This is a genomic window from Rhodococcus gordoniae, from assembly GCF_001646655.1.
Classification (GTDB): domain Bacteria; phylum Actinomycetota; class Actinomycetes; order Mycobacteriales; family Mycobacteriaceae; genus Rhodococcus; species Rhodococcus gordoniae.
In genome coordinates this window covers 1-43,594 of sequence record NZ_LPZN01000027.1, presented here as the reverse complement: position 1 = coordinate 43,594, position 43,594 = coordinate 1, and the positions used below count along the sequence as shown (strand labels likewise).

39 protein-coding genes and 2 pseudogenes are annotated in these 43,594 nt (G+C 67.7%); 18 read left to right on the top strand and 23 right to left on the bottom strand.

What is annotated here, in order from left to right:
• The coding region (locus A8G18_RS12285) for a PD-(D/E)XK nuclease family protein (protein ID WP_245207869.1) at nt 1-281 on the bottom strand (281 nt) is incomplete at its 3' end.
• Between A8G18_RS12285 and A8G18_RS12280 the strand changes: the two genes are divergently transcribed.
• Both A8G18_RS12280 and A8G18_RS12275 read left to right on the top strand, forming a co-directional pair.
• Nucleotides 276-989: a RecB family exonuclease gene (locus tag A8G18_RS12280; protein ID WP_064064105.1), complete on the top strand. Its 714-nt coding sequence runs from the start codon at nt 276-278 to the stop codon at nt 987-989. The genes A8G18_RS12285 and A8G18_RS12280 overlap by 6 nt on opposite strands.
• A complete protein-coding gene (locus A8G18_RS12275; protein ID WP_064064104.1) occupies nt 986-1,825 on the top strand; it encodes a thioesterase family protein in 840 nt (279 codons plus the stop codon). Before A8G18_RS12280 ends, A8G18_RS12275 begins: the two co-directional genes overlap by 4 nt.
• A gap of 37 nt (nt 1,826-1,862) precedes the next feature.
• Here A8G18_RS12275 and hisG read toward each other — a convergent pair whose 3' ends face one another.
• The 6 genes from hisG to metH form a co-directional block, all read right to left on the bottom strand.
• Nucleotides 1,863-2,726, bottom strand: a complete 864-nt coding sequence (hisG, locus tag A8G18_RS12270) for an ATP phosphoribosyltransferase (protein WP_016934618.1) — start codon at nt 2,724-2,726, stop codon at nt 1,863-1,865.
• Between the two features lie 90 nt (nt 2,727-2,816).
• Nucleotides 2,817-3,098, bottom strand: coding sequence for a phosphoribosyl-ATP diphosphatase (locus A8G18_RS12265; protein WP_172506045.1), 282 nt, complete (start codon nt 3,096-3,098; stop codon nt 2,817-2,819).
• 39 nt (nt 3,099-3,137) lie between these two features.
• Nucleotides 3,138-4,025: a pseudouridine synthase gene (locus A8G18_RS12260; RefSeq protein ID WP_064064103.1), complete on the bottom strand. Its 888-nt coding sequence runs from the start codon at nt 4,023-4,025 to the stop codon at nt 3,138-3,140.
• 4 nt (nt 4,026-4,029) lie between these two features.
• Nucleotides 4,030-4,890, bottom strand: a complete 861-nt coding sequence (gene trhO, locus A8G18_RS12255) for an oxygen-dependent tRNA uridine(34) hydroxylase TrhO (protein ID WP_064064102.1) — start codon at nt 4,888-4,890, stop codon at nt 4,030-4,032.
• A 1-nt stretch (nt 4,891) separates the two neighbouring features.
• Nucleotides 4,892-5,599 (bottom strand): HAD family hydrolase, encoded by a 708-nt coding sequence (locus A8G18_RS12250; RefSeq protein WP_064064101.1) that lies wholly within the window; start codon nt 5,597-5,599, stop codon nt 4,892-4,894.
• Entirely contained in the window at nt 5,592-9,161 is a 3,570-nt protein-coding gene (gene metH, locus A8G18_RS12245) for a methionine synthase (RefSeq protein WP_064064100.1), read from the bottom strand. The genes A8G18_RS12250 and metH overlap by 8 nt, the downstream gene beginning before the upstream one ends.
• 51 nt (nt 9,162-9,212) lie before the next feature.
• Here metH and A8G18_RS12240 point away from each other — a divergent pair, with 51 nt between their 5' ends.
• Together A8G18_RS12240 and A8G18_RS12235 are read left to right on the top strand one after the other, a co-directional pair.
• Complete coding sequence (locus tag A8G18_RS12240; protein WP_064064099.1) at nt 9,213-10,112, top strand: PAC2 family protein; 900 nt, start codon at nt 9,213-9,215, stop codon at nt 10,110-10,112.
• Nucleotides 10,109-11,254 (top strand): MFS transporter, encoded by a 1,146-nt coding sequence (locus A8G18_RS12235; protein WP_064064098.1) that lies wholly within the window; start codon nt 10,109-10,111, stop codon nt 11,252-11,254. The genes A8G18_RS12240 and A8G18_RS12235 overlap by 4 nt, the downstream gene beginning before the upstream one ends.
• 548 nt (nt 11,255-11,802) lie before the next feature.
• On the opposite strand, the gene A8G18_RS12225 is transcribed toward A8G18_RS12235, so the two are convergent.
• Nucleotides 11,803-12,264 (bottom strand): 6,7-dimethyl-8-ribityllumazine synthase, encoded by a 462-nt coding sequence (locus A8G18_RS12225; RefSeq protein WP_064064096.1) that lies wholly within the window; start codon nt 12,262-12,264, stop codon nt 11,803-11,805.
• Nucleotides 12,265-12,357: 93 nt separating this feature from the next.
• Between A8G18_RS12225 and A8G18_RS12220 the strand changes: the two genes are divergently transcribed.
• The 4 genes from A8G18_RS12220 (at nt 12,358) to A8G18_RS12205 (ending at nt 17,637) form a co-directional block, all read left to right on the top strand.
• Nucleotides 12,358-13,452: a helix-turn-helix domain-containing protein gene (locus tag A8G18_RS12220; RefSeq protein ID WP_064064095.1), complete on the top strand. Its 1,095-nt coding sequence runs from the start codon at nt 12,358-12,360 to the stop codon at nt 13,450-13,452.
• A 70-nt stretch (nt 13,453-13,522) separates the two neighbouring features.
• A complete protein-coding gene (gene otsB / locus A8G18_RS12215; RefSeq protein ID WP_242496730.1) occupies nt 13,523-14,374 on the top strand; it encodes a trehalose-phosphatase in 852 nt (283 codons plus the stop codon).
• A 65-nt stretch (nt 14,375-14,439) separates the two neighbouring features.
• Nucleotides 14,440-16,857 carry a glycoside hydrolase family 65 protein gene (locus A8G18_RS12210; RefSeq protein ID WP_172506044.1) on the top strand — a complete coding sequence of 806 codons (2,418 nt, stop codon included), beginning with the start codon at nt 14,440-14,442 and terminating at the stop codon, nt 16,855-16,857.
• A 15-nt stretch (nt 16,858-16,872) separates the two neighbouring features.
• The gene (locus A8G18_RS12205) at nt 16,873-17,637 is read left to right on the top strand and encodes an HAD family hydrolase (protein WP_064064093.1); all 765 of its coding nucleotides are present in this window, start codon (nt 16,873-16,875) and stop codon (nt 17,635-17,637) included.
• Between the two features lie 3 nt (nt 17,638-17,640).
• Here the strand turns inward: A8G18_RS12205 and A8G18_RS12200 are convergent, their stop codons facing one another.
• From A8G18_RS12200 to A8G18_RS12165, 8 genes are all read right to left on the bottom strand, one after another.
• Complete coding sequence (locus A8G18_RS12200) at nt 17,641-20,049, bottom strand: phosphoketolase family protein (protein WP_064064092.1); 2,409 nt, start codon at nt 20,047-20,049, stop codon at nt 17,641-17,643.
• A gap of 61 nt (nt 20,050-20,110) precedes the next feature.
• Nucleotides 20,111-20,794, bottom strand: a complete 684-nt coding sequence (locus A8G18_RS12195; protein WP_064064091.1) for a DNA alkylation repair protein — start codon at nt 20,792-20,794, stop codon at nt 20,111-20,113.
• A 138-nt stretch (nt 20,795-20,932) separates the two neighbouring features.
• Nucleotides 20,933-22,063: a tyrosine-type recombinase/integrase gene (locus A8G18_RS12190; RefSeq protein ID WP_064064090.1), complete on the bottom strand. Its 1,131-nt coding sequence runs from the start codon at nt 22,061-22,063 to the stop codon at nt 20,933-20,935.
• The gene (gene pepN, locus A8G18_RS12185) at nt 22,060-24,552 is read right to left on the bottom strand and encodes an aminopeptidase N (protein WP_064064109.1); all 2,493 of its coding nucleotides are present in this window, start codon (nt 24,550-24,552) and stop codon (nt 22,060-22,062) included. Before pepN ends, A8G18_RS12190 begins: the two co-directional genes overlap by 4 nt.
• Nucleotides 24,549-24,923, bottom strand: a complete 375-nt coding sequence (locus A8G18_RS23420; RefSeq protein WP_245207868.1) for a Rossmann-fold NAD(P)-binding domain-containing protein — start codon at nt 24,921-24,923, stop codon at nt 24,549-24,551. The genes pepN and A8G18_RS23420 overlap by 4 nt, the downstream gene beginning before the upstream one ends.
• A 53-nt stretch (nt 24,924-24,976) precedes the next feature.
• Nucleotides 24,977-25,168, bottom strand: a complete 192-nt coding sequence (locus A8G18_RS23415) for a hypothetical protein (protein ID WP_064064088.1) — start codon at nt 25,166-25,168, stop codon at nt 24,977-24,979.
• 83 nt (nt 25,169-25,251) lie between these two features.
• A complete protein-coding gene (locus A8G18_RS12170) occupies nt 25,252-25,896 on the bottom strand; it encodes a hypothetical protein (protein WP_064064087.1) in 645 nt (214 codons plus the stop codon).
• Entirely contained in the window at nt 25,893-26,138 is a 246-nt protein-coding gene (locus A8G18_RS12165) for a hypothetical protein (protein WP_064064086.1), read from the bottom strand. The genes A8G18_RS12170 and A8G18_RS12165 overlap by 4 nt, the downstream gene beginning before the upstream one ends.
• 992 nt (nt 26,139-27,130) lie before the next feature.
• Between A8G18_RS12165 and A8G18_RS12160 the strand changes: the two genes are divergently transcribed.
• Nucleotides 27,131-27,568: a carboxymuconolactone decarboxylase family protein gene (locus A8G18_RS12160; protein ID WP_064064085.1), complete on the top strand. Its 438-nt coding sequence runs from the start codon at nt 27,131-27,133 to the stop codon at nt 27,566-27,568.
• Between the two features lie 40 nt (nt 27,569-27,608).
• Here the strand turns inward: A8G18_RS12160 and A8G18_RS12155 are convergent, their stop codons facing one another.
• Entirely contained in the window at nt 27,609-27,917 is a 309-nt protein-coding gene (locus A8G18_RS12155; protein ID WP_245207867.1) for a LysM peptidoglycan-binding domain-containing protein, read from the bottom strand.
• A gap of 1,252 nt (nt 27,918-29,169) precedes the next feature.
• Between A8G18_RS12155 and A8G18_RS12150 the strand changes: the two genes are divergently transcribed.
• Complete coding sequence (locus tag A8G18_RS12150) at nt 29,170-30,237, top strand: coiled-coil domain-containing protein (protein WP_064064084.1); 1,068 nt, start codon at nt 29,170-29,172, stop codon at nt 30,235-30,237.
• Between the two features lie 78 nt (nt 30,238-30,315).
• On the opposite strand, the gene A8G18_RS12145 is transcribed toward A8G18_RS12150, so the two are convergent.
• Nucleotides 30,316-30,756, bottom strand: coding sequence for a VOC family protein (locus A8G18_RS12145; RefSeq protein WP_064064108.1), 441 nt, complete (start codon nt 30,754-30,756; stop codon nt 30,316-30,318).
• 1,081 nt (nt 30,757-31,837) lie between these two features.
• Here A8G18_RS12145 and A8G18_RS12140 point away from each other — a divergent pair.
• From A8G18_RS12140 to A8G18_RS12120, 5 genes are all read left to right on the top strand, one after another.
• Nucleotides 31,838-32,269: a hypothetical protein gene (locus A8G18_RS12140; RefSeq protein WP_064064083.1), complete on the top strand. Its 432-nt coding sequence runs from the start codon at nt 31,838-31,840 to the stop codon at nt 32,267-32,269.
• Nucleotides 32,270-32,644: 375 nt separating this feature from the next.
• A complete protein-coding gene (locus tag A8G18_RS12135; RefSeq protein ID WP_064064082.1) occupies nt 32,645-32,989 on the top strand; it encodes a lycopene cyclase domain-containing protein in 345 nt (114 codons plus the stop codon).
• Nucleotides 32,986-33,327 (top strand): lycopene cyclase domain-containing protein, encoded by a 342-nt coding sequence (locus A8G18_RS12130; protein WP_064064081.1) that lies wholly within the window; start codon nt 32,986-32,988, stop codon nt 33,325-33,327. The genes A8G18_RS12135 and A8G18_RS12130 overlap by 4 nt, the downstream gene beginning before the upstream one ends.
• A complete protein-coding gene (locus A8G18_RS12125; protein ID WP_064064080.1) occupies nt 33,324-34,898 on the top strand; it encodes an FAD-dependent oxidoreductase in 1,575 nt (524 codons plus the stop codon). Before A8G18_RS12130 ends, A8G18_RS12125 begins: the two co-directional genes overlap by 4 nt.
• Nucleotides 34,899-34,900: 2 nt before the next feature.
• Complete coding sequence (locus A8G18_RS12120) at nt 34,901-35,944, top strand: DUF5914 domain-containing protein (protein WP_064064079.1); 1,044 nt, start codon at nt 34,901-34,903, stop codon at nt 35,942-35,944.
• 122 nt (nt 35,945-36,066) lie between these two features.
• Here A8G18_RS12120 and A8G18_RS12115 read toward each other — a convergent pair whose 3' ends face one another.
• Nucleotides 36,067-37,320 carry an acyl-CoA dehydrogenase family protein gene (locus tag A8G18_RS12115; RefSeq protein ID WP_064064078.1) on the bottom strand — a complete coding sequence of 418 codons (1,254 nt, stop codon included), beginning with the start codon at nt 37,318-37,320 and terminating at the stop codon, nt 36,067-36,069.
• Nucleotides 37,321-37,376: 56 nt separating this feature from the next.
• Nucleotides 37,377-38,255 carry a TetR-type transcription factor C-terminal domain-containing protein gene (locus tag A8G18_RS12110; RefSeq protein ID WP_064064107.1) on the bottom strand — a complete coding sequence of 293 codons (879 nt, stop codon included), beginning with the start codon at nt 38,253-38,255 and terminating at the stop codon, nt 37,377-37,379.
• 241 nt (nt 38,256-38,496) lie between these two features.
• On the opposite strand from A8G18_RS12110, the gene A8G18_RS12105 reads away from it, so the two are divergent.
• Nucleotides 38,497-39,471 (top strand): cyclase family protein, encoded by a 975-nt coding sequence (locus tag A8G18_RS12105; RefSeq protein WP_064064106.1) that lies wholly within the window; start codon nt 38,497-38,499, stop codon nt 39,469-39,471.
• An 8-nt stretch (nt 39,472-39,479) separates the two neighbouring features.
• Nucleotides 39,480-41,138: a class I adenylate-forming enzyme family protein gene (locus A8G18_RS12100; protein ID WP_064064077.1), complete on the top strand. Its 1,659-nt coding sequence runs from the start codon at nt 39,480-39,482 to the stop codon at nt 41,136-41,138.
• A 153-nt stretch (nt 41,139-41,291) separates the two neighbouring features.
• Here A8G18_RS12100 and A8G18_RS12095 read toward each other — a convergent pair.
• A pseudogene (locus tag A8G18_RS12095) lies at nt 41,292-41,800 on the bottom strand (SRPBCC family protein).
• A 39-nt stretch (nt 41,801-41,839) separates the two neighbouring features.
• Between A8G18_RS12095 and A8G18_RS23410 the strand changes: the two are divergent.
• Nucleotides 41,840-42,154, top strand: a pseudogene (locus A8G18_RS23410) (helix-turn-helix domain-containing protein); the annotation flags it as partial.
• A 184-nt stretch (nt 42,155-42,338) separates the two neighbouring features.
• On the opposite strand, the gene A8G18_RS12090 reads toward A8G18_RS23410, so the two are convergent.
• On the bottom strand, nt 42,339-42,752 hold the full coding sequence (locus A8G18_RS12090; RefSeq protein ID WP_084421742.1) for a lipopolysaccharide assembly protein LapA domain-containing protein: 414 nt from the start codon (nt 42,750-42,752) through the stop codon (nt 42,339-42,341).
• Nucleotides 42,753-42,942: 190 nt separating this feature from the next.
• On the bottom strand, nt 42,943-43,194 hold the full coding sequence (locus A8G18_RS12085; RefSeq protein ID WP_016933973.1) for a DUF6480 family protein: 252 nt from the start codon (nt 43,192-43,194) through the stop codon (nt 42,943-42,945).
• Between the last annotated feature and the right edge of the window lie 400 nt (nt 43,195-43,594).

Below are 43,594 nucleotides of genomic sequence, written 5' to 3'. Positions count from 1 at the left end.
TGGGGGTGGCGCGCGGGGATCCGGGGCGGGGCGTCGGGCGGCCGGGTCTGGGGGGCGGTGGCGGTGCGGGCCGGTCCGTCGAGCGCGAACAGTGCTTCGAGAGCGGCGTGCACGACGGTGCCGCGCGCCTGGGCGCGGGTCGGGGGTGCGGTGAGCCGGTCGACGGCCTTGAAGCGGTAGAGCAGCGGGCAGCGGGTGAAGTCGGCGGCGCGGGAGGGGGACAGGGCGACCGGCTCACCGCACCCCCGACCCGCGCCCAGGCGCGCGGCACCGTCGTGCACGCCGCTCTCGAAGCACTGTTCGCGCTCGACGGACCGGCCCGCACCGCCACCGCCGCGCAGACCCTGCTGCCCGACGCCCTGGCCCGGATCCTCGCCGCCACCCCCGATCTGGGCGTGGACACCGACGACACGGGGTTCCTCGCCGAGGCCGCCGCGCTGCTGAGCACCTACTTCACCGTCGAAGACCCCACCGCCGTCGTCGCCGACGGCTGCGAACTGCGGGTGGAGACCACCCTCGACGGCGACGTCCCGCTGCGCGGCATCATCGACCGCCTCGATGTCGATGCCACCGGCGCGGTGCATGTCGTCGACTACAAGACCGGCCGTGCCCCGTCCCCGCGCGGCGAGCGGGCGGCGCTGTTCCAGCTGAAGTTCTACGCGCTGATCGTGTGGCGGCAACGCGGCATCGTCCCGGCCTCGCTGCGGCTGCTGTATCTCGGCGACGGTCAGGTGCTGCACTACCGGCCCGACCCCGACGAACTGCGCCGCTTCGAACGGATCGTGCGGGCGATGTGGACGACGATCCGTCAGTTGCGCGGCAGCGGCGACTTCCGCCCCAATCCCGGCCCCGGCTGCCGGTGGTGCGATCATCGGGCATTGTGTCCGGCATTCGGCGGTCCCCCACCGCCGTATCCCCTCGACAGCCTTGCGGCGCAGTCGACGTCGGGTGCGCCCCACCGCATCGAGCAGCAGGAGAATCCCGAATGAGCGACGCCGCCTACTACGTGCCGGTCCCCCGGCCGGCCGGCCCCACCGGCCCGGCCGACGACATCGAGATCGCGGTGTTCCGCCCCACCGACCGCACCGTCAGCACCTGGGGCCCGCACCTGCAGCACGGCGCCCCGCCCTCGGCGCTGCTCGCCCGCGCCATCGAACGGCACCGGCCCCGCCCCGACACCCGCCTGACCCGCCTGACCGTCGACCTGCTCGGCCCCGTCCCGCTCACCGACCTCGAGGTCCGCACCCGCATCGAACGGCCCGGCCGCCGCATCGAACTCGTCGTCGCCGAATTGTGGGCCACCGCCCCCGACGGCACCCACCGCCCGGTGGCGCGCGGCACCGGCTGGCGCCTCGAAACCGTCGACCTGCCGGCCGTGGCCCGCACCTCCGAGACCCCGCTCCCGGCCCTGGGCAGCTTCGAACCCCACGCCCCGCACGCGTCGTGGCAGGGCGGCTACATCGACACCGTCGACTGGCGCATCATCGTCCCCTTCGGCACACCGGGCCTGTCGTCGGCGTGGGTGCGCGGCGAGATCGCCCTCGTCGAAGGCGAAACCCCCAGCGGCCTCGACCGACTGATGAGCGTCGCCGATGTCGCCAACGGCGTCGGCTCCAAACTCGACCCCCGCGAGTTCACCTTCCTCAACACCGACCTGACCGTGCACCTGTTCCGCGCCCCCGAGTTCCGCGAACAGGACTGGGTGGGGATCGCCGCGGAGACGTCCGTCGGACCCGACGGGGTCGGCATGACCGCCGGGCTGCTCTACGACCAGACCGGCGCGCTCGGCCGCATCACCCAGAACGTGCAGGTGCGGCCCCGCTGATCGCGGAGCCGCACCGAGACGACGGGAAGGTGCGCGTCTACTCGGGGGCGCGCATCGCCCGGCACGAGCGGATGTTCGACGCGAGGATCGCGCGGGCACCGATCTCGGCGAGCCGATCCATCACCGCGTTGTGGCCCTTGCGCGGCACCATCGCCCGCACCGCCACCGAATTGTCGTTCGCCAACGGCGAGATCGTCGGCGACTCGAGTCCCGGGGTCACCTGCACCGCCTGCTCGAGCAGGTGCTTGGGGCAGTCGTAATCGATCATCACGTACTGCTGCGCGAAGACCACACCCTCGAGCCGGGCGATCAGCTGGTTGCGGGCCCGATCCGAACGATCCGACCCCTCCCGCTCGATCAGCACACCCTCCGAATCGCACAGCGACTCCCCGAAGGCGACCAGATCGTGCTGCCGCAACGTCCGGCCCGAGCCCACCACATCGGCGATCGCGTCGGCGACGCCGAGCTGGATGGAGATCTCCACCGCCCCGTCGAGCCGGATCACCTCGGCCTCGATACCGCGGGCGGCGAGATCACGACGCACCAGATTCGCGTACGAGGTGGCGATGCGCAGCCCCCGCAGATCCTCGACCGTCCAGTCCCGGCCCTTCGGCGCGGCATACCGGAAACGCGACGACCCGAAACCCAGCGACAGGCGTTCGGCGACCGGCGCCCCCGAATCCATCGCCAGATCACGGCCGGTGATCCCCAGATCCAGCTCGCCGGAACCGACGTAGATCGCGATGTCCTTCGGGCGCAGGAAGAAGAATTCGACGTCGTTGACCGGGTCGATGACCGTCAGATCACGCGAGTCGGTGCGGCGACGGTAGCCGGCCTCCTGCAGGATCTCGGCGGCGGACTCGGACAGCGAACCTTTGTTGGGGACTGCGACGCGCAGCATGACGGATGGGGTCCTTTCGAACGACGAGCAGAAGCGAGGAAGGGATCTACAGGGCACGGACGGCGGCACCGCACAGCGGGCCGGCGGCCGTCACAGATGCTTGTAGACGTCCTCGGGCTTCAGACCCCGCCCCACCATCAGCACCTGCACCCAATACAACAGCTGCGAAATTTCCTCGGACAGTTCCTCGTCGGACTGGTACTCGGCGGCGATCCACACCTCACCGGCCTCTTCGAGTACCTTCTTGCCCTGGAAATGCACGCCGGCGTCCAGGGCGGCGACGGTGCCGGAGCCCTCGGGGCGGGTCGCGGCGCGTTCGGACAGCTCGGCGAACAGGGAATCGAAGGTCTTCACAGGGGTCGATTGTTTCATGCCCCGCCGCCGGCCCCGCAGCCAGGACACCGACACCCCTCAGAACTCGAGCTCCCGCCCGCTGACGAACCGCCGCGCCACCCCGCTGACCGGATCGGTGAACTCGAGCGACCGCGCCAGCAACCGCAGAGGATCGGTGAAATCGTCCGCCCCACGCGGCCGGAACCGCGGATAGAAGTTGTCCCCGACGATCGGCACCCCCAGGGACATCAGATGCAGCCGCAACTGATGGGTGCGGCCGGTGCGCGGACACAACCGATAGCGGGCCAGCTCCCCGCGCCGCTCGACCACCTCGATGCGGGTCTCCGAATTCGGCTCGTCGGCGAACTGCTCGGCCGTCAACTCCCCGTGCCGCTTGACGATCCGGGTGCGCACCACCCGCGGGAACGACAGGTCGGGCCGGTATCCGGCGACCGCCTCGTACACCTTGCGCACCCGCTGCCGCTCGAACAGCTCCTGATAGGGCCGCCGCCACCCCGGATCCGTGGTGCACAACAGCACACCCGCGGTCATCCGGTCGAGCCGGTGCACCGGCACCAGATGCGGCAACTCCAGCTCGCGCCGCAACCGCACCACCACCGATTCACGGATGTGCGCCCCACGCGGAATCGTCGCCAGAAAATGCGGCTTGTCGACCACGACCAGCCCGTCCTCGCGGTGCAGCACATGCACCGGGAACGGCACCGGTACCTCCGGCGCCGGATCGCGATAGAAGTACACGAACCGCGTCGGCCGATAGGGGGTGTGCGGCTCGACGCGGCGCCCGTGCTCGTCGACCAACTCCCCCGCCGCCATGCGCGCCGCCCAGTCCTCGTCGGGATGGTCGGCCTCGAGGAACTCCACGACCGTGTCGGCGCCGTGATCGGCGGGCATCCGGATACGGTCCGGGCCGAGCCCGTCGCGTACCGGCAACGGCGCGGCGCGCATCCGGTTACACCTCCACCGGGTCCGGCACACAGCCCTCGCACACCAGAGTCAACTCCCGGCCGCGAACATCCGGATGGTTGCGATACCGCGAGGTGGGCGTGCCGCACAGCGCGCAGCGCCCGATCACCGTCGTCTCGTCGCTGAACTCGACGTTCATCCGCCCGTCGAAGACGTACAGCGAACCCTCCCACAGGCCCTCGTCGCCGAAGGTCTCGCCGTACCGCACGATGCCACCGTCGAGCTGGTAGACCTCCTCGAAACCACGGTTGCGCATCAACGCCGACAGCACCTCACAGCGCACCCCACCGGTGCAGTAGGTCACCACCGGGCGGCCCTTGAGATGGTCGTAGCGGCCGCTGTCGAGCTCGGCGACGAAATCGCGGGTCGTGGCCACCTCCGGCACGATCGCATCCCGGAACCGGCCGATCTGCGCCTCGAACCGATTACGGCCGTCGAAGAACACCACCTCGTCGCCGCGCTCGGCGACCAGCTCGTGCACACCGTGCGGCGACAGATGGGTGCCGCCGTCGACGATGCCGTGCTCGTCGACCTTCACCTCGTCGGGCACCCCGAAAGTGACGATCTCCGGACGTACCTTCACCGACAGCCGCGGAAAATCGTCGCCGGTGCCGTCGGACCACTTGACGTCGGTGTCCTCGAACGCCGCGTAGCCGCGCAACCCACGCACGTACTTCTTCACGTCGGCGATGTCGCCGCCGACGGTGCCGTTGATGCCGTGCTCGGAGATCAGGATCCGCCCGGTCAACCCCAGCGACGACGCCAAGGTGTGCTGCCACAACCGGATCGCCTCCGGATCGGGCAGCGGGGTGAACTTGTAGAACAGCACGATCTTCGGGACCGCCACCTCAGGGCACCCCCGCACCGTGCAGCTCGTGCAGATCCTCGGCGCTCAACCCCTCCAGCGTCGATCGGAATACCCGCCGCCCCGAGCCGGGCACATCCACCAGCGACGGCACCACCAGCACCGTGCACCCGGCCGCATCCGCCGCGGCCGCCCCGGTCGGGGAATCCTCCACCGCCAGGCACTGCGCCGGATCCAGACCGAGCAGCTCCGCCGCCCGCCGGTAGGGCGCCGGATCGGGCTTGCCGGCCGGCACCTCGTCGCCGCACACCGAATGGTCGAAATGCTCACGGCCCAGGGTGTCCAGCGCCACCTCGCACAACGCCCGCTCGGTGTTGGTCACCAGCACCGACCGCAGGCCCGCCTCGCGCACCGTACGCAACGCTGCCTGCGCCCCGGGCCGCCACGGCAACCCGTCGGCGAACAACCGGCCCATATAGTCGGTCAGCCACACCGCGGCGGCGGCCGCCTCGTCCGGAGTCGGCTCGAGACCCAGACCGGTGAAAGTGCGCAGCACCGCCAGATCCATCGGCCCACCGATCGTGGAGATGCGGGTCTCCTCACTCATCGGCCCACCGAGATACAACGACAACTCGCGCATCCCGATGTCCCACAAGCGTTCCGATTCGAGCAGGGTGCCGTCCATATCCCACAGCACCGCCCGCAGCACACCGGCCCGCACCGCGAGCGGCGCCTCCACCCGATCAGACATTGAAGTACTTCGCCTCCGGGTGGTGCAGCACGAACGCATCCGTCGACTGCTCGGGATGCAACTGCAGCTCCTCCGACAACTCCACCCCGATCCGCTCGGGTTCGAGCAACTCGACCAGCTTGATCCGATCCTCGAGATTCGGGCACGCCCCGTACCCGAACGCGAACCGGGCGCCGCGGTAGGCAAGCTTGAAATACTCCGCGACCTCCTCCGGATCCTCGTCCGCAGCCGTGCCACCCCCGGCGAACGCCAACTCCTGCCGCACCCGCCGATGCCAGTACTCGGCCAACGCCTCGGTCAACTGCACACCGATGCCGTGCACCTCGAGATAATCCCGGTACGAATTCGACGCGAACAACTCGTTCGCGAAATCCGCAATCGGCTGCCCCATCGTCACCAGCTGGAACGGCCACACATCCACCTGACCCGACGCGACCGCATCCTCCCGCGACCGCACGAAGTCGGCGATGCACAGGAACCGCGAACGCTGCTGCCGCGGGAAGGTGAACCGGTAGCGCTCGGGCGCATCCGGGCGCGCCTCGGTCAGCACCACCACGTCGTCACCCTCCGACACCGCCGGGAAGTAGCCGTAGACCACCGCGGCGTGCTGCAGGATGCCCTCGGTCGCCAACCGATCCAACCAGTACCGCAACCGCGGCCGGCCCTCGGTCTCCACCAGCTCTTCGTAGCTCGGGCCCTCGCCGCCCCGCTGACCACGCAGCCCCCACTGCCCGAGGAACAACGCCCGCTCGTCGACCAGCGCCGCATAGTCGGCCAGCGGAATGCCCTTGATCACCCGGGTACCCCAGAACGGCGGCGTGGGCACCGGCAGATCCTTCGCGACATCGCTGCGCTCGGGGATCTCCGCCGGCGTCTCGGCGGCCTTGCGCTTCTCCGCGATCCGCTTGCTGCGCTCGTGCCGTTCCTTGCGCTCGGCGGCCTTGCGGGCCGCCTCGATCGCCTCCGGACTGTCCGGCGCCGGCGCCTCACCGCGCTTCTCCGCCATCACCCGATCCATCAGCGACAGACCCTCGAACGCGTCGCGTGCGTACGACACCTTGCCCTCGTAGACCTCCGCCAGATCATTCTCGACATAACTGCGGGTCAGCGCCGCACCACCGAGCAACACCGGGAACTGCTCCGCGACCCCACGAGAGTTGAGCTCCTCGAGGTTCTCCTTCATCACCACCGTGGACTTCACCAGCAGCCCCGACATGCCGATCACATCGGCACGCTTGTCGACCGCCGCATCCAGGATCGTCGCGATCGGCTGCTTGATGCCGAGGTTGACCACCTCGTAGCCGTTGTTCGACAGGATGATGTCGACGAGATTCTTGCCGATGTCGTGCACATCGCCCTTCACGGTCGCCAGCACGATCCGGCCCTTGCCCTCGTCGCCCGTCGACTCCATGTGCGGCTCCAGGAACGCCACCGCAGTCTTCATCACCTCGGCGGACTGCAACACGAACGGCAACTGCATCTGCCCGGACCCGAACAGATCACCGACCGTCTTCATGCCCGACAACAACGTGTCGTTGATGATCGCCAACGGCGGGGTGGTCTTCATCGCCTCCGCCAGATCGTCCTCGAGACCGTTGCGCTCACCGTCGACGATGCGCCGCTCCAGCCGCTCGAACAGCGGCAGCGCCGCCAGCTCCTGCGCCCGCGACTCGCGTGCCGACGCCGCCGACACCCCCTCGAACAGCTCCATCAGCTTCTGCAGCGGGTCGTAACCCTCACGGCGCCGGTCGTACACCAGATCCAGCGCAACCTGCCGCTGCTCCTCCGGGATCCGCGCCATCGGCAGGATCTTCGACGCGTGCACGATCGCCGTGTCCAGCCCGGCCTCGGTGCACTCGTGCAGAAACACCGAATTCAGCACCTGCCGCGCCGCCGGATTCAGACCGAACGACACATTCGAGATGCCCAGAGTGAAGTGCACCTCCGGATGCGCCTCGTGGAGGCGGCGGATCGCCTCGATCGTCTCGATCGCGTCGCGCCGCACCTCCTCCTGACCCGTCGAGATCGGGAAGGTCAACGCGTCGACGATGATGTCCTGCGGCGACAGACCCCACGTGCCGGTCAGGTCCGCGATCAACCGCTCGGCGATGCGCACCTTGTGCTCGGCGGTCCGGGCCTGGCCTTCCTCGTCGATCGTCAACGCGACCACCGCCGCGCCGTGCTCGACGACGTGCTCCATGATCCGCTGGAACCGCGAACCCGGACCGTCACCGTCCTCGTAGTTCACCGAGTTCACCGCGCAGCGACCACCGAGATGCTCGAGACCGGCCCGGATCACCTCCGGCTCCGTCGAGTCGATCATGATCGGCAGCGTCGACGACGTCGCGAACCGCGACGCCAGCTCCGCCATGTCCGCAGCCCCGTCGCGCCCGACGTAGTCGACGTTCAGATCCAGCATGTGCGCACCGTCGCGGATCTGATCCTTCGCGATATCCAGGCACTTCTGCCAATCCGCGGCAAGCATCGCCTCACGGAACGCCTTCGACCCGTTCGTGTTGGTGCGCTCACCGATCATCAGGATCGACGCATCCTGCTCGAACGGCACCGAGGTGTACAGCGACGCCACACCCGGCTCCGGCTGCGGGGCGCGCGGCGCCGGCTGCACCCCGCGCACCGCCTCGGCGACCTGCCGGATGTGCTCGGGAGTGGTGCCGCAGCAACCGCCGACGAAGGTCAGACCGTACTCGCGGACGAACCCGGCCAAGGCCTCGGCGAGCTCCCCCGGCTGCAGCGGGTACTCGGCGCCGTTCGCACCCAGCACCGGCAGACCGGCATTCGGCATCACCGACACCGGGATCGTCGCGTGCTGCGAGAGGTACCGCAGGTGCTCGGTCATCTCCGCCGGACCGGTCGCGCAGTTCAAGCCGATCAGGTCGATACCGAGGGGTTCGAGAGCGGTCAGCGCGGCGCCGATCTCGGAGCCGAGCAACATCGTGCCGGTCGTCTCCACCGTCACGTGCACGACGATCGGGATCCGCCGGCCCGCCCGCTCCATCGCGCGCTTGCTGCCGATGATCGCGGCCTTCGCCTGCAGCAGGTCCTGGCAGGTCTCCACCAGGATCGCATCGGCACCGCCGTCGAGCATGCCCAGCGCCGCCTCACCGTAGGCGTCGCGCAGCGCCGCGAACGGCGCATGACCGAGGGTGGGCAGCTTCGTACCCGGGCCCATCGACCCGATCACCATGCGGGCCATGCCGTCGGCGCCGGGACCCATCTCGTCGGCGACCTCACGCGCGAGGCGCGTACCACGTTCGGACAGGTCACGGATCCGGTCGGCGATGTCGTAGTCGGCGAGATTGGGCAGGTTGCAGCCGAAGGTGTTCGTCGAGACGACGTCGGCGCCGGCCTCGAAGTACGCCCGGTGGATCCCACGGATCACATCGGGACGAGATTCGTTGAGGATCTCGTTGCACCCCTCCAAACCGCGGAAGTCGTCGAGCGACAGATCCGCGGCCTGCAACATGGTGCCCATCGCCCCGTCTCCGATGACAACGCGCTGGCTCAGCGCATCGAGCAGGACAGAATGAAGTGGGGTGGACATGCCCCACAGACTAGTGGGCGCCCGGAACGGGCCGGGTCGTAGGCTGGACGAGTGAGTGCACCCGAGTATCCCGAGACCCCGGACCAGGACGTCCCCGTCCTGCGCGATCCGGTGCTCGTCGCCGCCTTCGAGGGGTGGAACGACGCCGGCGACGCGGCCAGCGGCGCCGTCGAGCACCTCGAGCTGATCTGGGACGCCGAGCCCTTCGCCGAGCTGGACTCCGAGGAGTACTACGACTACCAGGTCAACCGGCCACAGGTACGCCTCGTCGACGGCGTCACCCGCGAGATCGACTGGCCGACCACCCGACTGTCGCTGTGTTCCCCACCCGGCAGCGACCGCGACGTCGTTCTCCTGCACGGCATCGAACCGAGCATGCGCTGGCGCAGCTTCTGCGACGCCATCATCGAACTCGTCGACGAATTCGAGGTCCACACGGTCGTGTTGCTCGGCGCGCTGCTCGCCGACACCCCGCACACCCGCCCGGTCCCGGTCACCGGCACCGCCTACAGCTCCGAGGCCGCCGAACGCTTCAAGCTGCAGACCTCCCGCTACGAAGGGCCCACCGGCATCACCGGGGTACTGCAGGACGCCTTCGTGCGCGCGGGCATCCCCGCAGTGTCGTTCTGGGCGGCGGTCCCCCACTACGTGTCCAACCCGCCCAACCCCAAGGCCGCCGTCGCGCTGCTACGCCGGGTCGAGGACGTCCTCGACCTCGAGGTGCCCCTCGGCGAACTCCCGCTCCTCGCCGAGGAATGGGAACAGACCGTCACCGACATGATCGACGACGACGAGGAGATCGCCGAATACGTGCGCACCCTCGAGGAGCGCGGCGACGCCGAGGCAGAGGAGGACATCTCCGAGGTCATCGCCAAGATCGACGGCGACGCCCTCGCCGCCGAGTTCGAACGCTATCTGCGGCGACGGGGTCCCGGCGGCTTCAACAGGTGAGCGGTCCGCGCGAACCGCTGCAGCGCACGGCGCTGTACGCGGGTGGATTCCTCGGTCCGTTCGGCGGCAGCGTCGTCGTGTCGATGCTCCCCGAGATCGGCGCCGACACGGGCGTGTCCACCGGTACCGCCGCGACGACGGTCACCGCCTATCTCGGCGTGTTCGCCGCCGCGATGCTGTTCTCCGGCACCCTCGGCGCACGCTGGGGTCGGGTCCGCACCGTCCGCACCGCCTACCTCGTGTACGCCGTGGTCTCGATCGCCGCAGCTCTGGCACCGACCTTCTCGCTACTGATCGGCACCCGCATGCTGCAGGGCGCTGCCAACGCGTTCACGACGCCGCTGTTGCTCGCGGCACTGGCCGTCATCACCCCCAAGGACAGGCTCGGGCGCGCACTCGGGTTGTTCGGGGCCATGCAGGCCGCCGGCCAGACCGTCGCTCCCCTGATCGGTGGGCTCGCCGCCGAGGTGAGCTGGCGGTGGGCGTTCGTCGTGCTCGCCGGTGCCGCGCTGCTCCTGGCGCTCGCCGGGCTGCCCGCTTCGGTGCGCGACGACCCCTCCGGTCCCGACCGGGTCCGCCTACGCGACGCCGTGACTCCGCGCGTCCTGCGCATCGGCCTCGTCGCACTCCTCGGCTGGGGCGCTCTCGGTGGGCTCGGGTTCCTCCTCGCCTTCCGCGTCGAGGACGAGTTCGGGTTGTCCCCGTCCGGACGCGGCGTGGTACTCACCGTGTTCGGTCTCGCCGGAATCATCAGCTCCCGGCCGGTCGGGATGCTCATCGACCGTGTCGGGGCCCGCGCGATCGTGCTCGTCGGTGCGGTGAGCGGCGCCGCACTGGTCGCTGTCGTCGGTACCGTCCCGTGGCTCGTCGTGCTCGGTGTCGCGTGGTTCCTGGCGGGCATCGCCTCGCAGTTCATCCTCGTGGGGGTCAATGCCGCGGTGCTCGGCGGGCCCGGTGGCAATCGTGGTGGTGCGGTGTCGGTAGTACAGGCCTTCCGTTTCGGCGGGGCGGCCTTCTCCCCTCTTCTGTTGACCCCGGTGTACGGCGCCGACCCGGTGCTCGCCTTCCTGCTGCCCGCCGCACTGCTCGGCGGGCTCGTACCCCTCCTCATGACGCGGCGACCGGACGCACCGGGCCGTTGACCCCTGCCCGCTTCGGTGCGGGTGATTTGTTCGGAGGTGAGTTCGTGATGGTGGCGATTGTTGCGACAGGGAGAGATATTCTGTTTTTCTATGACTTCCGTATTGTTCAGAATATTTTTATGGGTTTCTCGCACCCATCGCCTTGCCTCGTCGGGCCACCCGTGTGCCCGACTCGTCGGTGTAGCCGAGACGGTGCGCCTCCCTTTCCCCCGGTCCGGCTTCAGCAGCTCCCCCGCTATCGGGCCGAAGGTCTCGGCCACGATCGCCCGCTACGAAGTCTCCTCCTCCCCCCGTCGTCACCGGAGGGTGCGCACCCTCGAACCCGGCTCCGCGGCCACCTGATGCCGGGTGAGATCCTCGGCCGGGCGGCGCAACAACACTTCACGCGCCCGGGCGGGCATGAAGCGCTGAACACCGACGAGACCGCGCGAGCGGCGGCCTGCCGCCGGCGCACCGAGACGCCCACCCTGCCGGCGACAGGGCAGACCCCGGCGGCGGAGAACTCATCCGGCAGCACACGTTGATCCGGCGCGCGCTGCCGGACCGCCTCAGTCTCCGGTCGGCAGCGCGCGCAGCGAGCGCACAGTGGCGTCGACGGCACGGGCCGCTTCGGCGCCCTTCTTGACGAAGTGCCGCGTGAAGTACTCGACGTGCTCGTCGTGCTCATGGAAGTTGTGCGGGGTGAGTACGACGGAGAAGACCGGGACATCGGTGTCGAGCTGGACCCGCATCAGCCCGTCGATCACCGCGGTGGCGACGAAATCGTGCCGGTAGATGCCGCCGTCGACGACCAGCCCGGCAGCGACGATCGCGTCGTACTGCCCGGTCTTCGCCAACCGCTTCGCATGCAACGGAATCTCGAATGCGCCGGGGACCTCGAAGAAGTCCAGCGCGTCCTGCGAGACCCCGAGACGGGTGATCTCGTCGGTGAATCCCGTGCGGGCCTGATCGACGATGTTGCGGTGCCAGGTCGCCTGAACGAACGCGATGCGCCCGGTGATTTCGGTCATGGTCACGAAACTAGCGCATGCCCCGTCACGGTTCGCGGTGCGGGAGGGGCGGTGTTCCGTCCTCTGAGATTTCGTTTATTTTTCTTTTCCGTCATGCACAGAGTGACTAACGTGGTGGATGTGACACAGCCGGCTTCCGCCCCCGAGAACCCGATCGGTCCCCGCCCCGAGCGGTACATCGACATCTACCGCCGCGCCACCGCCCGCCTCGAGGCATGCCTGCCGCTCGGCTGGTCGCTGTCCAACGACCGCCCCCGCTCCCCCGGCGCACCCACCCGGATGCTCGTCACCGCCCCCGACGGCGACACCGTGTCCTTCTCGGTCGTCACGTCCCGCGGTGTGCTCTCCGGTGACGTCGCCCGCATCGCCGCCGACCTGTCGGACGCCGACCGCGGCTTCGTGTGCGCCCACTATCTGTCCGATCCGGTGCGACGCCAGCTCGACCGGCACGGCATCTCCTACGCCGACGCGACCGGCAACCTCTGCCTCGTCGCGAACCGGCCGGCGGTGTGGGTCCGCGATCGCGGTGCCGACGCCGATCCGTGGCGCGGCCCGGGTCGCCCGTCCGGGGTGCTCACCGGCGAGCCGTCCGACCGGGTGGTGCGGGCGCTCGCCGACCACGTCGGGGAGATCTCCGTCCCGGAGCTGATCAAGCTGTCCGGCGCATCGACCGGCGCGACCTACCGCGTCGTCGAGGTGCTCGTCGAACGCGAACTCGTACGCCGGGTGCCCCGCGGTCCGATCGTGGAGGTGCGGTGGGAACCGATGCTCCGCGCCTGGGCGGCCGAACGGAAGGTGTGCCCGGTCCGGCGGTTCACCGCCCCCGACGGCGTCACCGCGACCCGCGCGCGACTCGCCGAACGCATCGACATCCCCTACGCCCTGACCGGGGTCGGCGCCACCGACTACTCCGCACCGGCGCTGCTCGAGCTCTACGCCGACGATCCCGACGACTTCGCGGACGGTCTCGGTCTGCGCCCGGTCGAGCACGGCGGTGATGTGGTGGTGGCGATCCCCTGGTCGCCGGTGGTTTTCGAACGGATGGACCGCCGCGGCGGACTGCGTCACGCGGCAATTTCGCACGTCTACGCCGACCTGCTCGCAGGTCCCTTCCGCAACGACGATGCCGCCGAGCACGTCCGCTCCCGGCTCACCGCGGACGAGCACTGGCGGCGCCCGATCCGCTGACCGTCCCTTCCGGCCGCTCCCCTCCCCGGATCCCGGCCGAGCTTTCCGATCTTTGTGTACGGTGCGAACCATGACGGGTCGCCGCGACGACAGGAGTACCCAGCAGATGACCGCGCCGCGCACCGTGGAGGATCTACCGTCCGCACTCGACGATGCGGCCCTGGCCGACCGTCTCGCCGGTCGCCGTCCCGCGGTCTTCCTCGATTACGACGGTGTGCTCACCCCGATCGTCGCCCGTCCGGAGGACGCGGTGTGGTCGGATTCGATGCGCCGCACCGTCCGTGAACTCGCCGACCGCGTGTCGGTGTGCATCGTCACCGGCCGCGACCGCGACGTCGTCCAGCAGCTCATGGGCGTCGACGATCTCGTCGTAGCAGGCAGCCACGGATTCGACATCTGGAGCCCTACCGACGGGCAGATCGGCCACGACGTCCTCGACGACTTCACCGACCTCATCGTCGAGACCACCGACACCCTGCGCACACGCCTGGACGGTCTCGACGGTGTCGGCATCGAACCGAAACGCGCCTCGGTCGCCGTGCACTACCGGCAGGCCGCCCCCGAGGTGCACGACCGGGTGGGTGCGATCGTCGACGCGCTGCTGCGGGAGAACCCCGATCGCCTCGCGGTGGTGCCGGGCAAGATGGTCTACGAACTCAAACCGGCGGTGGACTGGAACAAGGGCAAGGCGGTCCTGCACCTGATCGAGGTCCTCGGTCTGGCCTCCGACGACGTCGTGCCGCTCTATCTCGGCGACGACATCACCGACGAGGACGCCTTCCGGGCGCTGCGCGGCCGCGGTATCGGGATCCTCGTCGGCAGCCCCGACGACCCGGAGATGGCCGGTCGCCGCACCGACGCCGAGTTCGTGCTGGCCTCCGTCGACGACGTCGAACGCTTCCTGTCGGCCCTGGGTAGATGAAAGCGCCGCCGGGTGAGAGCACCGCCGGACAGTACGTGCCGACTACGACCCGCCAGGAGGTTCGCGTGTACGACCCGGAGTTCACGCTCGACTACGACGGTTTCGATCCCGACGACGAACGCCTGCGCGAGGCCCTGACGTCGACGGGAAACGGCTACTTCTGTTCGCGGGGCACCGCGGAGTGGGAGGACATGGGCGAGGCCCATTATCCGGGGACGTACGCGCACCGCTGCTACAACCGCGAGACCACCATCATGGGCGGGAGCCCGGTCCTCAACGAGGATCTGGTCAATCTCCCGAACTGGCTCGTGCTGAAGCTGCGCATCGACGGTGGGGAGGCGATCCGCCTGGCGCAGGTGGAGATCCTGGCGTACCGGCACATCTACGACATCCGCACGGCCACCGTCGCCCGCGAGCTCCGGTTCCGTGATCGGCACGGCCGCGAGACCTCGCTGCGCAGCAGACGTTTCGTGAGCATGGAACATCCGAACCAGGGCGCGCTCGAATGGTCGCTGACCCCGGAGAACTGGTCGGGGCGGGTCGAGATCGTCACCGCGCTCGACGGGCGGGTCTCCAACCGCGCCGTGGCCCGCTACCGCGATCTCGAGGCCCGGCACCTCGATCCGGTCTCGCCGCGCACCTACGGTCCCGAGACGATCGCGTTGAAAGTGCAGATCCGCCAGTCCGACACCTATATCGCCCAGGCCGCACGGACCCGGGTGTTCCGGGAGGGTTCGGAAGGGGCGATGCTCGTCGATCGGGATCTGTACCAGATGGAGGACTACATCCAGCAGGTGCTCTCGTTCGACATCGCCGCGGGGTCGACGGTGCGGATCGAGAAGATGGTGGCGATGTTCACCTCCCGCGACGACGCGATCACCGAGCCCCTCGCCTCGGCGGGCCGACACGTGCTGCGTTATCCGGATTTCGCCGAGGCGTACGACGAGCACGTCGCGGCCTGGGACGAGTTGTGGGACATCTGCGACATCCGGCTGCCGCGGGAGCCGCGGGCGCAGTTGCTGCTCCGCCTGCACGTCTCGCATGTGCTGCAGGTCTGTTCGCGCCACACCTCACGTCTCGACGCCGGGGTGCCGGCGCGCGGACTCAACGGTGAGGCCTATCGCGGGCACGTGTTCTGGGACGAGATGTTCGTCTATCCCTTCCTGAACATGCGGGTCCCCGAGATCACGAAAGGGCTGATCCTCTACCGCTACCGGCGGCTCGGTGAGGCGCAGGCCGCGGCGAGCGAGGCCGGTTACCGGGGCGCGATGTTCCCCTGGCAGAGCGGCAGCGACGGCACGGAGGAGACGCAGACGGTGCATCTCAATCCGATGTCGGGGCAGTGGGATCCGGATCTGAGCCGCAACCAGCGGCACGTCAGTGCGGCGATCTTCTACAACGTGTGGCACTACTACCGGGCCACCGACGACGTCGACTTCCTCGCCGACTACGGCGCCGAGATGATGCTCGAGATCGCCCGTTTCTGGGCGTCGATCGCGCACTACAACCCCGACCGGGATCGCTACGAGATCCACGGGGTGATGGGCCCGGACGAATTCCACGAACGGTATCCGGGTGCCCGCGAGGCCGGCCTCCGCAACAACGCGTACACGAACGTGATGGCCGCGTGGATCGCGGCGCGGGCCCTCGACGTCTTCGAGGTGCTCTCGAAGAGCCGGCGCACCGCGCTGCGGGCCCGGCTGCGCGTCAGCGACGCGGAACTGCGCACCTGGTCGGAGATGAGTCGCAAGATGTTCGTGCCCTATCACGACGGGGTGATCAGCCAGTTCGAAGGTTACGAGGAACTCGAGGAACTCGACTGGGAGCATTACCGCACCGAGTACGGCAACATCGGGCGCATGGACCGCATCCTGCGCGCCGAGGGACGCGACCCGGATGCCTACAAGGTCGCCAAACAGGCCGACACGGTGATGTTGTTCTTCCTGTTCGACGACGCCGAACTGCGGCAGGTGTTCGAGCAGCTCGGCTGTCCCTACGATCGCGATCTGGTGCGCCGCACCGTCGACTACTACGACCGGCGCACCTCGCACGGTTCGACGCTCAGTCACGTGACGTTCGCCGGTGTGCTCGCCACCTTCGATCCACAGTCGTCGTGGCTGCGGTTCAAGCTCGCGCTCGAGAGCGACGTGAGCGACCTGCAGGGCGGCACCACCAAGGAGGGCATCCACATGGGGGTCATGGGCGGCACCCTCGATCTGGTGCAGCGCTACTACGTCGGTGCCCGCGCCTACGGCGACGTACTCGTCTTCCGGCCCAAGCTGATCTCCCACCTCGACGGCGTGTCCTACTCCATGCGGTATCGCGGCACTCCCCTGCGGGTGCGGATCGACGGCGACAAATTGTCGGTGCGCGCCGAGACGGAGGGTTTCCGGGTTCCGGTGCGGATCGCGGTCGAGGGTGAACTCGTCGAGCTCGGCCCGGGCGACTCGCACGAGTTCCGGCTCGCCGCCGTCCCGGCCTGACCACAGGGGGACATCGTGGCCGAGACACGCTCGAGATTCCGCGCGGTGATCTTCGACGTCGACGGGGTGCTCGTCGACTCACCGCACGAGACGGCCTGGCGGGAAGCATTGGCCGAGTTGATGACCGGTGACTGGAAGGATCTGCGACCCGAGACCTCCTGGGAGGAGGACGCATTCACCGCCGCCGTGTACCGGCAGGTGCTGTCGGGCCGGCCGCGGATGGACGGTGCCCGCGCCGCCCTCGAGCACTTCGCGGTACCGGACGCCGACCGTCGCGCCGTCGAGTACGCCGACCGCAAACAGACCCGGTTGCTGCAGCTGATCGACGAACGGCGATTCCACGCCTACGACGACGGGGTGCGCTTCGTCGCCGCGGTGCAGGCTGCGGGCATCGCGGTGGCAGCCGCGTCGTCATCGAGGAACGCCGCTCTGTTTCTGCGGGCGATCCCCGCCCCCGACCGGCCGGGCGAGACGCTGCTCGACCGGTTCGACGCGGATCTGTCGGGACGCCCGGTCGCCCACGGCAAACCCGACCCGGACTTGTTCCTCACCGCCGCGAGCGCACTCGACGTGCCCGCCGCCGAGTGCGTGGTGGTCGAGGACGCGATCAGCGGGGTGCAGGCGGCGAAGGCCGGCGGTATGTGGGCGCTCGGGGTAGCGCGCTTCGGCGACACCGACGACCTCGAGGACGCCGGCGCCGATCTGGTGGTGACCTCCCTCGACGAGGTCGATCTCGCCGCCTTCACGGCCGGTCGGCTCACCCGCCGCGGCGCGGTGTGACGTTCAGTCGATTCCGACCCCCTGCCAGTGCCAGTCGGTGATCACCGGCATGTCCTCACCGTGGGTGCGCACGTAGCGGGTGTGTTCGGCGAGGATGTTCTCGAGTTCGTCACGGGCGTGCCCGGCGATCGGCCGGATCCTCTCGACGCGGTCCAGGACGTCGAGGGCGAGGTGGTAGCGGTCGATGCGGTTGAGCACGCACATGTCGAACGGCGTGGTGGTGGTGCCCTCCTCGATGTATCCGTGGACGTGGAAGTTCTCGTGGTTGGTGCGCCGGTAGACGAGGCGGTGGATCAGCCACGGATAACCGTGGTAGGCGAAGACCACCGGCCTGTCGGTGGTGAACAACGCGTCGAAGTGCGCGTCGGGCAGGCCGTGTGGATGCGCCCGATCGTCCTGCAGGCGCATGAGGTCGACGACGTTGACCACCCGGATCCGCAGGTCGGGAAAGCGGCGGTGCAGGATGTCGACGGCCGCAAGGGTTTCCGTCGTGGGGATGTCCCCGGCACAGGCGAGCACCACATCCGGCTCGGCGTCCCGGTCGGTCGAGGCCCACTGCCAGATTCCGATACCCTTGCGGCAGTGGGTCATCGCGTCGTCGATGTCGAGAAACTGCACGGCGGGTTGCTTACCCGCGACGATCACGTTGATGTACTGGCGGGTGCGCAGGCAGTGGTCGGCCACCGAGAGCAGGGTGTTGGCGTCCGGCGGCAGATACACGCGCACCACCTCGGGTTTCTTGTTGACGACGTGGTCGATGAAACCGGGGTCCTGGTGCGAGAAGCCGTTGTGATCCTGTCGCCACACGTGTGAGGTGAGCAGGTAGTTCAGCGACGGAATCGGCCGGCGCCACCGGATGCGGTTGGTGGTGAGCAGCCATTTCGCGTGCTGGTTGACCATCGAGTCGACCAGATGCGCGAAAGCCTCGTAGCTGGAGAACAATCCGTGCCGTCCGGTGAGCAGGTAGCCCTCGAGCCAGCCTTGGCAGGTGTGTTCGGACAGGATCTCCATGACCCGGCCGTCGGGGGCGAGACGGTCGTCGCCCGGGTCGATGCGTGCGTTCCAGGTGCGGTCGGTGGCGTCGAGGACGGCGTCGAGGCGGTTGGAGTTGTTCTCGTCCGGGGCGAACACGCGGAAGTTCTCGTCGTTGCGCCGCATGATGTCGCGCAGGAAGGTGCCGAGGACTCGGGTGGCTTCGGCGGTGGCGGTGGCCGGTTCGGGGACGTCGACGGCGTAGTCGCGGAAGTCGGGAAGGACCAGATCGCGCAGCACCGCTCCCCCGTTGGTGTGTGGGTTGGCGCTCATCCGCCGTGTGCCGCGCGGTGCCAGATCGCGCAGGGCCGCGACGGGAGCGCCGTCGTCGTCGAACAACTCGTGGGGCCGATAGCTGCGCAGCCAGGCTTCGAGATCACGGCGGTGATGCTCGTCGCCACGGGGATCGCCGATGGGCACCTGGTGGGCGCGCCACGTGCCCTCGACCGGTGCGCCGTCGACCTCCACCGGGCCGGTCCAGCCCTTCGGGGAGCGCAGCACGATCATCGGCCAGGCCGGGCGGGTCGCGTCGCCCGTGCTGCGGGCGGTCTGCCGGATCTCGGAGATCCGGTCGAGCGCCCGATCGAGGGCTGCGGCGAACCGCCGGTGCATGTCGGCGGGATCGTCGCCGGCGACGACGATCGGTTCGTGCCCGTAGCCGCGCAGCAGCGAGATCAGTTCGTCCTCTCCGATGCGGGCGAGCACCGTCGGGTTGGCGATCTTGAAACCGTTGAGGTGCAGGATCGGCAGCACGGCGCCGTCGCGTCGCGGGTCGACGAATTTCGTCGAATGCCAGCTCGCGGCGAGCGGCCCGGTCTCTGCTTCACCGTCGCCGACGACCGCGGCGACGATCAGATCGGGATTGTCGAAGGCCGCGCCGTAGGCGTGCGAGAGGGAATAACCGAGTTCGCCGCCCTCGTGGATCGACCCGGGTGTCTCGGGGGCGACGTGGCTGGGGATGCCGCCGGGGAACGAGAACTGGCGGAACAGGCGCCGCATGCCGTCCTCGTCGCGGGAGACGTCCGGGTAGACCTCGCTGTAGGTGCCTTCGAGCCACGCCGCGGCCACCGGTCCGGGTCCGCCGTGGCCGGGACCCATGACGTACATCATGTCCAGATCGCGGGCGGTGATCGCGCGGTTGAGGTGCGCGTACACGAAGTTCAGGCCCGGTGTGGTGCCCCAGTGCCCGAGCAGGCGCGGTTTGATGTGTTCGGGCCGCAACGGTTCGCGCAGCAGCGGGTTGTCCATGAGGTAGATCTGTCCGACGGACAGGTAGTTCGCGGCCCGCCACCACGCGTCGAGCGTGTCGAACTCCGGATCGATCGCGGGCCCCGGCTCGGAGGCTGCGTCGGAACTGGTCTGCGGGGTGCGAAGTGACATCGGATTCCTCGTCGTCGGCGACCGGAGTGCTCGTTGCAGCGGTACCCATCCGGCGACGGGCTCACTCGCCCCGTCGCCGCACCATCTCGCCGATCCAGCTCGGCGCGAAGGGCGACGTGCAGCCCGGCGAGGTGGGATAGTCCTTCAGTACCTCGAGGCGTTCGCCGATGTCGAGCGCGCGGGCGCGGTGCTCGGGGTGTTCGATGCCGATCTGCGCCAGGCACGTGTTCATCGCCCACTGCAGACGCTCCGGGGCGTCGCGCATCTGCGCGTCGATGGTGTCGAGCAGGCCGGACAGGTCGAGCCCGTCGGCATCCTTGACGGCGCGGTCGGCGGTGAGCGCCCAGCCGGCGCTCGCGACGATCGGATCGGGGTCGGTCATCCACCGTGCCCGCAGCTCCTCGGCATGCGGGTTCTTCTTCACGACGTAGTTGACGAACCAGTCGTGCACCTTCGGGGTGCCGGTCTCGCGGACCATCGCGTCGAGCTCGTCGACGGTGAACGCAGTGGGGCGGCAGATCAGCAAGGCGAGCAGGCGGGCGGCGGTGTCGCCGGTGGCCCAGAGTCGCTGTGCGAGCTCGTGCTGCGTTTTCACCCGCTTGGCGACGGAACGCAAGGCACTGAGGTTCACGCCGTGATCGTCGCCGTGCTTCTCGTTGACCGCACGGATCTTCGGGTCGTCGAGCGCGGCGAGTTCGGAGAGCAGCTCGTCGACGGTCGGAGCGTCCGTTGTCGTCTGTGCCACCGCGATCTCCTGTCCGTGTGTCGGTCGCGCCTCAGCCTACGAGCGCCGGCCCACAGTCTGGGTCGGTTCACGCTCGATCCGGGTGGGTTCGGCCCCGCTGAGCGGGGTCGGATCCACCGAAGTTCTTTCGCGACGTGGTTACAGCCCGAGCCGAGTGACGGCGTTGCCGACGAGACCGGCGTGGTGGCGGCTGTACAGCGCGACCATCCGTTCGTCCGCGTGCCCGGTCTGCGTCATGATCGTCTGTGTGGTCGCGCCACCGCGCACCGCCTGGGTGACGAACCCGGCCCGCAGGCTGTGCCCACCGAGGGTCGCGACGAGGTCGTCGCTGAACCCGGCGCGACGGGCGCGGCGCTGGATCATCGAGTGCACGGACTGCCCGGCCAGGGCCGTCGCGCCCACGGCGCCGCTGCGGTGCACCGGGCGGAACAGGGGCCGGTCGCCGTCCTGCGGGCGCCCGGCCGCCAGGCCCCGGCAGCAGTGCTCGGCCGGGTCGGGCGCGGCGGTGCCCAGCAGGTCGACGACCGCGTCGCGTCCGGACTCGTCCCACGCGTCGAGTACCTCTCGCCAGCGTCGATACGCGCACACCGGGCAGGTGTGCGGATCCGATCCGTACGGCAGGGTGACGGTGCGGCCGCGGGCGCTGCGGTCGGTCTTGGACCGCCGGACCGTCACGTACAGCCCGTCGGCGCGGTGCGGGATTACGTCGGAGACGACGAGCCCGGTGAGCTCGGAGCGGCGCAGCGCACCGGCCAGTCCCATGAGCAGCAATGCCGAGTCGCGGCGTTCGGCGACGCGGTCGGCCCACCCGGCGTCGGCCGCGTCGGTGCGCATTGCGGTGAGGATGGTGCGGATGTCGTCGGTGAGCAGCGGGGTGCGCCGCGCCGGCGGGGCGGCCCGATCACGCCGGATGCCACGCAGTAGATCCCGAACCGATTCGTGCCCACCGGGTTTCGGAAGTCCGGCCAACGCGTGCATCTTGTTGATGGTCGATACCCACCGCGACAGCGTCGACGGCGCGTACGCCCAGCGTCCGTCGGGGCGCAGTTCGGCGGCCTTCTCGGTGAGGAACCAGCTCAATTGCTCGGCGGTCGCCGGCATCGGACTGTGCCCGGTGCGTTCGCACCAGCGGGTGAAGATGGTCCAGTCGCCGAGTTGGGCGACGCGGGTGTTCTCCGAGGCCGCCTTCTCCCGCAGCCGCCGCATCGCGAGGGCGACCGTGTCCGGTACCGCGGGCACCTCGGGGCGGGGCAGATCCGGGCTCGTCACGGCGTGGTGATCCTCTGGACACGCATGTCGCGGGCGAGGTGGTCGCGTTGTTCGATTACGAGGCGCCGCAGCGCGGCCGGGGCGTCGGTGTGGGCGTCGAGCCACGCGTCGACGGGGTCGAGGCTGTCGGCCGCCGGGAACAACCCGATGACGATGCGGCGGGCGATCTCGATGCTGCGGCCGCTCCAGGTCTCGTGGAGCACCGCGAAATAGTCGGTGTCGTAGGCGGAGATCAGGTCGCGGCGCTCCCCTGCACGGAACCCGGCGATGGTGGCATCGAGATGGTCGTTGGTGAGAGTGTGATCGGCGAGGATCGTCGCCCACGCATGCGCCTTGACCTCTGCGCGCGGACGAGAGGCGAGCGCGCGCAGGTGAGCGGTGCGTCCCGAGGCGGTGTCGTCGTTGCGCAGTTCCTCGTCGAGGTCGGCCTCGTCGGCGTCGCCGGTGGTCGTCAACGCCGCCCACCAGCTCCACCGCAGGTCGGGGTCGAGGCGCAGCCCCTGCGGGGGTGCGGCGTTGCCGCACAGGATCGCCCGCAGGTCGGCGGCGTGCCGGTCGTCGACGCTCGCCGCGACACCGACCGCGCGGGCGAATGCCAGCTGGGCGTCGCTGCCGGGTACGGCGCCGTGCAGCCCGTCCCACACCGCGTCCAGCCACCGACACCGCGCATCCGTCCGCCCCGCGGCGGGCACATAGTGCTCGACGGCGTGGGCCGCATTGGCGAGCACCGCGGTCAGCAGCGCGATGTCGGCCTCGTGCGGAGCGAACCGGGCGGCCATGGACAGATAGCGGTCGACGGCGAGTTCACCGTCGCGAGTGGCGTTCCACAGCGCCGACCACAGCAGTCCGCGCGTGAGCGGGTCGCGGACGCGGTCCAGGGAGGACTCGACCGTGTCGAGCGACCGCGCGTCGAGGCGGACCTTCGCGTAGGTGAGGTCGTCGTCGTTGAGCAGCACCAGCGCCGCCTCGGGCAGCTCGACGGGGGTGCACTCGTCCGCGAGGTCGACCTCGACGCGGTGGGTACGTACGAGGTCGCCGGAGTCGTCGGGGTCGTAACAGCCGACGGCCAGGCGGTGCGGGCGCGGATCGCTCTGCACGATCTCGTACGAGTCCCCCGCCGCCTCGAGGTGCAGGGTGGACACGCCGGTGGTCTGCAGCCATGCCTGTGCCCACGACGACAGGTCGCGGCCGGAGGTGCTCGACAGCTCGACGAGCAGATCGTCGAGGGTGGTGTTCCCGAAGGCGTGGGTGCGGAAGTACCGGCGGGCACCCTCGAAGAAGGCGTCGCGGCCGACGTAGGCGACGAGCTGTTTGAGGACGCTCGCACCCTTGGCGTAGGTGATGCCGTCGAAGTTCAGCTTCGCGGCCTCGAGATCGACGATATCGGCGACGATCGGATGGGTCGTGGGCAGCTGGTCCTGCAGGTACGCCCAAGCCTTGCGGCGGTTCGCGAAGGCAACCCAGGCGTCGGTGAACTCGGTGGCCTCGGCGCTGGTGAAGGCGCCCATGAAGTCGGCGAACGACTCCTTGAGCCACAGGTCGTCCCACCACTTCATGGTCACCAGGTCGCCGAACCACATGTGTGCCATCTCGTGGAGGATCGTGTTCGCGCGTCCCTGGTGCTGGGCGGCGGTCGCCGCGCCGCGGAAGACGTAGGCCTCGGTGAAGGTGACGCACCCGGGGTTCTCCATCGCGCCCAGGTTGTACTCGGGCACGAACACCTGGTCGTACTTGCCGAACGGATACGGATAGTCGAAGTGCTCGGCGTAGAAGTCCATGCCCTGCCGCGTGACCTCGATGATCTCGTCGGCGTCGAGATGCTCGGCGAGCGAGGCGCGGCACAGCACCCCCAGCGGCACCGTCAGCTCGTCGCGGCTCCACGACGACTCGACCCGGTGGTACGGACCGGCGACGATCGCGGTGATGTAGGTGGAGATCGGCTGGGTCGGCGCGAACGTCACGGTCTGCGTGTCGTCGCGCTGCACGGTGCGCTCGGCGGCCTCGTTCGACAGCACCTGCCATCGGCGCGGTGCGGTCACCACGAACGTGAACGGCGCCTTGAGGTCGGGCTGCTCGAAGCACGCGAAGACGCGGCGGGCGTCGGCCGGCTCGTACTGGGTGTAGAGGTAGGTTTCGCCGTCGACGGGGTCGACGAAGCGGTGCAGCCCCTCCCCGGACCGGCTGTAACGGCCGGTCGCGACGACGGTGACGACGTTGATCGCCTTCAGGCCACCGATCGCGATCCGAGCGCCGTCGTACACGACGGGCACGAGCTCGCCGTTGACGGTCACCGACTCGACGGAATCACCGATGAAATCGAGCCAGGCCTCGTCGGTCGAGGCAGTGAATTCGAGCGTCGTGACCGTGGGAAATCCGGTGCGGCGGGCATCGACGGCGCCCCGCAGGTCGAGTTCGACGCGATAGGAGTGCACGTCGAGTGCGCGGGCGCGGGCGGCAGTTTCGGCACGGGTCAGATTCGCGGAGCTCACGAGTCCCGATCCTGCCACCACGCGCCCGGACTCGGCGGTATTAGCGGCTGTCGGGCACCGATCGCCTCCGCAGCCGGTGGCGCGGGACATCCGATGAGTCGTTCGAGATCTCCGCTGTCGGTGTCGAGCGCACCGACGGCGATGTCTGCGTCCGAGTCGGCGAGGACGGTGGCGAACTGTGCGGGCACTCCGGCGATCTCGAGGATCCTCGAGTGCTCCTCCTTCGGCAGATCCGTGTAGGTGACGGGCACGCCGACGATGCCGGAGTGGACCTCTGCCAGTTCGGTGTGGGTCGGTCGCCGACCGCCGAGTTCGTAGACGACACCGGCGTGTCCCCGTTCTCGTAGTTCTTCCGGCACCAGCCGTTGCAAAGGAACGCGTGGTCGATGTCGGAGCGGCGAGCCGTTCCTCGGTGGCCTCGTGTTCACCGGCGAGGATCAACGGGCTGGGGGGCGACGAGCAGAAGGGAGGTGTCGGTGATGAACGCGACGCTCGTGGTCTTCGCAGCGTCGATGATGTCGGTGTGCCGAGGTGGTCGCTGCTCCACTTCGCGGCCGGGCATGAGGAGCAACTCGTCGACATCGTCGCCGCGCAGGACGAGTACGACCGCACCCACTGATCCGGCGGGATCGATTCTCTCGATGCCGCCTGTTCGGTGGGGTGTCCTCCGTCGAACGACGGAGGACAGCTCGAGGGGCGTCACGTCCCGTAGGGACGCCGCCGCGGACGAGAGCGAATCCGCTCCTCCGGACCCGGTTCGGGAATCGGAACCCGAATCGGTGGTCGCACCTCCCAGTGCACCGGGAAGTCCGCTTTACGACTCAGCAAGGGTGGCGCCGCGCCGGCAAGCGACAGGCTCACCGTGAGCTCGCCGGCATCGCACTCGATGAAGTCGACTGCGCCGTGCCGAAGCGAGATGCTGGTGTGTCCCATCGCGAAGACGACGTCGAAATCGAAGTCGACGCGCGCCGATTCCTGGTTCTCGACGAGCAACGCCACGTAGGCGGAGCGACGGACCGGGATCCGGTAGGGATCCTGAATGGTCGCGACCACCCGGCGACCCGGGTCCGCCCGGGTGGCTCGAGCCGCGCCCATCACCTCCTGTAGGGCTCCGAGTCCTTTCGCGAACAGCGGGCCGGGATCGTCGTCGAGAAGACTCAGGGCCGTGGCCAGGATCCGACTTTCGACGAGCTTCAGGGCCGCCCGGGGAAGACGCGCGCCGCGCGTCCCGTCCGCGAGTCCCCGGCGGGGGAGGTTCGACGTCATCTGCTCGGTCAGAGCGGCGTCGTCGGCGCGGTCGAACACCAGCGCTCGAAGGGTGGTGTGAGTCTCGACGGTGGTCATGACTCCTCCTGGTTCGAGATTCTCAGTTCGAGATGGATGGAGCGGGTAGGTAGTGGATCCTCTGGCATATCGACCACGACGGGTGTTGCGGCGAGCCGGGTTTCGAAGCGGGTGACGAGGTCGCGGCGCGATGTGTACCGCCGGTGGGCACGCGCGACCCGCACCATCAGGAACGTCCCGGCCAGTGCCGCGGCGAAGAGCAGCCATGCCTGGAAGTCCGTGACGACCGCCTTCGACTCCACATCGGCAGTCGACGGAGCCGGTAGCGGTGGGGGTGCCGGTGACTCTGATGGTGCCGGTGGAGCGAGCGGCGCCGACCCGACTTCGGATTCGGGTGGCGGCGCGGGTGGCGCGCTGTCGTCGGGTGCTCGACTCCGGCCTGCTTCGACCCCTGGGGTGGTAGGACCGGCCGGCGCAACTGTGTCCTCGACGGTGGTGGCTCCTGGTTGTTCCGACCGCGGCTGCAGAGATTCGAGGCGCTGCGGTGGGGATGGAGTCACTTCTGGTGTCCACGACGGCACAGAAGGCCGCGACCATGAAGGTGGAGTCCACTGCGGCGGCGTCCACGTAGGGGGTCGAGGGGGTGGCCACGAGAGGGTAGGAATCGGGATCCGCGGAATGACGACTTCGCCACCCGTTCCACCGGAACCGCGCTTCGAACCGGATCCATCGCTTCCCGACGTCCCTCCTTCGGTACCGGACTCGGTCTCTCCTCGGTCGGGCCCCGAACAGGTCGAACACGCGTCGACTCCGGGCTTCTCCTGTGCTGCTGCGTGCATTGTGGACATCCCACCAACGAGAACCACTGCAAGGCAAAGCGTGAACAAGGCGCTGTGTCGGCGTGACGGTGTCATCATGGTTCCCTCCCTGCGTGACATCCACTTTCGCGTCGCTTCACGGGCAACTCGCGAGTAGAGCACTACGCGAATCGGCGAACACGGGGCGCACGCAGTGGCCTGCGGGTCCCCACCGATGTTTCGATCGCTGCCGCACCGCCGTTCGACGTCCTGCTGATCTGGCACTGCATCCGTTCTCGCTCGTCGACCACGAACCGGCGTGCCGGGTCGCGCGACAGATGGACTACCGGTGGCAGGAATCCCCGGAACTCGACGGACCGGGACCGGCCGACCTCTGGTCGCAATGCAAAAATCCGCCCCCACCGGCCCGGACGTGGCTGACAGAATGAAGCAGCCGGTCGTTCCGACCGGTATCGCTCGCCGGAAGGACATTCACGATGGCGCATGTCAACCTCGGTAAGCAGCACCCGGCCGCCTACAAGAGCGTATTGGCCCTGAACAAGGAGGTCGAGGAGGCCGTCGCGCGAGCCGGACTCGATGCGAAGCTGGCCGAACTGGTGAAGGTCCGGACGTCGCAGCTCAACGGATGCGCGTTCTGCCTGCGCATGCACACACGCGACGCGCTCGACAAGGGCGAGACCACCGATCGTCTCGCGGTCCTTGCCGCGTGGTGGGAATCGCAGTACTTCACCGAACAGGAGCGGGCCGCGCTCGCGCTCGCCGAAGACGTCACGCACCCCATGGAGCCCGGCGGTCACGAGTGGGACAACGGATCACTGAGCGACGAGCAGGTCTCCGCGATCACGTGGCTCACGATCGTCATGAACGCGTGGAACCGCATCGCCGTCCGAAGCCACTACCCCGTCGCTCCGTGACCTGCGCCGGACACCACCGCCGACCGGAAGATCTCCCGCGTCAGAAGTCGGTGAGGTCCGGGAAGAACAACACCTGCCCGACGGTGATCTTGTTCGGATCGGCGATGTGATCGGCAGCCGCAACGATCGGGAACATCTCCGCGTTCCCGTAGTGGTGTTGCGCCAGGGCCCGCAGGGTGTCGCCGGCGACGACCGTGTGCCGGAAATTGAGTCCCGGACGGATCAGCACGCGTCCGACCTCGACGTGGTCGGGGTCGGCGATGCGGTTCGGGAACGAGATGATCGGATGCAACTGCGCCTCGCCGTACCAGCGACGTGCCAGTTCCGAGAGCGTCTCCCCTGCGACCACGGTGTGGTGCCCGACGTCCCCGAGTTCGGGAATGAGAAGCGATGGACGTCGGCGATTCGGATCGAGCCGCCGATGACCATGCTGCTCACCATCAGCAGCAGGTACACGCGTAGCGCGCTACCCGAATTCACTACCGACGAGTCCCTTCGACTACGTCGGTGGCAGCAGTGGTCGGCAGAGAGGGGTGCGGCACCGAACCCGCACGAGTGCGAGCGCTCATCACGACGTTCTCGAGGTGTCCCCATCGACTCGGTCGTAGGTGCGCTCGGGACGGAACGCACTGCCGGTCATGGTGTCCGCCCTCACGACCGTTGCGCACCCCGGAAAGCACGCGGAACGTGTTCGACAAGGTGGATACCGGCGTCCGACATACCCCCGGGCTCACTGAGTCCGGGCCGTGCGACGACCTGTCAGTGCCGGCTGGTGGATTCGTCGGTGACGAGCCGGTACAGCACGTACACCGCGAACCACGCGATGAGCACCGACGCGATCACGAGGGCGATCTCGTAGAAGAGGACCATGTGCTCGATGCTACGACCCTCTGGAGCCGCCCGCCCACTATCGCGGGAGCTGTCCGCCGTGTCGGGTCGGCAGGTCGCGAGTTCCGAGCGCCGTCTCGAGGGCCGCTCGTCCGGACAACCGCGTCGAATCCGGTACCGAGGGCGGCGAATCATCCGGGGACACCAGGAGGAGGATCTCGGTGCGACCACAGCGGGGAGAGATCCGAGTCCGGACGACGATCCCGTCTCGATCGGCTGCGTGATGCCGGCGACGAGAACATCCGCGCGGAACGCTGCGGCAGAGCCTATTCGACTATCTCCTTCTTCGATGTGCTCGCTCGATCGAGCGCGGACTGCCGAGCGCCGCGCGGTCTTTCATCGCATCCGCCGGCCGGGGCAGACAGTGGACAACGTGCGCTCCGCGCATCCGGTGACCGCTGCCACAAATATGGGCTCCCTCCCCGAGACCCCTGCCATGTCTCCGCCCGGAGGGGTGCACAGTTTTCGACGTCGCGATCCGCGTGATCGTCATAAGTGAGGATTATGACGATCAATGGCCGCGTCCGACTTTGTATCGAATCGTATGTATCCGATCGCAATAACCGTGACGAAACCATCAGTTTTCGCTATTTTTCCAGTTCGCAATATTTCATATCATATCGTTTCGTTTCAATACTAATATGTAATTATGTAACGAAATACGGTAAGATGCCCTTCAACAGACCCTTCGAGGCACCACGACGAGGACATCCATGACCGACACGCACCCCCCTGCACCCGAAGCGACCTCGCAGGCGGACGACTCGCCCAAGCCCCGGGTAGGGCGCCCTCGGAAGTACGCCACCGCAGCCGACCGTGTGCGCGCCTACCGCGAACGCGAGCGCGCCAAGAAGGAAGCGGTCGGCATGGCCCCACCCGTGGTCGAAAGCCCCGACGACGCGGTCTCCGCCCTGACGGCTGCCGCCACCGCACTGCGTGCCCTGGCCACCAATACCGTCGAGCAGCACGCCGCGATCGCCGAGCGGATCACCACCGCGGTCGACAAGCTCACCGATGCCGAGGCTCTCGAAGCGCAGATGACACGGGCCGCCGCCGAACTCGCCAAGGTCAAAGCCGACGCCGACGCGAAGGTCGTGCGGTTACGCGAGCAACTCGCCCAGTCGATCGAAGACCGCGACAACGCGGATGCCGCTGTCGCTGCCGTCGACGCCGAACTCGCCGACGCCCGTGCCGCTCACGCCGAACAGATGCGCGGACTCGAAGAAGCGCACAACGCCGAGCTGACTCGATTGAAGGACGAGCACGCCGCGACGCTGCAACGGTGGAAGGACGAGTTCGAGGCTGCGGCTGCCGAACATACGCGGACCCTCGGCGAGCTGCGGGCGACGATCGCCCAGCAGGACGAGTCCCTCTCTTCGCAGCGACGGCAACTCGACGACGCCACTGCACAGCACGAGCGGGCGACCGGGGAAATCACCGACCTGCGTGCCGAAATCACGCGCCTGCAGGCGGTTCTCGACCGGGAGGTCGCAACCCGAGAACGTCTCGACACCGAACTCACAACCGAGCGCGAACGCGCATCCGACCTGCGGAGCCGGCTCGAAGACTCACGCATCACCGCTGCTACCGCCCAGGCGGCCGAAACCGCGGCACGGGCGCGCGGCGACGAACTGCGTGCCGAACTGGCGACGCTGCGCGATGAGATCACCACCCTGCGCGACGAGACGAGGACACAGCAGGCCGAGAATGCCGCACTCAGGACCGAATCACGCGCTCTGCGCGCCGATCTGGAGGCAGCGAGGGCACTCGACAAGGGCTGAGCCGTCAGCTGTTCATCGGATGCGTGTCCCCAACGGCTCAGAAAGTTCGGCACCGATCTCTGCCCGCGAAGGCGAGCGTCAGCCGAGTTGTTCGAACAGCGAGACGATGATCCCGTCTGGTCCTCGCACGTAGGCCATCCGCACGCTGTTCTCGTACTCGCCGATGCCCCCGACGAGCCCGTATCCCTGCGCAGCAACGGAGTCGACGGCCGCCTGGAGGTTTTCGACCTCGAACGACACATTGCGGATCCCGAGCTCGTTCGGCATTGCTGCCGGCGAGCCAGGAAGGTGACCCGGCGTGATGAAGCTCGCCAGCTCGAGCCGGGCTCCACCGTCCGGCGGTCGGAGCATCGCGATCTCGCAGTGCGTGCCGGGGAGACCACAGACGGTCGTCGGGAAGTCGCCTTGGACAGAGCCTGTGCCCTCGGCCTCGAATCCGAGTCCGACGAAGAACGCCGTCGCGACCTCGAGGTCCGAAACGGTGAGGCCCACGTGATCGAAGCGTCGCACGTGTGTCATGGGATCCATCCTTCGGTGTTGTCCGGTCCGTTCGATGCCGGGACGGAGTCGGTGCTCGGATCTCGACATCGCGCGTGGCTGCCGACCGCCACCCGGCTCTACGGCTTACCTACTGCCCTGCTACGTGCGCCTTTGATCCGAGAAGACCGGAGAATCATCAGCAGACATAGTCCGAGGCCCCACCCCAGCTCCGACAACATGACGCCTACTCCAGCCTGACCGGTGTCATCGGTGCCGGCGACCACGCCGAATGCGGTAGTGAACCCTGCAGCCGTACCTGTTGCGGCCGCGAGCCCGCCGCTCAGCGCCCAGCGAGATCGATGAGCGGCAAAGAAGCACGCCAGCACTACGGTCACTCCACAGGCGATCACCTGCCAGGTGGGGAACTCGTTCGGTGCAGGGAGGCCAGGACCTCGGAACTTCCCGTCGTATTCGGCCGACCAGGTCAACCATCCTGCGCAGGAAAGAAATCCGAGCGCGAATGCTACTGCGCCGGTCGCCCACAGTCCGAGCCGACCGGCGCCCGTGAATCGGGTCCGTGTCGAATTTCGGCGGGCCGGTGCGTGGCGGAGAGAGGCCTGCTCCGACTGCCGGGCGAACCGCACGATTCCCGCACCGAACAGTGTGGGAACGCCCACGAGGATGAGCATGTACCCGAGGAACTGCGACCAGGAGAAATCGAACGCGGTGACCATAGGAGGCAGTCTTCTCACAACGCGCATGACTCGTCCACTCCTTACCGGCGATCCCGAATCGGAGCGGCAGAGTCCTCCCGTACTACGAACAGGACCGGACTCCCCATCCGAGAGCAACCGCTCACTCGACTGGGCCGGTGGGTACGGGCGCATGGATTCGGCCACCGCCATGTCCCAGCGTCCCGACTTCGGAAATCCGACCTTCGTGGACTCGGCCCCGTCGCCGACAAGGATCGATGCGGTCGGTGGCGTACGTCGAAAGCGAAGATGTCCCCCTCGCCGACTCGCGGTACGTCACAGGTGGCGTCAGTCGGTCGACCGCGGGATGATCGAAGTACTCCGATGCTCGACCCGAGGTTCGACCTTGCGCACAGAGGAGAAAAGCTGTGAGAGTAAGTCATCTTCCCTTGCGTCTGACAACCGGCGCGTTCATTCTCAACTCGGGCCTCGGTAAGCGAGCACTTTCTTCCGAAGCTGCCGCCGGGTTACAGGGTATGGCCGCCAACGCTGTTCCCGCTGTACGCACGATGCGTCCGGAGACTTTCGGCAAGACGGTCTCCGCAGCCGAAACGACCCTCGGCCTGGCACTGCTCGCACCGTTCGTGCCCTCCGCGCTTGCTGGGGCCGCACTCGCGGCCTTCAGTGGTGGATTACTGACCATGTACTGGAAGACCCCCGGCATGCACGAGCACGGCTCGATCCGACCCACCCAGGACGGCACCGCCGTGGCCAAGGACGTGTGGATGTTGGGCATCGGTGTAGCCCTCGTGACCGACGCACTCGATCTCGGACGGCGAACAGCGGTCGCGGCTCGGTAGAAGCTCCACCTCGACGGCGCGCAGACAGACAGGCACGCCGAGCTCCTGACGTGGCCTGACCGGACATTCGGCGGATCGCGCGCCGGCGATCGTCGCTGATCGACGGGGCCACCGATATCTACTCACCGATCGACTGCGGTGTCTCTCCCTGTGCTTTTCTGCGCCATTCGGGCATGACCGGACCGATGTCGTGATTGGCTGTATTCGCGGATGCGTTGTCGACACGCGTCCGCAGAATGACGGAGTAGCGCTGAAATCATGGTCCGAACCGTGCTCGGTTGCGACGCTCCCGGCGATCAGGAGTCCGCCGGTCGGCCGAGATGCCCCTGCTGAACGCGAGCTGCATCGACTCCTTCACCCTGAGCGGAGTGTGAGATGGATTCCTGGCATTACGTGTTCGTCCTGGCGGCCTGCCTGATCGTGACCGCTCCCCTCGAATGGGGTGCCCGGGTCTACCGGCAGCCGGCCCGCGTCGTCCGAGCTGTCGCGCCGGTGGCACTCATCTTCCTGGCCTGGGATGTGCTGGCCGTTACCGCCGGGGTCTGGAGCTTCAATCCTCGCTACGTCACCGGGCTGGAACTACCGGGACACCTCCCGGTCGAGGAAGTCTTGTTCTTCGTCGTGATTCCGTTGTGTGGACTGCTCACCTACGGCGCCGTCGAATTTCTGTCGGACCGGTTACCACAAGGTCGACGGCGAACCGGGCGGCAACGGTCATGACCGGTCTCGGATACACGCTGCCTGCAGCGATCGCGGTCCTGGCTGTATGTCTCGCCGAGACGGTGGTCCTGCGTACCGGCCTGTTCCGACGGCCCGCCTACTGGCTGAGCATGACCATCGTGCTCGGCTTCCAGATTCCGGTGGACGGCTGGCTCACCAAGCTCCACGCCCCGATCGTGATCTACAACGACCGCCACATCAGTGGTGTTCGCTTCCCGCTCGATATCCCGATCGAGGACTTCCTGTTCGGATTCGCATTGGTCACTGCAGTGCTGCTCGCATGGGAGCAACGCCGTCAACGGCGCGCCGACCGGAAACGGACACCAGAATCGCGATGACGCCCCGCACTCATGTCGATCCGCGGCGTATCCGGCACCGGGCACCACCGGGTCTGCCCGACGCCGCACTGCTCCCGGCACGCCCGCACGTAGTTGTCGTCGGAGCCGGTATCGCCGGACTCGCGGCCGCGACCGGCCTGGCGGAACGGGGCGTGAGCGTGGACGTCGTCGAGCGCGAACGTTACCTCGGCGGACGCGTCGGAGGTTGGACAGACCACCTCGCCGATGGCACCCCCGTCGCGATGAATCGTGGATTCCACGCCTTCTTCCGGCAGTACTACAACTTGCGGGCATTGTTGCGCCGCACCGACCCCGAACTCCGCTTCCTGACACCGCTCGACGATTACCCCCTGATCGATGCACACGGTCGACGAGACAGCTTCCGCGGTCTGCCTCGCACGCCACCATGGAACGCGCTCGCCTTCGTGCTGCGCAGCCCCACATTCGGCCTGCGCGACCTGATGCGCATCGACCCCCGTGCCGCGGCGCCGCTGGCAGCGGTGTCGGTTCCCGACATCTATCGTCGACTCGACCGGCTCGATGCCGAGACGTTTCTGGAACGGATCAACTTCCCTGCCGCCGCCCGGCACCTGGCTTTCGAGGTGTTCTCGCGCAGCTTCTTCCTCGAACCGGCGCGCATGTCCGCGGCGGAGCTGGCCACCATGTTCCACATCTATTTCCTCGGCTCGAGTGAGGGCCTGCTCTTCGATGTGGCCGGCACCAACTTCGACGAGCTGTGGGAGCCGCTACGCGAATATCTGACAGCCGAGCGAGTCCCGTCCCGTACCGGCACCGTGCGCTTCCACACCGGTGTCTCCATTGCCGCCATCGACACCACCACCGGCGCTCCATTTCGGCTCTTCGACACCACCGGCACCTGGGTGGATGCCGACGCTGTAGTCCTGGCCACCGATGTCGGCGCGCTCGGCCGTATCGTGGCAGCCTCACCCACCCTCGGCGACGCGGCCTGGCGGACTCGAATCGAACACCTGGGCACCGCGCCCGCATTCCTGGTACAGCGACTCTGGCTCGACCGGCCCGTCGACGAAGACCGCCCGGCATTTCTGGGGACCGGCAGCCTGCATCCGCTCGACAACATCAGTGTCGTCAACCGCTACGAGGACCGAGCCCGCCACTGGGCTCATCGCCACGGCGGATCGGTGATCGAACTGCACGCCTACGCCCTGCCCGAGACCGCGACCGTCGACCCGGACCGGGTCGCACTGCGACAGCAGATGTCGGCGCGACTGCACGCCCTGTATCCGGAAACCGCGGACGCCCGTATTCTCGGCGAACGCCTGCAGTACCGACGCGACTGCCCTCGACTCGGCCCCGGAGACTTCGCCTCCCGGCCCACCGTGGACACCCCACACCGCGGATTGGTGCTGGCCGGGGACGGAATCCGTATCGACCTACCGGTGGCGTTGATGGAACGGGCCGCCACCACCGGATGGTCGGCAGCCAACCACCTGCTCACCCACTGGGGCGTGAGCGGCCACGACCTGTACACCGTGCCCACCCAAGGCCGATCGGCGCTGCTCCGACGACTGGCCGCTCGAGAAAGCCGCTAGCCATGAGCATTCCGGAACCGATGTACCGACGGTGGCCTCGGACGTGGCCGCTGCAACCGATCCCACCGACCTCCTGGGCGCGGCAACAACCCACCTACCAGGATGCCGACCCCCGCGTGATCACCGCGATCCTCGATCGAGCACAACAACGACCCTCCGGCAACTGGTACGTCTTCGCCGCCGGCGACGCCATCCGTACCGATCGCCCGCTGGCCGCCTCCGTCGCCGGCGTCGAACTCGTCGCCTGGCGCGACTCTCGGCAACAACTTCATGTCGGGCCCGGCGCCTGCCCCCACCTCGGCGCGCCTCTGGCCTCGGCAGTCCTCGACTGCGACAACCTGGTGTGCCGTTGGCACGGACTACGCCTGGGCCCCGACGCCGGGCACGGGTGGACCCCGTTTCCCAGTCACGACGACGGCGTCCTGGCTTGGGTCCGTCTCGACCACATCGGCAACGAACCCCCACTGGACGCGCCGGTCATCCCGCCACGACCGCCGGCCCGTACCCACCTGGCGGCCGTAGCGACCCTCACCGGAATCTGTGAACCGGCCGACATCATCGCCAACCGACTCGATCCGTGGCACGGCGCGTGGTTCCATCCCTATTCCTTCACCCACCTGGAGGTCCTCGACGCGCCCAGCCGCCACCGCACCGACGACACCGGCGACCGATTCGTTGTCGCTGTGACCTTCCGCGTCGGCGGCGGGCTCGGCGTCGCGGTGAAGGCCGAGTTCACCAGTCCGGAACCTCGTACCGTCGTCATGCGCATCATCGACGGTGAAGGCACCGGCAGTGTCGTCGAAACTCACACCACACCCCTGGGCGTCGGAGCCGACGGACATCCGCGCACCTGTGTCATCGAGGCTGTCCTCGCCGACTCTCCCCGGCGCGGCTTCGCCGTTGCACGCCGTGCTCACCGTGCCCTCTCACCAGTACTCCGTAGGGCCGCGACCCGACTGTGGCGTGACGATCTGGCCTACGCTGAACGGCGTTATCGGCAGCGCAGCCTGGTCGATCGTGGTATCGGTCCCCGACTGTCGACCTGAACCATCCACTCCTCGGGCAACGGCTCGAGTGTCGTCTTCCCGGTTCGCATGACGTGAAAGTTCCTCCGCCGGCCGGAACCGAGCTCATCGCTCACGCGGGCGTTACTCCCTCGGCCCGGAAGTTACCTCGCATATCTGCGCAGTTCGTTCTTGGCGATCGTGCGCAGGTGTACTTCGTCGGGGCCGTCGTAGATGCGCATCGCGCGGTGCCAGCCGTACATCGCGGCAAGGGGAACGTCGTCGCTGATACCGGCGCCGCCGTACACCTGGATCGCTCGGTCGATCACCGCGAGGGTCATGCGCGGCACCGCGATCTTCGCCGCGGACACGTAGGGGGCTGCGGCCTTGTTGCCGTGTTCATCGATGGTCTTGGCTGCAAGACGACACAGCAGCCGGGCCTGTTCGATCGCGACGCGCGATTCGGCGATCTGGTGCTGGACGACACCCTGCTCGGCCAGAGTCTTGCCGAAGGCGACACGATCCTGGGCGCGGGTGGTCATCAGCGCCAGGGCCCGTTCTGCGGCGCCGAGAGCGCGCATGCAGTGGTGGATGCGGCCGGGTCCGAGACGCGCCTGCGCCATGGCGAACCCACCGCCCTCCTCCCCGAGGAGATTCTCGGCGGAAACGCGCACGTCGTCGTAGACGACTTCGCAGTGCCCGTGCTGGTCGTGTCGTCCGAACACCGGCAGGTCGCGGACGATCGTGACGCCGGGAGTGTCGATCGGCACCAGGATCATGGACTGCTGACGGTGGGTGTCGGCAGAGGGGTCCGTCTTTCCCATGACGATCAGCAGGGTGCATCGGGGGTCCGCAGCGCCACTGGTCCACCATTTGCGGCCGTTGATGACGTAGCTGTCGCCGTCGCGCTCGATGCTGGTCTCGATGTTGGTCGCGTCGGAACTGGCCACGGCGATCTCGGTCATGGAGAAGGCCGACCGGATCTTCCCGTTCAGCAAGGGGTCGAGCCACTGCTTTTTCTGTTCATCGGTACCGAACAGGTGGAGCAGTTCCATGTTGCCCGTGTCGGGCGCTTGCCCGTTGATGGCTTCGGGTGCGAGATGCAGGCTCCAGCCGGTGATCTCGGCGAGTCCTGCATAGTCCAGCTGTCCGATGCCGGATTCGGAGGGTAGGAACAGATTCCACAGGCCGCGCCTGCGGGCCTCGTCCTTGAGGGTTTCGATGACGGGTGGAACGGTGTGGTCGTCGGGACCGACGTTGCGGCGGTAGGTCTCGTACTCGTGTTCGGCAGGGAACACGTGGCTGTGCATGAAATCCACCAGCATCTGCTCGAGTTCGAGTGCCCTGGGCGAGGGCCGGAGGTCCAGCGATTCGGTATTCGTCTGCGCGGTGAGCATGCTGTCGGCTACGTCGGTCATGTGAGTTCTTTCTCGAAGGGCCGTGAAAGGGATGTCATGGGCGGCTCGTTGTTCCGTCAGGGTCCGCGGGCGAGATCGGCGCCCCGGTATTGCATGAGATCGAGGGCGTACTCCACATACAGGTCTGCTACCTCTTCCGGGCTCATCCGGCCTCCCGGTCGCCACCAGGTGGGGAGGGCGGTGCACATCGAGACCACTGCGCGAGCGGCGTCCTCGGGGTTGCGGACCCGGAACGATCCGGCGCGTACGGCGGCCAGTACCTTCTCGTCCACGACCGCCTGCTGCCAGTTCCTCTTGCCGGCAATGATCTGCCGGTTCTCCGGTGTGAGAGCACGCATCTCACTGGTGCCGATGAACCCGAGTTCACGGCGGTGCGTGTGGTAGAGGGCCAGGTTCTCGATCAACAGCGTGAAGACCGTGACGGGATCTCGGCCGGCGCCTTCGGTGAGCGCCCCGCGTGTGCGTTGCTCGAGGTCGTCCATCGTCACCTGATAGATCGTCATCAGGATGTCCTGCTTGCCGGTGAAGTAGTTGTAGATCCCGGGAACCGACAATCCACAACGATTGGAGATTTCACGCATGCTCGTGCCGTGGTAACCCACGGCGAGGATCTCCTCGAGCGCTGCCTGGACCACAGGCGCCAGCGACAACGGTTCGTACTCGCGCCACTGCCGGCGTGCTTGGGCCTGCCCGGCTGGGTCCGAACGAATCGCAGGGGGGGCGCCCGGCTCCACTACCGGTGTCGCGAGCGCCGCCCGACCGGCTTCGAGGATCTCCGCCGGCCTCACCCCGAGTGCGTCGGCGATGCGGTTCAGGCGATCGACGGTCAGTCCGGTCTTGTCGTTCTCGATCTGACTCAGCGTGGCCGGACTGACGTCGATGCGCTGAGCCAAGCCCCGCAGCGTCATGCCGCGCGCCATCCGTACCCGACGCAGACCTGCCCCGACCGATGCCGACCTGTCGACCGAAACCGCGCCCACCGACCACTCCCGTGTTTGGAATAGCTGAACACTGCATACACGATCCTCGACCGCCTCGGGCAGCGTATCCACTTCCACGGCTGCCCCGCAGGCATTTTCGCGAGCACATCGAAACGTTGACGTCGGCAGGTGTGACGTGCACCATAGACTTACCGAGCGTGTGCTCGCTCCCGCTGTTTACCCGATGGAGGACAACATGACCGAGGTCGACGCTCCCGCGATGCGTGAACTGCTCGGAGAGAACGCGCCGAGCAATTGGGGCAAGTGGGGACCCGACGACGAGTTGGGCGCCCTGAACTACCTCGACGCGAGCGAAGTGCTGCGCGGGGTGCGGCACGTCGAGTCCGGCGAGACCTTCACCCTGCAGATTCATATGGGACGCGCCGAGAGCCCCGGCGACCCGCTCTGGCCGGGTCGCGAAGGCATCAAGCGGCAGAACGTGCTCGACGAGAGCTCCTGGGACGGTGACGGTGCACCGGCCTTCCCCGGCGGCCTGCACTACGCCGACGACACCGCACTGGTCTTCCTTCAGGGATCGACCCAGTACGACGCGCTCGGACACGTCTGGTACGACGGCAAACTGTGGAACGGATACGACGCACGCAGCACCGTCGGAGGAATGGAGAAGGCCTCCGTCCTCCCGATCGCGGAGAAAGGGATCGTCGGCCGCGGCGTTCTCATCGATATGGCCCGGCATCGCGGCAAGTCCTATCTCGACAAGGGTGAGACATTCGACCACCGCGACCTCGAAGAAGCGGCGACCGCCCAGGGCGTGACCATCGAACCGCACGACATCCTGATCATCCGCACCGGATGGCTCAAGTACTGGTACGAGCTGAACAACCCCGAACAGTTCTACGACGGATTCTGCGAACCCGGCCTGACCTATTCCCCCGAACTCGTCGAGTGGTTCCAGGACAAGGAGATCCCGAACCTGGTGACCGACACGATCGCCAACGAGGTGACCTACGACCCGCAGAGCGGCGTCGCATTGCCGCTGCACTGTGCCCTGATGCGCAATCTCGGTGTCACTCTGACGGAGATCGCCTGGCTCGATGATCTCGCCGACGCCTGCGCCGCCGACGGTCGATGGAGCTTCCTCTACACCGCCGCGCCACTGAAGATCGTCAACGGCACCGGCGCCCCGGTGAACCCCATCGTCATCCGCTGAGGCGAACCATGAGCATCTACGACGACAAGGTGTGGTTGTCGCAGTACGACGCTGCGCAGCGGGAACCACGAACGATCGAGTTCGACAATGCCCTGGCGATGTTCCGGGCGACCGTCGAACGCAATCCGGACGCCGACGTCATCCGTTACTTCGACGGCCGAATCACCGCAGGCGAACTCGACGAACTGAGCGATGCATTCGCCGCCGGCATCCTCGACGCCGGGTTCCGTCCGGGCGAACGAGTCGCGATCTATGCACAGAACGTGCCCCAGTTCGTCATCGCTCAGGTCGGAACGTGGAAGGCCGGCGGTATCGCCGTGTCCGCCAACCCGATGTACCGCGAACGCGAACTCGAGGAGATCCTGCACGACTCCGGTGCGACGGTCCTGGTGGCGCTGCAGTCGCTGTACATCGACGTGGCAGCGAAGGCCGTCGAGTCGACCGACGTGCGCACCCTGATCACCACGTCCGAGTTGGAGTACCAGAGTGCGAACAGTGGCACCCTCGCCGGCGTCCAACGCATCGAGTGTGCGGGCACCACGGACATGGCGGAGATGCTCGCGGCCTTCCGGGGTAAGAGCGTCCCCCCTGCCGAGATCGGCCCCGACACGGTCGCTTTCCTGACGTACACCTCCGGGACCACCGGCCCGCCGAAGGGCGCGATGACCACCCACCGCAACGTGGCGTTCAACGCGCAGACCTACCGGGACTGGATCGACATCGGCCCCGACGACGTCGTCCTCGGCGTCGCGCCGCTGTTCCACATCACCGGACTCGTCGGCCACATCGCCTTGTCGCTGCTGACCGGTGCACCCCTGGTGCTGATGCACCGCATGGATCCGGCCGACGCCATCGACACGATCGAGAAGCAACGCGCCACGTTCACCGTCGGATCGATCACGGTGTTCATCGCATTGATGAACGCCCCGAACGCGAGCAAGGAGGCCCTGGCGAGCCTGACCAAGATCTACTCCGGCGGAGCACCGATCCCACCGAGCACCATCGCGGCGTTCGAGGAGAGATTCGGTCACTACATCCACAACATCTACGGTCTCACCGAGACGACCTCCCCGTCGCACGCGGTGCCGCTCGGCAGGCGGGCACCGGTCGACGAGCTGACCGGAGCGACCTCCGTGGGCGTGCCGGTCTACGACACCGTCGTGCGGATCGTCGACGACAACGGCAACCACCTTCCCCCCGGTGAGGTCGGGGAGCTCGTGACCGCGGGGCCGCAGGTGGTGGCGGGTTATTGGAACAAGCCCGAGGCCACCGCGAACTCGATCCCGGACGGAGTGCTGCACACCGGCGACGTGGGCTACATGGACAGCGACGGCTGGTTCTACATCATCGACCGCAAGAAGGACCAGATCAACGCCAGTGGCTACAAGGTATGGCCTCGCGAGGTCGAGGACGTGCTCTACGAACACGACGCCGTTCGCGAAGCCGCAGTGGTCGGTGTACCCGACGAATACCGCGGAGAGACGGTCAAGGCCTTCGTCAGCCTCCGGCCCGGAACCACCGTCACGCCCGAGCAACTGATCGCATTCACGAAGAAACGGCTGGCCGCCTACAAGTGCCCACGCTTCGTCGAGATCATTCCCGACATCCCCAAGACGGCAACGGGTAAATTACTGCGCCGCCGGCTGCGGACCACAACACCTTCCTGACGGTCGTTACGGCGGAAGCGCTGTCGACCCCGCGAACCCGTGACGCGTGTCCGACCTGCAGTCGGTACCGATACCGTAGCGGGTGAGCGGACACACCTGTCGCCCCACCGAGAGGGTGCCGACCCGAACTTCTCGGGTCGGCACCCTCTCGTGTCACATCCGGGGTATGTCCGACAACAGCTCCGTCCGCCCTACCGGTCCTCGAGGAGTGGGTCGGTCCACGTCCCCGCGCCACCCACCGGTCTCGTGTCCGCTCTGCTCGATGAACTCCTTGAACTTCTTCATGTCGTTCTTGACCCGGTTGCCGAGAACACCGAGCTTGTCGGCGACATTCTCGACGAATCCCTCAGGGTCGACATCCATTTGGGCTGTCACTCGGGTCTTCTCGTCGGCGAGACGATGGAACGTGATCACTCCCGCGTGGTTGGGTCCCGAGTCCGAGGTCCACGCCACCCGCTCGTCCGGATGTTGCTCGGTGATGGTGGCATCGAACTCGCGGACCTGACCTGCGATATCGATCACCCAATGGACATGTGTGTCGTCGAGTTGCCGGATCTCTCGAACCCTCCCATGAAATGGGGAAACGATTCGAACTGCGTCCACTGGTTGTACGCGACCCGGATCGGTACATCGACATCGACGGCTTCCGTGATTGTGCTCATGACGATTGCGTACCCCTCCCCCGGGAAGGCCACACCCGGCACGAGGTCGCACACGATGCCGGACGGCGCGTCGTCGCCGCCGCGGGGGGTGATCTTCTGGAGACGCTGGGCGGCTGCGGCTATCTGCCCCGCGCCGATGCCGACGGCGGTATCGACCTCCGCAACTGCCCCTTTCACCTCGTCGCCCGAGACCATCTGGATGTGGTGTGCGGGTTGAATCTGCACCTGATCGAGGGTTTGATCGCCGGTAGCAGCGAACCCCATGCGCATGCCGAACTGGAACCGAGACCGGACCGGTGTTGCGTGGTGATCCACAAAGCAGTCGCCGGTTCGAGAACTGCGCCGAACAGGTGACGGACGCGCCGCATACCGTGCGGGCGGCCTCAAACCGTGCCGGCGGCCTCGTCGGTGTGCTTGCCGCGGCGATCGGTATCGATGCGTCGGCCGCGTGTTCACTCGCCGCCGATATCACCCGTCATCACTGTGACGACGACGCGACCGGGACAGCACACCACGGAGGTGCGGTAACCGGGGTCCGTCATCGGCCGGTGCCGAGCGTGCGCTGCCGGTTGGCAGCGTGGCGGAGCTGCAGGATCCGCAGACCGCCCGCGATTCCGACGATCGCCGCTCCGGCGATCGCCGCGAACAGCAATGCCACGCCCAGCGGCAACGAGAAGTCCCACCCGAAGAGTTCGAGGGTGATGCTGTCGAGATTTTGCAGGATGAATACCAACAGCAACAGCAGAATGAGGACACCGAGTATCAGAGCGGTCCACAGGGCCCCGGTACGAGTCCCCCGGATGCCTTTGCCACGGGCAAGGTCAGGATGCAGTCCGGCGACCGCGTCCGGATCGGGTGTCGTGCCCGACGGGGGAACCGGAACGTCGCTGCGGCGCGCGGAAGGCGAGAAGTCGGAATTCGAATCGCCTGGGCCTCTCGAGCTGGTTGTCATATCGGTCGAGTACCCCCGTCGTGCTCCGGTTATCCCGTTCCGTTCGGTCGCTCGAGGAGGGACACGGACGATGCGACTCGCAGTCGGCGGTAAGCACCACGAGGTCGACTCGTAGGCCTACACGCAGATAGCTCGACTCCGATAGAGAACTTCACTCCTGGATACGCTCGCCCCTCGCGTCTTCGACCGTTCAGAACAGGCCGATCGCTCGGACGATCAGCCCGACAGCAACCACCAGCACGACGATCACTGCAATCGCGATAGCAACGAGAGCACCGACACTGCGACGTTGCGGCGGCTCATGTTGCGGACCACCCACAGCGGTCTCGGCGGGCGGAGTATCTCCGGGCGCCACGCCTCCTCCGGGTTCGAGACCTGGAGTATTCGCGGGATCGGGGTTCTGCGGATCGAACCTGGACGCATCGGCATTCTCGTCAGCCATGCTTACGTGTACCCGAAAATCAGCGGCCGACGCCTCGATTGCCCCTATACGACGCGACAGTACTGAGGTCGTGAGTACAACCCCTGGGGCAACGATTCGGTGATCTCGAATTTCACATGTCCGCTGACCCGCGCGGATAAGCTGAAATCGGCCTAACGATGGACCGGCACGGGGCTTCGGCGCCGATAACGCCCCTGTTCCCAAGCCTTTCGATCTCGGGAGGAAGCATGACCGATTCACCGCAGGATCCCAGTAAAGAGGAAGGACGGGAAGGGCCGGCGGACGGCGGCGCAGCGGGCGTCCCGGGCGTTCACGACGGAGGTGCCGACGGCGGAGCCGACGGAGGTGCCGACGGAGGAGCCGACGGAGGAGCCGACGGAGGAGCCGACGGAGGTGCCGA

Coding starts and splice junctions, on each gene's coding strand:
- metH (WP_064064100.1), bottom strand. CDS start 9,161: ATGTCCACCCCACTTCATTCTGTCCTGCTCGATGCGCTGAGCCAGCGC.
- A8G18_RS12100 (WP_064064077.1), top strand. CDS start 39,480: ATGAGCATCTACGACGACAAGGTGTGGTTGTCGCAGTACGACGCTGCG.
- A8G18_RS12260 (WP_064064103.1), bottom strand. CDS start 4,025: ATGCGCGCCGCGCCGTTGCCGGTACGCGACGGGCTCGGCCCGGACCGT.
- A8G18_RS12115 (WP_064064078.1), bottom strand. CDS start 37,320: ATGACCGACGTAGCCGACAGCATGCTCACCGCGCAGACGAATACCGAA.
- A8G18_RS12150 (WP_064064084.1), top strand. CDS start 29,170: ATGACCGACACGCACCCCCCTGCACCCGAAGCGACCTCGCAGGCGGAC.
- A8G18_RS12250 (WP_064064101.1), bottom strand. CDS start 5,599: ATGTCTGATCGGGTGGAGGCGCCGCTCGCGGTGCGGGCCGGTGTGCTG.
- A8G18_RS12220 (WP_064064095.1), top strand. CDS start 12,358: ATGCACAGAGTGACTAACGTGGTGGATGTGACACAGCCGGCTTCCGCC.
- A8G18_RS12135 (WP_064064082.1), top strand. CDS start 32,645: ATGGATTCCTGGCATTACGTGTTCGTCCTGGCGGCCTGCCTGATCGTG.
- A8G18_RS12265 (WP_172506045.1), bottom strand. CDS start 3,098: ATGAAACAATCGACCCCTGTGAAGACCTTCGATTCCCTGTTCGCCGAG.
- A8G18_RS12275 (WP_064064104.1), top strand. CDS start 986: ATGAGCGACGCCGCCTACTACGTGCCGGTCCCCCGGCCGGCCGGCCCC.
- A8G18_RS12160 (WP_064064085.1), top strand. CDS start 27,131: ATGGCGCATGTCAACCTCGGTAAGCAGCACCCGGCCGCCTACAAGAGC.
- A8G18_RS12120 (WP_064064079.1), top strand. CDS start 34,901: ATGAGCATTCCGGAACCGATGTACCGACGGTGGCCTCGGACGTGGCCG.
- otsB (WP_242496730.1), top strand. CDS start 13,523: ATGACGGGTCGCCGCGACGACAGGAGTACCCAGCAGATGACCGCGCCG.
- A8G18_RS12105 (WP_064064106.1), top strand. CDS start 38,497: ATGACCGAGGTCGACGCTCCCGCGATGCGTGAACTGCTCGGAGAGAAC.
- A8G18_RS12170 (WP_064064087.1), bottom strand. CDS start 25,896: ATGACCACCGTCGAGACTCACACCACCCTTCGAGCGCTGGTGTTCGAC.
- hisG (WP_016934618.1), bottom strand. CDS start 2,726: ATGCTGCGCGTCGCAGTCCCCAACAAAGGTTCGCTGTCCGAGTCCGCC.
- A8G18_RS12090 (WP_084421742.1), bottom strand. CDS start 42,752: ATGACAACCAGCTCGAGAGGCCCAGGCGATTCGAATTCCGACTTCTCG.
- A8G18_RS12225 (WP_064064096.1), bottom strand. CDS start 12,264: ATGACCGAAATCACCGGGCGCATCGCGTTCGTTCAGGCGACCTGGCAC.
- A8G18_RS12085 (WP_016933973.1), bottom strand. CDS start 43,194: ATGGCTGACGAGAATGCCGATGCGTCCAGGTTCGATCCGCAGAACCCC.
- A8G18_RS12125 (WP_064064080.1), top strand. CDS start 33,324: ATGACGCCCCGCACTCATGTCGATCCGCGGCGTATCCGGCACCGGGCA.
- A8G18_RS12145 (WP_064064108.1), bottom strand. CDS start 30,756: ATGACACACGTGCGACGCTTCGATCACGTGGGCCTCACCGTTTCGGAC.
- A8G18_RS12130 (WP_064064081.1), top strand. CDS start 32,986: ATGACCGGTCTCGGATACACGCTGCCTGCAGCGATCGCGGTCCTGGCT.
- A8G18_RS12200 (WP_064064092.1), bottom strand. CDS start 20,049: ATGTCACTTCGCACCCCGCAGACCAGTTCCGACGCAGCCTCCGAGCCG.